The following is a 57,671-nucleotide window of genomic DNA, read 5'->3' as shown; positions in this document are numbered from 1 at the left end:
AATGTTTGTCCAGCACCGGCCCCGGCAAGTTCCAAGTCAACACATCGCCGCTGTCACGCATCCCCGTGGTCAGTGCAATGCGGCCCTCATCGGACAGCCCCTTCAGGCAGATTGCCATCGCAAAGGCCCCCGCCTGCGCGTCGCTTACCTCGCCCGTGGCCAGACCATGCGCAAACCAGGCAAGTTCCTCCGGGCTTGGGGTTTCACGCCCGCGCAGCTTGGCAATGATGGCACGGGCGTCCAATTCAGACCTTGCTCATGTAGTCGGCATCAAAACTGCCGGGCAAAAGAGCGGCAACCGTTGTTTGCAGCGTGGTTCCATCGGTTGTGGCAAGCGTAACAATGACGTCACCCTTGGCAAATTCGGCAATCTTCTGGCGGCATCCGCCACAGGGGCTCACGGGTTTGGGGCTGTCCGCTATCACAAACAATTCCGCAATTTCCGTATCCCCGCCAGCCACCATGGCAGCAATGGCCCCCGCTTCGGCACAGGTCCCTTCGGGATAGGCCACATTTTCCACGTTGCACCCGGCATAGACTTTGCCAGATGCGGCTTTCAAGGCCGCGCCAACTTTGAAGTTCGAGTAGGGCGCATAGGCATTTTCACGCACCGTGCGGGCTGTATCAAGAAGCGTCATGTCATTTCCGGTTTTGTTAACGGGACCAGAGTGCGGTGCCGCGCGCCTGTTTGCAATAGCAAGCACTGTTTACATCGCCTCTTAAATCATGGTCTACAGTCATCGAAACTTGACAGGTTGAGATTTAGTTTAACACTAAACAATACGCGGGAAAATCCATGCCAGATAACGAAAACGACAGCCTTCGCGAAGCGGCCCTGCATTATCACAAGTATCCGCGCCCAGGAAAACTTGAAATACGGGCCACCAAACCGCTGGCCAATGGCCGCGATCTGGCCCGCGCCTATTCCCCCGGCGTGGCCGAAGCCTGTCTTGAAATCAAAGCCGAACCCGACACCGCCCGCGATTACACATCACGCGGCAATCTGGTCGGCGTGGTGACAAATGGCACCGCCGTTCTGGGGCTTGGCAACATCGGTGGGCTGGCCTCCAAACCCGTGATGGAAGGCAAGGCCGTCCTGTTCAAGAAGTTTGCCAACATCGACTGTTTTGATATCGAATTGAACGAACCGGACCCCGAAAAGCTTGCCAATATCGTTTGCGCACTTGAACCGACCTTTGGCGCGATCAATCTGGAAGACATCAAGGCGCCAGACTGCTTTATCATTGAAAAAATCTGCCGCGAGCGGATGAACATACCCGTGTTCCATGATGACCAGCACGGCACGGCGATTGTTGTGGGTGCAGCTGCCACCAATGCCCTGCATGTGGCGGGAAAGAAATTCGCAGATATCAAGATCGTCAGCACGGGCGGGGGGGCGGCTGGCATCGCCTGTCTGAACATGCTGCTCAAACTTGGAGTGAAGCGTGAAAACGTGTGGCTGTGCGACATCGAGGGGCTTGTTTACAACGGCCGCGAAAAGGACATGACCCCGCAAAAGGCGGCCTATGCCCAAGGGACCACGCCCGCGACATTGGATGAGGTGATAGCGGGGGCCGATCTGTTTCTGGGGCTGTCAGGTCCGGGCGTTCTGAAGCCACAGATGGTGGCCAAAATGGCAGATCGCCCGATCATTTTTGCGCTTGCCAACCCAAATCCGGAAATCGATCCGGACGCTGCGCGCGCCGTGACTGCTGATGCAATCATTGCCACAGGCCGCAGCGACTTTCCAAATCAGGTCAACAATGTCCTGTGCTTTCCATTCATCTTTCGCGGGGCGCTCGACGTCGGTGCCACAGACATAAATGATGAAATGAAAATCGCCTGCATCGAAGGGATCGCAGCACTTGCCCGCGCCACAACCAGTGCAGAGGCCGCCGCCGCCTATACCGGTGAAAAGCTGACGTTCGGGGCGGACTATCTGATTCCCAAACCATTTGACCCCCGCCTGATGGGCGTTGTTGCCAGCGCCGTTGCCAACGCAGCGATGGAAACAGGCGTGGCGACCCGCCCGATTGCCGATATGGAGGCCTACAAGGCCAACCTTGATGCCTCTGTATTCAAGTCGTCACTCATCATGCGCCCTGTTTTTGACGCTGCCCGTACCGCCGAACGCAGCATCGTGTTTGCCGAAGGCGAGGACGAACGCGTCTTGCGCGCAGCACAGGCAATGATGGAGGAAACGACCGACAAGCCGATCTTGATCGGCCGTCCGGAGGTGCTGGAACTCCGCTGCGAGCGTGCCGGCCTCAAGATCAGGCCCGGCAAGGATTTCAACGTCGTGAACCCCGAAAACGACCCGCGCTACCGCGACTATTGGGGCACCTACCATGACCTGATGGCGCGGCGCGGTGTCACGCCTGATCTGGCCAAGGCCATCATGCGCACCAACACCACGGCCATCGGGGCTGTCATGGTTCACCGTGGCGAGGCAGACAGCCTGATCTGCGGCACCTTTGGCCAGTTCCGCTGGCACCTGAACTATGTGACCCAGATTCTTGGCACCGACAAATTGCATCCTGTTGCTGCACTGTCGCTTATGATCCTCGAGGACGGGCCGCTTTTTATCGCCGATACGCAGGTGCATACCGAACCCACACCCGAACAGATCGCAGAGACAGTGATTGGCGCCGCGCGCCATGTCCGCCGCTTTGGGATCACGCCGACAATCGCGCTTTGCACCCATAGCCAGTTTGGCAATCTGGCCTGCGACACGGGCGACCGGATGCGCGCGGCGATGGCCATTCTTGACAGCGCACCACGCGACTTCGCTTACGAGGGCGAGATGAACGTGGATACTGCCCTTGATGTCGAATTGCGTGCAAGGGTGTTCCCCGGCGCGCACCTGAAGGGGGCGGCCAATACGCTTGTGTTTGCCAACACAGATGCCGCATCGGGCGTCCGCAATATCCTGAAGATGAAGGGCGGCGGGCTTGAGGTCGGGCCGATCCTGATGGGCATGGGCAACCGTTGCCATATCGTGACCCCGTCGATCACCGCGCGCGGTTTGCTGAACATGTCCGCGCTCGCCGGAACCCCGGTCGCACATTACGGCTAGGGCCGCCGCACCCCGTCAGTCAGTCAATAAATTGACAGCTTCCTATGTCTTGCCGCTACGCTCTCTTGCGGTGCCAAATCTGGATGGCTAACACTGCGTTAATTGCATTGGGAGGATCACCATGGCTTACGCAGATGTCTACGCATCTTGGCAGAACGACCCGGAAGGGTTTTGGATGGAACAAGCAAAAGCGATTGACTGGTTCTCCCCGCCGACGCGCGCTTTGGACGACAGCAAAGCCCCGCTGTATCACTGGTTCGCCGACGCGCAGGTCAACACTTGCTACAACGCTGTTGACCGCCATGTTGCGGCCGGGCGCGGCGATCAGGTGGCGATCATCTATGACAGCCCGATCACCGGCACGAAATCCAAGACAACCTATGCCGAATTGCAGGATCAGGTGGCCAGCCTTGCAGGCGCGCTGCGTGACAAGGGGATCACCAAAGGCGACCGCGTCATCATCTATATGCCCATGGTGACAGAGGCGCTGGTCGCGATGCTGGCCTGTGCGCGGCTGGGGGCGATCCATTCAGTCGTATTCGGCGGCTTTGCAGCAAACGAACTGGCCGTGCGCATCGACGATGCGACGCCAAAGGCGATCATTGCCGCCTCCTGCGGGTTAGAGCCGGGGCGCATTGTCGCCTACAAACCATTGATTGATGGTGCAATCGAACAGGCCAGCCACAAACCCGACTTCACCATCATTCTGCAACGTGAACAGCACCCTTGTGATCTGATCGACGGGCGCGACCATGACTGGCACGCAGCGCAGGAGGGGGTCACACCTGCGGATTGCGTCCCCGTTGCGGGGGACCATCCGGCCTATATCCTGTATACATCCGGCACGACCGGCGCGCCCAAAGGCGTGGTGCGCCCAACCGCAGGCCATTTGGTGGCTCTCAACTGGACGATGAAGGCGATCTACAACGTGGACCCCGGCGATGTTTTCTGGGCCGCATCCGATGTGGGCTGGGTCGTGGGCCACAGCTATATCTGCTACGCGCCTCTGATCCACGGCAACACAACGGTCGTGTTCGAAGGCAAACCCATCGGCACACCCGACGCAGGGACCTTCTGGCGGGTGATTGAGGAATATCAGGTGCGTTCGTTCTTTACCGCGCCCACCGCCTTTCGTGCGATCAAACGCGAAGACCCGACCGGTGCCATGATCAAGGACTATGACATTTCCTGCCTGCGCGCGCTATTTCTTGCGGGCGAACGGGCGGACCCCGACACAATCGAATGGGCGCAACGGGTGATGAACGTGCCGGTCTATGACCACTGGTGGCAGACCGAAACCGGCTACACCATCGCAGGCAACCCCGCCGGAATCGAGGCATTGCCCGTCAAGATCGGATCACCCACCGTAGCGATGCCCGGCTATGACGTCCAAATCCTTGATGAAGGGGGCAACCAGATGCAACCGGGCGAATTGGGGGCAATCGCCGTCAAGCTCCCCCTGCCCCCCGGCACACTGCCCACCCTGTGGAATGCAGAGGACCGCTTTGTGAAAAGTTATCTGACGACTTATCCCGGCTACTATGAAACCGGAGACGCGGGGATGATCGACGAGGACGGCTATCTGTACATCATGGCGCGCACCGACGATGTGATCAACGTGGCCGGGCACCGTCTGTCAACCGGCGCCATGGAAGAGGTACTTGCCGGGCATCCGGACGTTGGCGAATGTGCGGTCATCGGCGTGACCGACGCACTGAAAGGCCAGTTGCCCATGGGGTTTATCTGCCTGAACAAGGGCTGCGACCGACCGCACGAAGAGATCGTGGCAGAAGTCATCAAATCCGTGCGGGATACAATCGGGCCTGTTGCCGCCTTTAAGTTGGTCGCCGTCGTGGACCGCCTGCCCAAGACACGGTCAGGCAAGATCTTGCGTGCGACGATGGTAAAAATCGCGGATGGGGCGGACTTCAAGATGCCAGCAACGATTGATGACCCCGCCATTCTGGACGAGATCAGGCAAGCACTCAAACCATTGGGGTATGCGGCGGGATAGACATCGCCACAGGCGGATCATCTGGATTCAAACCGTCTCTCTCGACCGCCTTCCTCCGCAGGAATATCGCTCAAGCCGTTTGAGCAACCGAAAAGGTAGCCCTGTCCGCTCTGGCGGCCGGCGCGCTTGAGAATCTCCAGCCGCCCGGTCACCATGCCGTAGCGCGTCAATAAAGCGGCCAAATCGCCTTGGATCAATTGCTCGACAGAAATGTTTGGCGACATGCGAGCTATAGTCAGGTGCTCAGACGAACTGTTCTCTGATCAGTCGTTCTTCAAGCCCATGGCCGGGGTCAAACAGAATGCGGTGCGCGATGCTTGGTTCAGAGCGGATTTCAACGCTGACGACGTTGCGGACCGATTTTGCGTCCGCATCTGCCATGACTGGCCGTTTGGCAGGGTCAATGACGTCAAAACGCACCACTGCGCGCTGGGGCAACAACGCCCCCCGCCAACGGCGCGGACGAAAGGCGGACATCGCCGTGAGCGCGAGAACTCCCGACCCGATCGGCAATATCGGGCCGTGCGCAGAATAGTTGTAGGCAGTAGAGCCCGCAGGCGTCGCCACCAGCGCCCCGTCACAAACAAGTTCGGGCATCCGCAACTTGCCATCCACGGTGATCCGCAGCTTGGCGGCCTGTGGCCCTGCGCGCAGCAGGCTGACTTCGTTGATGGCAAGGGCTTCGTGCATCTGGCCATCTACCGTCAGCGCCGTCATCATCAGCGGATTGATGACTTCTTCTTCGGCCGCATCCAGACGTTCACGCAGGTCTTCAACCCCATATTCGTTCATCAGAAATCCGACTGTGCCCCGGTTCATCCCATAGACGGGCACATCAAGCGCTTGTGTCGCATGCAGGGTCTGCAACATGAAGCCATCGCCACCCAGCGCCACGATCACGTCAGCCTCGGCGGCGGGCACATTGCCATAGGTCTTTGTCAGCTGTTCCAGTGCAGACTGTGCACTTGGCACGGGACTTGCGGCAAAAGCGATCTTTTGTCGGGGCATTTCGCTAATTATCCTTATGTTCCGATAGGTTGTGGGCGGAACAGACGCGAAAAGCAAGATGCCGATCACAAACCCGCATGTCGCGTTCGTCACGAACGAGGACTGTTTGCCACTTTTGAAGCGGCCTACACTGGGGTAAGAGGACGCAAGACAACAGCTTTTGGCACCACGAAGGGGAACATGCCCATGAATGTTACAGTCCGCGACGACGGCTTTTTCACTGAAACTCTCGCGACCCGCGATCCTGAAATCCACAGCGCCGTACAGGCCGAACTGGGCCGCCAGCGAAAAGAAATTGAACTGATTGCATCGGAAAACATTGTCTCGGCTGCTGTCATGGAAGCCCAAGGCAGCGTAATGACCAACAAATATGCCGAAGGCTATCCCGGACGCCGCTATTACGGTGGTTGCCAATATGTTGATATCGCAGAAAATCTAGCGATTGATCGCGCCAAGGAACTGTTCGGCTGTGAATTTGCCAACGTGCAGCCCAATTCCGGCTCGCAGGCCAATCAGGGGGTGTTTCAGGCGCTTCTGCAGCCCGGTGACACCATCCTTGGCATGTCGCTTGATGCGGGCGGCCACCTGACCCACGGGGCCAAACCCAACCAGTCGGGCAAATGGTTCAATGCTGTGCAATATGGCGTGCGCCGTCAGGACAGCCTGCTGGATTACGACGAAGTGGCCCGCCTGACCGCTGAACATAAGCCCAAGATGATCATCGCGGGCGGCTCCGCCATTCCCCGCATTATTGATTTCGCCAAGATGCGCGAAATTGCGGACACGGTTGGGGCCTACCTTCTGGTGGATATGGCCCATTTCGCGGGGCTGGTGGCGACGGGTATATACCCCTCACCCTTCCCTCATGCCCACGCGGCCACCACGACGACGCACAAGACATTGCGCGGCCCACGCGGCGGCATGATCCTGACCAATGACGAAGCGATGGCCAAGAAGTTCAACTCTGCCATCTTCCCCGGCATACAGGGCGGGCCATTGATGCATGTGATTGCGGGCAAGGCCGTGGCATTTGGCGAGGCGCTGCGCCCGGAATTCAAGGGTTATCAAGAGCAGGTCGTCAAAAACGCGCAAGCACTGGCCGATCAGTTAATGAAGGGTGGGCTTGATATCGTGTCCGGTGGCACAGACACCCACCTGATGCTGGTTGATTTGCGCCCCAAGGGTGTGAAGGGCAACGCGACCGAAGTATCTCTGGGCCGCGCTCATATCACATGCAACAAGAACGGCATTCCGTTCGATCCTGAAAAGCCGATGGTCACGTCCGGTGTCCGGCTGGGGTCGCCCGCAGGCACGACACGCGGTTTCACAGAGGCCGAATTCCGCCAGATCGGCGACTGGATCGTAGAAGTAACCGAAGGGCTTGCGGCAAACGGGGCCGATGGAAACGATGCGGTCGAGGCCAAAGTAAGGGCCGAAGTCGAAGCCATGTGCGACCAATTCCCGATCTATCCGGGACTCTAGGCCTGTCGCGGGCTGGCTTCGGCTGGCCCGCACCTCTGACGCCAAAGGTTTCAACCCGCTTGAGACCTTGAACTAACGTCTGCCATGAGCCCTGAATGCTGCACTTTGAACGAAGGTCTGCTTAGGCTCTTGCGGAACAACTTCTGATCCCCATTTGTGCACTGCAACTTGGTAGAAAAACCGTTCCCAAAATGAATTCGATAATTTTAGTCATTTTCGGCCTCATTGGTCTGATCCTCGGCGGTGAACTTCTGGTACGTGGCGCGGTTTCGGCAGCCAAGTCATTTGGCATCTCTCCAATGGTCATCGGTCTAACACTGGTGGGTTTTGGCACCTCGTCGCCGGAATTGGTAACAAGCTTGCAAGCCGCGCTCTCTGGGTCTTCTGGAATCGCAGTTGGAAACGTCGTCGGCAGCAATATTGGCAACGTGCTGCTGATCCTTGGCATTGCCGCTCTTATTGCACCTATTGCAATTGACCCGAAAGCGTTTCGGCGGGACGGAACCGTCGTTGTATTTACAACGCTGCTTTGTCTGGGTGCTGTTCTTCTTGGCGAAGTTGGTCGGTTGGTCGGCGCGGGCTTTGTGTTCGCCTTAGCAGCCTATCTAGGCTTCACACTCTGGTCTGAGAAGCGGTCAGGAGGAACGCCAGCAGCGACTGTCTACGAGAGTGAAGCTGAGGCCGTACCTGGCCCGGAAACAACTTTCGGTGTTTCCTTATTAATGGCAATTGGGGGCTTGGTGATTACCATCTTAGGCGCGCGGTTCTTGGTGTCCGGCGCAGTCTCCATTGCGCAAGCGGCGGGACTTTCGGAAGCTGTGATCGGTCTAACAATCGTAGCAATCGGAACATCGATGCCTGAACTAGTGACCTCCATTATTGCGGTGCGCAAGGGCGAAGGCTCCGTCGCAATAGGCAACGTCCTGGGCAGCAACATTTTCAATATTCTGGGCATCCTCGGCATTACCGTCATTGTCCAACCCTTGGTAATCCCAAGCGAGATTGCCCAATTCGATATTTGGGTTTTGTGTGTGACCACACTCTTGCTCGTCGCCTTCGCCCGAAGTGGCTGGACAATCTCTCGGCGTGAAGGCGGCCTATTCGTTCTTGCTTATGCCGCCTACCTCGCTGCGCTACTGCTTTGAAAAGAGGTAGGACAGACGGCGCAGGGCAAAAGCGGACCTTGGCAAGGTGATGCCGAACGTCTGCTACGTCCCGCACGGCAGACCGTCGCCAACTGCGCGAAATCTGCATAAGCAATCCTCAAAAGAGCTGGGCCGCTGCTTCTATTCCTACCCACATGGAAAAGACACGCGACACTGAAAAACACCTCGGCGCATGGATGCGGGGCAAATTGCATCCTGCCATTGCCGAAATTGTCATGTTCACGCTCAAACAAGGCTGGGCCTGTCTGTTCGGCGGGAGCCTGTTGCTGGCCATCATCGGCACCCGTTTCATATGGCAAAGCGACTGGCCACTCGCGCGCTATGATGCGCTGGTCATGTTTGCGGTGGGTTTGCAGATTGTTTTTCTGCGCTTTGGTCTGGAAACGTGGGCGGAGGCGCGCGTCATCCTGCTGTTCCACCTGACAGGCACCGCGATGGAACTTTTCAAAGTCAGCGCGGGGTCATGGTCCTACCCTGAAGCGGGCCTCCTGAAAATCTATGAGGTGCCGCTTTTCTCTGGCTTCATGTATGCAGCTGTCGGCAGCTACATGGCGCGGGTGATCCGGATATTTAACATGCAATTCGCGCCTTTTCCGCCGCTTTGGTTGCATTTTGGACTGGCCATCGCGGTTTATGTGAATTTCTTTGCGCATCACTTCATCTGGGATACGCGCTATGTTCTGTTTGCAATGACAATCGCATTCTACATCCGCACACGCATCTGGTTTCAGATCGGTGCACGCTGGTACTGGATGCCACTGCCGCTTGCAGCTTTGCTGTGCAGTCTGTTTTTGTGGATCGCCGAAAATATCGGGACGCTGACGGGCACTTGGGTCTATAACGGGCAAAACCCTTTGGAACTGGTCAGCTTTGCCAAGATGGGGTCATGGTACCTGTTGCTTTTTGTGGCTTTCGCCACGGTGACGCTTGTGGTGCGTGCCCCCCTCAGATCAGGCCGCGCTGCACCAGCAAATAGAGCACCACAACGAACACCACGATCAGCGCCAGTGCAATCGATGCCGTGATGTTCAGGATCAGGTTCCACATCGCCTCGCGCGGGTTGATCGCTTCGAGGTAGCCGACCACGCTGGCATGCGCTTTGGCGACTTTTGCGTCATTGACCATCCGGCCCAGCTTCGGGTTTGCCGCGATCTTCTCGGTTTCGATCAGAAACTTCAGGTCGCGCCGCACCTTGCGCGGCAGACGTCGGCCCGCACGGCGCACCTGCGTGCGCAGGTCACGCCCTTTCACCCGCAGCTTGACTTCAAGCAGCGTGCGGATTTCGGCAACAACAGTGGTGAGGGTCCGGGCCATGGGCGCTCGCCTAGTCGGCTTTTTCGCGCGGCTCAATCCCTCTGGCATTGGCCCGGTGGAAAGGGTTAGAACAGATGCATGTTGAACACGGTTTCTTATGACGGCGCTGCCGGAACACCACTGTTGATCGCGCATGGGCTGTTTGGGTCGGCGCGCAATTGGGGGGTGATTGCCCAGCGGTTGTCGCAAACCCGCCCGGTTGTGGCGGTCGATATGCGCAACCACGGTGCCAGCCCTTGGTACGACACGCACTCCTACCAAGACATGGCAGATGATCTGGCACAGGTGATCGATGCGCCGATGGATGTGCTGGGCCATTCGATGGGCGGGAAGGCGGCGATGGTGCTGGCGCTGACCCACCCTGAAAAGGTGAACAGGCTGATCATCGCGGATATTGCACCCGTTGCCTATGCCCATAGCCAAATGGGGCCGATTGCGGCGATGCGTCAGGTCGACCTTGCAACGGTGGGCAATCGGACAGATGCCCGTGCCCAGCTTGGCCCGCTTGACCCCGGCGTGCCTGACTTTTTGCTGCAAAGCCTTGACATGAAGGAAAAGCGCTGGCGGCTGAACCTTGATGTACTGGCCGCCGAGATGGACAAGATCATCGGCTTTCCCGACATGGGTGGTGCATTCACAGGGCCGACCCTGTTCCTGTCCGGCGGCAATTCCGACTATGTCAAAACAGAGGACAGGGAGCAGATCAAATCGCTGTTTCCTGCCGCCAAATTCGCCAAGATCCCCGGCGCGGGCCATTGGATACATGCCGAAAAGCCGCGCGAATTCGAAGCAGCGGTCGCCGCATTTCTGCGCTAGGTTTCAAGCGCTTGCGGCGTGAGCAGGCACGCGGTAATCTTGGGCAACCGTATTACAAACCAGAGGTCTACCATGCTCCGCGTCTTACTTATTCTGTCCGTCCTTGGGCTTAGTGCTTGCGAAACTGTCAAAGGTGTCGGGCGCGATATCACCAGCGCGGGCGAGACGATCGACCGCTCGCTCTAAACCCTGCTTTTTCTTTACAAATACGGTCAGAGTGACGATCCGCTGGCATTCGACCCTGCTCTCGATATGGGCGGGGTTGCGAGGCTCTAGCGTGATTCCCCGCAGGGCGGTACCGCGCTTGGCGGTAAAGCCCCCGACAAGATGCGCAGCTTTGGTAAAACCTTTCCTTCCTGTGTTTGGGCACTAACTGGCTTCCTATGCGTCATTTCATTCTTGCCCTTTTTCTCGCATCGCCCCTTGCCGCCCAAGAGGTTGATACTGATCTGGAACTTGTCCTGCTGGCCGATGCGTCGGGGTCCATTGATGCCGATGAACTGGCGTTTCAGCGCCAGTCCTACGCCATAGCAATCACCGACCCGGCGGTTGTGGCCGCGATTGAGAACACGCTTTACGGGTCTATCGCTGTGACTTACGTGGAATGGGCCAGCAATCAGGCCACGGTTGTCGGCTGGACGCGCATTGCCAATCAGGAAACCGCGAATGGCTTTGCCGACGCGCTGATCGGCCCACCCCGCGTCGCCTACGGGCGCAATGCGATTGGGTCAGCCTTGCTGGAAGGCAAACGGTTGATTGAGGAAAATGATATCACCGGTCTGCGCCGGGTCATCGACTTTTCCGGCGACAGTATGGGCAACAGCTATGGGCCGCCAATCACGGCGGCCCGCGATGAAGTTGTCGCGGCCAATATCACCATCAATGCGCTGCCGATCCTGCGCGACGGGCGGTTTATCGGGCAGGACCTTGAACAGGCCTATGCCGATAACATCATCGGTGGACCCAATTCATTTGTGTTGCCCGCCCGCGAAGGTCCCGCATTTGTCGAAGCAGTTCGTCGCAAGCTGATTCTAGAAATTGCAGGCCAAATACCCACCCGCGATATCGCAGCACTTAGCGCAGAGTGAGGTTGCCAATCGCCGCGCGGATTATGCTGCTGGTGTCGTCGCTGTCGCCAGAGACCGCAAGCCCCACAAGTGCCCCCGGCGCGCTGCCGAATGCGCGGGCATAGTCTGCTGCCAGATCGACGTTTTCATTGTGCGACCCGGTGCCGGCCTGACGCAGCGCAATGGTGACCCCCTGCCCTCTTGGGCCATAGGGCGACGGGATGACCTGCCCGCGGCTGTGGTTGCCGCCCCATGCATACTGAATGATCCGCACATCCTTGTTGCCCAGCAGGCTGCGGATGTTAGCCCCCTGCAGGCTTGGCGCGATGGCGTCAGGCACAAAGACGAAATAAAGTGACAGATTGCGGTCGTCACCGCCCTTGCGGCCAAGGTTTGTTGGCGGCACAGATTGGTCAACCGTCCAATTCCAGGTTGCGCCACGCGTGCCCCAGTCGGCCTGACCAACCCGCGTCCAGGCAATGGACACCGACCCGTCGGATACCATGCTCAGGTTGTTGCCAAAGCTGTAGTCGTTCGAACTGAAGAGCGACAGGCGTTGTTCCTGCCAGCCATTGGAAAAACTGACAGGGCCCGCAAGCGCAGGCACGGCAGTTGACAGGATGAGGGCAGAAGCGAGCAATAAGCGCATGGTTTGATCCTTTGGTCGGGGTGCCAAAGTCCTACCGCAGAATTCCCGGCACCCAATCAACAAACCATCCAAATCACACGATTGTCAGCCCGATGTTATTGCTGGATGCTTTCCAGATAATCCGTCAGGACCAGCAAGCGCATCGGCACCGGAGTGCCAAGCCCATCCTCCTCGACAACAATTGTATCCCCCATGTCGCCTGCGCCGAACTCGGGCATCGCTGTGCTGAAGTGGGCACCACGGTCGAGCCCGTCAATCGTGCTCATCACCTGCGTCCTTGGGAATATGCCGCCGTTGCGCGCCGCGATTTGCGTCAGATCAGGCGGCTCTTTGTCCAGCGACCGCGCCGCAGGGCCATCTCCCTTGCCACTGTCGCCATGGCAAACCGCGCAATCGGCCTCATAAGCGGTGCGCCCATCAACGGGCTCCTGCACACAGGCTGTCACCGCTAGGGCTGCCAATAGGAAATAACTGCGCATCATCTGCCTCCTTCTTTTTTTGTTGTTGTCACGATCAGCACGCGACCGGCTATGATCTGGATCATGTCCGCACTATTGTCCGCGCACAGGAACAAAGGACCCATCATGCCCTCACACGCTTTTATCATGCTTTGCGCCGGAATAGGTATACCCGTTTTGGCGGCATTGAACGCTGGATTGGGGCGCACCATCGGGTCGCCCGCCGTGGCGGCATCAGTTCTGTTCGTGGTGGCCTTTGCAGCAGCAGTCGTGGTGGCCTTGCTGACCAATCCACAGGCGGTGATGAAACTGGCGGCGGCACCAAAATACCAGTTCCTTGCCGGTTTGCTGGTCGCATTCTATTTGCTATCGATCACATGGATCGCGCCAACAATGGGCGTGGGCAACGCGGTCTTTTTTGTGCTGTTGGGCCAGTTGATTTCTGCCGCAGCGATTGATCACTTTGGTCTGTTCGGCGCGCAGACATCATCGCTGACACTGACGCGGGCCGCAGGCATTGCCCTTATGGCTGCGGGTGTGTTTGTGACCCAGAAAGCCTGAGCACCTGTTCCCAAAGCGCATCGGGCACATCCACCACATCCATCGCTTGCCTGTCGGCACCGGGAATACGCGCGCCCTCTTGTGCCGCTACGGCGTCGGCCACACGCGCGAACCGATCTGCAAAGCCGTCATGATAGGTGCCTGGGTCCATCAGGATATAGAATTGCCCCAACCCATGCGGTGCGCCATCGGGCAGTTTCAGGCCAGATACATCCAATGAATTGACCGATCCGGTCATTCCAGCAGCCAGCAGTTCAGCCATCAGGCCAAAGCCCCAGCCTTTGTACCCACCCGCGCTGACCAGCGCGCCTTTCAGAGCCTTTTCGGGGTCTGTTGTCGGCTCCCCCTCTGCATCAACGGCCCAGCCCAACGGGATCGGCTCACCTGCTGCTTTGGCCATGGTGATCTTACCCAAGGCGACAGCGGAAGTCGAAAAATCAAAATGCATTGCCAACTCTGCACCTGCGGCACCGGGGACGCTCATCGCGATGGGGTTGGTGCCCAGCACCGCCTTGTTGCCGCCCGGCGGGGCCACAACGGGTGACGCGTTGGTAAAGCCGATACCGATCAGCCCGGCGGCGGCGATCTGTTCGGTAAAATAGCCCAGCGATGTGCAGGTATGCGCATGGGCCACAGACAAAGTGGCAACGCCCTGCGCACGGGCCGTGGTCAAAGCCAAAGGTAGCGCCATTTCAAAGGCATATTGAGCAAAGCCGAATTTTGCGTCCGAAAACACTGCGCCGGGCCGCGGCTGGCTGACAACGGGCTTCACGCTGCCCTTGACACGGCCAGAGCGCAACTGCGTGCAATAGCTTTCCAGATAATAGAGCCCGCAGATCACATTTCCCAACGCCTCTGCCCGCGCAACGGCCCTGGCAACCGCACGGGCCTGCGGCACAGCCGCGCCATGGGCTGTCAGCGCATCAAAGGCATGTTGTTCAATGTGGGTCGTTGCGACTTTCATAGCGGCTCCAATACGCCGGCAGACAAACGCACCTGACGGTCCATGCGGGCGGCTAATTCAAGATTATGGGTGGCAATGACAGCCGCCAACCCGGTTTCACGCACCAAATCAAGCAGCGCTTCAAAGACTCTGTCTGATGTCTCGGGATCAAGATTGCCTGTGGGTTCATCCGCCAGAAGCAAGCTGGGTTCGTTGGCAAGCGCACGGCAAAAGGCCACGCGCTGCTGTTCGCCCCCGGACAAGGCGGCCGGACGATGCGATCCACGCGCGGCGATGCCAACCTTGTCCAGCAAGGCCATGGCGCGCGCTTGTGCGTCCTTGTCCGAGACCCCGTTCGCTAACTGCGGCAGCACGATATTCTCGAGCGCGGTAAATTCAGGCAAAAGATGATGGAACTGATAGATAAAGCCCACGGTTTCGCGGCGCACAGCGGTGCGCTTGCGGTCAGACAGTTGGGTCATGTCTGTGCCAGCAATGCTGACATGGCCACTGTCAGGGGTGTCCAACAGACCCGCAATATGCAGCAGGGTGGATTTTCCGGCGCCCGACGGGGCGACAAGGGCAACGACTTCGCCCGGCTCCACAGACAGCGTGACCCCTTGCAGGACATTTACTTCATTTGGCAGGCCGTGATTGTAGCCCTTGGTCAGGTCCGACACTGCAAGAGTTGGATTACTCATAGCGCAACGCCTCTACCGGGTTCATGCGCGCAGCGCGGCGCGCGGGAAAGATAGTGATGATCCACGACAGACCCAGCGAAAGAGACATCGCCTTGATCACGTCAGACAGGTGCAATTGCGCAGGAACATTGTAAATACCCCTGATCGACGGGTCCCAGACACCGCCGCCCGCGACATAATTCACGAGGCTGAAAATCTGATCGATATAAATCGCAAACAAGCAGCCCAGAACGACTCCGAAAAACGTACCAATCGTGCCGATCCCGGCGCCACAAATAAAGAATATCCGCAGGATCGACCCTTCGGTCAGGCCCATGGTGCGCAATATGCCCACATCCCGGCCCTTGTTCTTGACCAGCATGATCAGCCCGCTGATGATATTCATGGATGCGACCAGCACAAGGATCGACAGGATGATGAACATCACATTGTCCTCGATCGTGAGGGCGCGCAGGAAGCGCCCCACACGATCTTGCCAGCTATAGGCCCAGACACCGTTGCCTGCTGCATTCGCGATCGGCTGCTTCAACTCTTCAGAACGGTTGATGTCGTCCAGCCTGACCTCGAGTTCGTCGACCACGCCGTCACGGTTGAAGATCGACTGGGCCTCTGCAAAAGGCAGATAGGCGCGCACCTGATCAATCTGGTAACGTCCCGTCGAAAAGATGAAAACAACATCATATGCATTGCGCCTGACCGATCGGCCAAGCGGACTGGCAGTGCCGGACCGTGTTGTGATGATCAGTTTATCGCCAATCGAAAGCCCCAAACTTTGCGCAAGGGCGGACCCAAGGGCGATCCCGTTCGGCAATTCCTCAATATCGCCAATCGTCCGCTCACTTTGTACGATTGCGTCAGACTGCTTGAGGTCGTCAAGACGGATGCCATAGATGTCGGCAAGCGCGATCTGGCCTGTCCCTTCCGCCATTGATTGCCCGCGGATGAGTGGCGACACACTTTGCACCCCTTCGACAGTCATGATCCGGTCAGCCATAGCAGCATAATCGGTGATCACACTGCCAGGCTGCACAACCGAGACATGCGCATTGGCCCCGACAATGGTATCAATGAACTCAGCGCGAAAACCCGACCTGACGGCCAATGTGGCGATCAGGGCAAAAACGGCGAGGGTCACGCCGATCAGGCTGATCCAGGTCATGACGCTAACGCCCCCATCGGCGCGTTTGGCGCGAATGTATCGCCACGCGATCATCCACTCGAATTTGGCAAAAGGTGCAGTACTCTTCATAGGGCCTTCTTAGCGGGGCGCCTGTTGGGACGCCAGCGCATCTTGATGTTGGGTGTTTGGGGGCCAGCCCCCGGCCCTCTCGGGCCTCCCCCGGGATATTTCGGGCCAAAAGAAGCCTGTGGAATTCCACAATTTCTTATGGCCCGAAACATCCCAGGGAGTTTGAGGGACAGCGTCCCTCATCTTTTAGATAGAAACGCGCCGCGGGCGCACAATCTTACTGGGCTTTGAATGTCATTGGTCATCTTTGCACCCCAGCCAATCTGGGTCTGCGATCATGAGGTTGTGCAATCGGCGACGGCCTTTCCAAGACAGGATCACGCCTTTCGCCGGGATCAACCCGTTTTACGCGTTGCCCGGACTGACGTCGCAACCGGCGGAAAGGCGCCTTGATGAGCGCGAGAACCGCGGCCAGAGCGGCCCATGCACCCGCCCAGCCGGTCAGGAATCCGACCCCCCCGGACATCGCGCCAGCCTGGCTGAGCGGAAACGCGGGCGTAAAGTCGGCCCAGACGGATTGCAGCAGCGCCGTATCCGCAAACCGCTGTGGCATCGTCAACCGTGCCATCGGCGTTGCTGAGCGCAAGCTGTCCAGATGCGCACCCAAACGGGCATGGCGGGCGATCTTTTCGCGCCAAAAGGCGGCATCTGCCGCAAATGTCGGCGTGTTCTCCATCTGCTCAAGCCGTTCTTCGCGCCCCATCCGCAGGTCAAGCGCCATAGCGTCCAGCTGTTTGAGGTCGCGTGACAGTTCATCAACCTGCCCGGCCAACCGTTGCATATACTGTTGCGAAAATTCAGGAAACTGCGACAGGCCCGCAGCCCCCGCTAGCGCTGTCATCAAACATAATATGCGGATCATTGGACCCGTCCCACGCTGTTTGGTTTGTTCATCTGCTGCCTCGGTCTTTTTATTTTGACAACAGCCTAGCAGATGTCCCCTTGCAAGAACAAAACACTTTTGCGTTGCAGTGGTTTGCGGCGCACAGAAACCGGGGCTATCAGCCTTTCTGAGCCGTCGTTAGCCAAGCCATGACATTTGCCGCATCCTGATCCGGCGGAAAGACCGGATAAAAGACCTTCGCAATGACCCCGTCCTTGATGATCATGGTGAGACGTTTCAGTAACCTTTCCCCATGGACGACCATGTCCGGCAAATCCATCACATCACTAAATGCCCCTTGCGCATCAGACAAAAGGCCAAATGGCAGGTTCAGCCGCGCTGCTGCCTCTGCCTGATACGCGGTTGTCTGCGTCGACATACCAAACAGGTGATCAGCACCGAGTTCGCGCAACTCGGCCGCGTGGTCGCGAAACGCACAGCTTTGCGGCGTGCATCCCCGCGCTCCGGGGATGTCATCCCACCCGTCCGGCAGGTCTTTGTCGGGCCGCCCTGTCATTGGATAGATATAGACAACGGTCAAACCGGGCAAAGACCGCAAGTTCACCGTCCCGCCATCGGTCACAGGCAAGCTCAGGTCCGCGACATCCATCCCTTCCAGATGTGCGGCTTTGCCATCATCGGCAGGTTCCGGGATCAGCGACCAGTCAACATCGGCGAGGCTCATTGGATATCCCTGTAAATCTGCGCGATCTTTTCGACCGCCTGCTGAGGTGGCAGTTCTTCGCTTTCACCGGTGCGCCTGCATGTCAGTTCCACAACACCGTTTTTCAGCCCGCGCGGGCCCACAGTAATGCGCCACGGCAGCCCGATCATATCCATCGTGCCAAACTTGGCACCCGCCCTTTCATCCCGGTCATCATAAAGCGGCTCCAGTCCCAGCGCCGTGAGGCTGTCGTAGATCGCGTCGCAGGCCGCATCTGCCGCTTCATCACCAGACCGCATGTTGAGAATACCGCAATGAAACGGAGTCACGCCTTCAGGCCAGATGATCCCCTTGTCGTCATGGTTGGCCTCAATGATTGCCCCCAGCAGGCGTGACACGCCGATGCCGTGAGAGCCCATATGTACTGGCACCTTGTTGCCCTGACCATCATCAACCGTCGCATTCATGCTTTCGGAATATTTGGTGCCAAAATAGAATATTTGTCCGACTTCAATGCCCCGCGCCTTGCGGCGGCGTTCTTCTGGCACCTCGACAAAGACACCCTCATCGTGGGTTTCGTCCGTGCGCGCATAGGGCGTCGTCCATTCGTCAAAGATCGCCTGACACTGTGCGACACTGTCATAGTCAACCACACGACTGCCCAAGTGCAGATCCGTCACTGCACTGTCATAAAATACCTCTGACTCTCCGGTTTCGGCCAGCACAAGGAACTCATGTGTGTCCTCGCCGCCAATCGGGCCACTGTCGGCGCGCATCGGGATCGCCTTGAGACCCATCCGCTCGTAGGTACGCAAATAGCTGACCAAATGGCGGTTGTAAGCGTGCAGCGCATCCTCTTTGGTCAGGTCAAAGTTATAACCGTCCTTCATAAAGAATTCCCGGCCCCGCATAACCCCAAACCGCGGGCGCACTTCGTCACGGAATTTCCATTGGATATGATAAAGCGTCAGCGGCAATTCCTTGTAACTGCCCACATGACTGCGGAAAATATCTGTGATCAACTCTTCGTTTGTTGGGCCATAGACCATTTCGCGCCCATGCCTGTCCTCGACCCGCAGCATTTCCTTGCCGTAGCCATTGTAGCGCCCGCTCTCCTGCCAGAGTTCAGCAGGTTGCAGCGTGGGCATCAGCATTGGCAAGTGGCCTGCCCGCTGCTGTTCTTCATGCACGATGTTTTCCAGCTTCCGCAGGACTTTGAAGCCCAGCGGCAACCATGAATAAATGCCGGCGCTGGCTTGTTTGATCATACCCGCCTGTAGCATGTAGCGATGGCTGACGATCTGCGCTTCACGCGGTGTTTCTTTCAGGACAGGCAGAAAATAGCGGCTTAGGCGCATCGGTGGGACCCCAGATAAAGTTGCTAGAGATGGTTTAGGGTGCGCCACCAGCGCACGCAAGCGAGAGAGTGCAAAAACACGCCCCCTGTGCGACTCACGCGGCGCATTGCTTTCGAAAAACCAAACACCTTGCGCTAGAATGCACTGCGCATCGATTCTCCCCTAACGCGAAATACTTCAATTGTGGCAAGATCGTGTTATCCGGCGCCCGTGCTTTGCGGGTCAGCCTGCTGTGCGCTGTTGGCGTACTGCTATGGTTTTCAGGTTTTGTTGAACTTTGGGGTGCGCAAATCGGTCGTTTTAGCGAAACTGTCACGCTGCCTTACATCCGCCACACTGGATACGGAGTACGAACGATGCGATCAAAAAATCGACTTTTCGCCACATAATGCTCACAATCCGCGCATCTTTTACGACCCGTATCAAGGCGCTAAGAATTGCAGTTGTTTCCAGCGCGTGTTCCATGAACATTGAAGAAGGTTACGGCTATGCTCGACCATAAGAAACGAACGAATTCCCTTTTTGCTATAATGCTGGCGAGCGTCGCCATTATACCATGTGCCGCCAATGCCCAGAGCATCACGCTGACGTCGAACGACGGATCCATTAACATTGTTGGCGATTTCATAGATCTCGTTGACGACTATTACATCATTAATTCAGCCCTCGGCGAACTTCGCGTCGAAGCAGGACGGGTCCAGTGTAACGGCGATGCCTGTCCACGTGTTGCGGTCGCGGCATCCGACGTTGTGATGGTCGGCTCGGGCACGGTTGGCGTCGGCCTCGTCCCATTCCTGATTGATGGATTTGCGACCAGTCAGAACGGCGTGATCGAAGATCAGTCGCAAAGCGGCGCGATCACGACATCCAGCCTCGTCGGCGAAGGCGGATTTGGTGAACCAATCGGCACATTCAGTGTTTCAGCCACGGCGTCTGCTGATGCATTTTCCGGGTTGCGCGACCCTGCCGTCAAAATCGGAATGTCATCACGCCGGATTCAACCGGCAGAGGCACGCCAATTGCGCAACTTTGGCGCAGGTAACCTGATTGACGTCAATCAAGAGCATGTTGTCGCCGTTGACAGCATCTCCGTCATCGTGCACCCCAACAACCCGATCGGCGCGATTTCCCTTGCTGATCTTGACCTTATCTACAGTGGTGCAGTCACAAACTGGTCAGAAATCGGCGGCCAGAATGCCCCTATCAAGGTCTACACAAGTGGCCGTGACACCGGGGCTGCAACGGTCTTTGCCAGCCGCGTCTTTGAACAGTCCGGTCGCACAGTTTCACCAGAGGCCACGGAAATCACGTCAAGTGAGGAAATGGCATCCTTGGTACGCAATGACCCCACGGCTATCGGATATGTCGCAACGGCATTTGAACGGGGCACAAAGGCACTTGCGCTGGAAGGGACCTGTGGCATCAGTTCGGCACCGACACAGTTTGACGCTAAAACCGAAGAATATCCGCTCCAGCGTCGTTTGTACCTGTACAACCGCGCCGACAATGTTGACGCGACCACACAGGCATTTATCGACTATTCCATGTCGGGCGCTGCGGATGAAATGATTGCAAAGTCCGGTTTCGTGAACCTTGCCATCACAAAGGTGCCGCAGGATTTGCAGAACGGCCGTATGCGTGCGGTGTTGCAGGATGCGGTCGATCCGTTTGAATTTCGTCTGGCACGTGAAATGCTGCTTGAAATGTTCGAATGGGAACGTCTTTCCACCACATTCCGCTTTGCGTCAGGGTCTGCACGTCTGGACGGCAAAGGCCAGGCCGACCTCCAGCGCCTGATCGCCTATCTCAGGGAACAGCCAGCCGGAACCAACATCTCTGTCGTTGGTTTCACCGATGGTGACGGCGCGTTTGGGCCAAACCAGGAACTGTCTTTTGGCCGCGCGCAGCGGGTTGCAGATGAAATCCTTGCAGCAGGTGGTGCTGACCTTGAAGGGATCAACATTCAGGTCAAGGGGTTTGGTGAACTCTCTCCATCCGCCTGCAACGATTCACTCGAAGGCAAGCGCATCAACCGTCGTGTGGAGGTGTGGATCCAGTAAGCCTCACTCTGGACCCAATGGTCAGGGGGATACGTCATCGTCCTGACACCCACCAAACCTAAAAAAGAGCCTTGCCGAGGTCATTGTAATGACGCTCAGCGAAGGTTCTGGAGAAAAGAAATGAGATTGAAAGCGCTTTTGTTGTCGGCGATCACCGCCTTGACAGTCCCTCAATGGTCGCTGGCCGAATCCGGGATTGACGACAGCACCGTTTATTTCGGGCAGATTGCAGCCCTGGACGGCCCCGCAGCACAATTGGGGCTCGGCATGCGAACGGGCCTGCTGGCTGCATTCGAAGAAGCCAACCGCAACGGCGGTGTAAACGGACGCCAACTGAGCCTTGAAAGCTGGGATGACGGCTACGAACCCGACAGATCGGCGGACCACCTGAATCGCATGATCCGGGAAGGAAAACATTTCGCGTTGATCGGCAGCGTGGGCACGCCAACCAACTCAGTCCTGCAACCGATCGCAACCGAAGCCCAGTTTCCACTGATTGGCCCTTTCACCGGTGCCGGATTCCTGCGCAATACGTCGTTGGGCAATGTTTTTAACGTGCGCGGCAGCTATGATGCCGAAACCGAACAGTGGATCGCGCATCTGGCCGACAACCTGAACCTGACCCGGATTGCCATCCTGTATCAGGATGACAGTTTCGGGCTGGCCGGCCTGAGCGGTGTGAACAAGGCGCTGGGTGCCCGCGGCATGTCGTTGGTGGCAGAAGGGACCTACACCAGAAACACCACCGATGTGAAGGACGCGCTGCTGTCCATTCGTGACGCAAACCCCGAAGCTGTGGTCATGGTCGGAGCCTACAAGCCAATCGGCGAATTCATCAAGCTGTCCCGTTCCTACGAATTCACACCCGAGTTTGTGACCATCTCCTTTGTGGGGTCTCAGGCACTGGCCGACGAACTATGGCCAGAGGGTGCTGGCGTTGTGATCAGTCAGGTTGTGCCATTCCCTTGGGACAATTCTGTGCCAATCGTGTCCGACTATCATGAGGCGATGCAGGCGAACGATGTGAATGCTCTTTACGGCTTTGTGTCACTCGAAGGTTACATGGTTGGCCGGATCGCGATTGAAGCGCTTGGCAATGCCGGTGATAACCCCACGCGCGAAAGCTTTCTGGATGCCTTTGCAAGCATGGGCACCTTTGATCTGGGCGGGATCGAGATTACGCTTGGCGCTGACGACAATCAGGGAATCGACGAGATTTTCATGACACGTCTGCTGCCCGACGGTTTCTTCGAACCCATGTAGACCCCTGAAAAAATTTAGTCCGGTGCGACGGCAACATTGAGCCGGGCAACCAATGAAAAAGAAGCGCGGGCCGTAAAAGAGCGGGCCGCGCTTCTTTTTTGCCCATACCACACATGACCAGAGCCGGTAATTTGCGCCCTACCCTTGCGTCCCGACACGCCTTCACGCATCTATTTAGAAAGCAAACCCGGATGATACATGGCCTTACCTGTCGGACAGCAAGCAAAATACTGGGGGATCGCTGTTGGCGTTTTCCTTGTGGTGATGTGGTTCCTCGGCGACGTCATCCTGCCTTTTGTCCTGGGCGGGGCGATTGCCTATTGTCTGGACCCGATCGCCGACCGGCTTGAAAAAGCCGGGCTTAGCCGGGTGTCATCGGTTGCCGTGATCACGCTGGTTGCGGCTTTGCTGTTTATCCTGTTATTCCTTTTGGTCATTCCGACCTTGGTGCAGCAGACAGCGGCCCTGATCGACACTGCCCCTGAGCTGTTCAATCGGCTGCAGGCGGGCCTGACCGAGCGTTTCCCGTCATTGGTCGATGAACAAAGCACAATCCGGCAACAGCTTATCAAGATTGGCGAAACGATTCAGTCCAAAGGTGGCGAGTTGATAAACGGATTGCTCAGCTCGGCCTTTGGGCTGCTGAATGTCCTGATCCTGCTGATCGTTGTGCCGGTCGTCGCCTTTTACATGCTGCTTGACTGGGACAACATGACTGCAAAGATCGATAGTATGCTGCCCCGCGACCATGTGGATACGATCCGCCAGCTTGCCCGCGACATCGATAAAACATTGGCCTCATTCATTCGGGGGCAAGGCACGGTGTGCCTGATCCTCGGCACATATTATGCAGCCGGACTGATGCTTGCGGGCCTCAAGTTCGGGCTGATCGTGGGCTTTATCGCCGGTCTCATCACATTCATCCCCTATGTGGGTGCGCTGGTCGGTGGTGTACTGGCAGTTGGGCTGGCCCTGTTTCAGTTCTGGGGCGCTGTTGAAATCACCGATGGCGATGTCGTGACAAACACCACCAACTGGGTACGCATCGGTATTGTTGCTGGCATTTTCGGCTTCGGCCAGTTTCTTGAAGGCAATATCCTGACTCCGAAACTTGTTGGCGGGTCTGTCGGGTTGCACCCCGTCTGGCTGCTGTTTGCCCTGTCCGTCTTTGGGTCGTTGTTTGGTTTTGTCGGCATGCTGGTGGCCGTCCCCTTGGCCGCGATGCTGGGCGTACTGGCCCGCTACGGGCTCGACCGCTACAAGGACAGCCTGCTGTATCGTGGGCGATCAGGGTCGGAATAGATGTCGGATCAGTTGACATTTGACTGGCCAACCGGGGTTGCGCTGGGGCCGGATGATTTCTTTGTCTCGGACACCAACGCCCGCGCCTTTACAATGCTGTGCACGCCCGAAGCATGGCCTGATCGCAAATTGGCGCTGGTCGGCCCACCGGGCAGCGGCAAAAGCCACCTTGCACGTATTTTTCTGGCCCAGTCCGAAGGTCAGATGCTGCAAGCCAAAGACCTCGCCGCCGACTTTCAGCCCGAAGCCACATCGGTGGTTGTCGAAGATATGGAGCATCTCCCCCGTGGTTCGGAAGAGGCAATGTTTCATCTGCATAACCATCTGCGCAATACGGGCGGGACGTTGCTGATGACATCATCCGAGCCGCCGGCACGTTGGCAGATTGCCCTGCCCGATCTGGCAAGTCGTATGTCCGCCACCAACGTCACCCAAATTGGCAATCCTGATGATGCGATGTTGCAAGCCCTGATCATGAAACTGTTTGCTGACCGTCAGATCGCGCCAAAGCCTGCGTTGGTGCAATATCTGACCCTGCGCATCGAACGGTCCTTTGCCGCCGCCGCCGATATTGTCGATCAACTGGATCGCGCCGCCTTGGCGCAGGGGCGCAAGATCAACAAAAGCCTTGCCCGGGAGCTGCTGGACAAGCAACCTTAACCCCGCGATACTTGTTATATATCTGCGACAGACGCAGTGGATAAATCGCTATGAACACAGCAAATTTTCTTGAAGCCGCCTATCCGCCGCCGACTGCGCTGGATATGGATCTGACCTCACCCGAACGGTTCGTCAATCGCGAGCTGAGTTGGTTGCGCTTTAACTGGCGCGTGTTGGAAGAAGCGGAAAATCCCCGCGTGCCGTTGCTGGAACGGCTGCGTTTTCTGTCGATATCAGCGACCAATCTGGATGAATTCTATACAGTGCGGGTGGCGGGCCTGCGCGAGTTGGCCAATGCGGGTAACACAACCCCCGGTCTGGACGGGCGTACCCCCGCGGAACAATTGGTCCTGATCGACAAGAACGCCCGCGAATTGATGACGCGCCAACAGACCGTCTTTACCATGCTGCAAAGTGAGATGGCCGCGCAGGACATACATATTCTGACCCGCGACCAACTGTCCGACGCTGACGTCGCCTATCTTGAGGATGTGTTTCTGGATCAGGTGTTTCCGGTGCTGTCGCCACTGGCAATCGACCCCGCCCACCCCTTTCCGTTCCTGCCAAATGAAGGCTTTGCACTGGCTCTGCAACTGGAACGCAAATCCGACAAACGCCAACTGCGCGCCTTGCTGCCGGTTCCGGCGCAGATTGACCGATTTGTGGCGCTTCCCACCGAGGAAGGTGATCGCTTTCTGCCGTTGGAAGAGCTCTTGTTGCTGCAAATCCGCCATCTGTTTCCGGGCTATCAGGTCAAGGGCAACTGCGCCTTCAAGGTGCTGCGCGACAGTGATCTTGAACTTGAGGACGAAGCCGAGGATCTGGTCCGCGAATTCGAGGTGGCCCTGAAACGTCGCCGTCGCGGCGAAGTTGTCCGGTTGAAGATATCGCAAGGCGCGCCCAATGCGTTGAAATCGCTGATCATGCAGGAATTGCATGTCACCGAAGAAACAGTTGTTGAAGTCGATGGGCTGATTGGCATTTCCGACCTTGGCGAATTGGTGCTGGACAGTCGCCCCGAACTGCTTTGGCCACCGTTCACACCACGGGTGCCTGAACGTGTTCAGGACCATGACGGCGATATGTTCGCAGCAATCCGCCAGAAGGATATGCTGCTGCATCACCCCTATGAGACATTTGACATGGTGGTCCGTTTTCTGGCTCAGGCCGCCCGCGACCCCAATGTGGTCGCCATCAAGCAGACCCTTTACCGCACATCGAAAAAATCCCCTATCGTCAGCGCCCTGTGCGAAGCCGCAGAGGACGGTAAATCTGTCACAGCACTTGTCGAACTCAAAGCCCGCTTTGATGAGGCCGCGAATATCCGCCAATCCAGACGGCTGGAGCGTGCTGGCGCGCATGTTGTCTATGGCTTCATGAACTACAAAACCCACGCCAAGATAAGCACCGTCGTGCGCCGCGAAGGTGACAAGCTAGTCACATACACCCATTTCGGGACCGGGAATTATCACCCCATTACGGCGCGCGTTTATACCGACCTCAGCCTGTTCACCTGCGATGCCAAGCTTGGCCGGGACGCAACCAAAGTGTTCAACTACCTGTCCGGCTATGCCCAGCCGGAACGCTTGGAAAACCTCGCTATCTCGCCACTGACGCTGAAACAGACGCTGTTGGACAGGATCGCGACCGAGGCCGAAAATGCCTGTGCGGGCAAGCCGGCAATGATCTGGGCCAAGATGAATTCGCTGATCGAAAGCGATGTGATTGACGCTCTTTATGCCGCATCGCAGGCGGGGGTCAAAATCAGCCTTGTCATCCGTGGCATCTGCGGATTGCGTCCCGGTGTGGCTGGTCTGTCGGAAAATATTCGTGTCAAATCGGTCATCGGCCGCTTTCTGGAACACTCGCGCATCGTGTGTTTTGCCAATGGTGCGGCACTGCCATCAAAGAAAGCCAAGGTCTACATCAGTTCCGCCGACTGGATGGGCCGCAATCTGAACCGACGGGTGGAAACATTGGTCGAGATCAAAAATGCGACCGTCAAGGCCCAGATCGTCAGCCAGGTCATGGCCGCCAACATGGCCGATGTTGCGCAAAGCTGGATCATGGCCGCTGACGGCAGTTTCACGCGGGCCACCATCCCCGAAGGCGAATTTGCATTCAACTGCCACCGGTTCTTTATGGAAAACCCATCGCTTTCCGGGCGTGGTTCCGCAGGGGCAAGCGATGTTCCGCAATTGACCCACACCGACGATTAACGGATACCTAGCTCTGGGGCCAGCCGCGGGGACAGCATGAATCAACAACCCGAAACGATCGACTGGGGGCCCTTTGGCCGCCCGCTGTTTGAAGAAGCGGCAGCCAAGGGGCTGACACGGGTTGGCGTGATCGACGTCGGCTCAAACTCGGTCCGGATGGTTGTGTTTGATGGCGCAGCGCGATCCCCTGCCTATTTTTACAACGAAAAGATTATGTGCGCACTCGGCGCGGGCCTGTCCGAGACCGGGCATCTGAGCCCCGAAGGGCGCGTGCGTGCGCTTTCTGCGATCCGTCGCTTTGCCGCGCTGGCCGAAGGTATGGGGATCACGCCTCTGACGGCTGTTGCCACTGCCGCCGTGCGCGAGGCCAGCGATGGCGAGGACTTCCGCGAGGAGGTCTTGCGCGAAACCGGCATCAAGATTTGGATCATCGACGGCAATGAAGAGGCGCGCCTGTCCGCGCAAGGCGTCCTGCTTGGCTGGCCGGGCAGTTACGGGCTCGTCTGCGATATCGGCGGGTCGTCGTTGGAACTTGCCGATCTGGCCGATGGGCGTGTCGGGCGCCGCCTGACATCGGCTCTGGGTCCGCTGAAACTGCGCGAAATCAAGGGTGGCCGCAAAGCCGTCAAGGCATATGTCCGCGAAACCATGGAAAAGCTGCATGCAGAGATGGGCCACGAGACCGGGATGCGCCTGTTTCTGGTCGGCGGATCGTGGCGCGCGATTGCCCGCGTCGATATGGAGCGGCGCAACTACCCGCTGACTGTGCTGCACGAATACCGCATGACCGCCCACAAGATCGCCAAAACGGCGGAATATATCCGCAAGTCCGATCTGGAAGAGTTGCGCGGCCGCTGCAACATTTCGCATAGCCGGATGTCGCTGGTGCCGCTGGCTGTGATCGTGCTGAAAGAATTGATCCGGGTGTTCAAACCCAAAGACGTCGCCGTGTCCTCTTATGGTATTCGCGAAGGCATGTTGTTTGAACAGATGCCCCGCGAATTGCGTGACCGTGACCCGCTGGTCGAAGCGTGCCGCTTTGCCGAAGCCAAGGACGCGCGGCTGCCGGGTTTCGGCCGGATCATGTATGATTTCGTCAAGCCATTGTTTCCGCGGGCGAATTGGCAGCGCAAGAGGATCATAAAGGCTGCATGCCTTTTGCATGACGTCAGTTGGCGCGCCCATCCCGACTACCGCGCAGAAGTGACATTCGACAACGCAACCCGCGCCAACCTAGGCGGGCTGAAACATTACGAACGTGTCTTTCTGGGCCTTGCCCTGATGAATCGCTATAGCGGCAAAGCCACCAGCGGGCGCTTTGAAGCCCTGATCGGTATGCTGAACGAAGATCAGATCAAGGAAGCTGCCGTACTGGGCAAGGCGATGCGCCTTGGTGCCATGCTTTGGACCAATATTGACGAACCGCCCGGCACCCTTCAGTGGAGCCCGAAATCAGCCCAGCTCACACTGAAACTCACCCAGCAAGCCCGCCCGTTGTTTGGCGAGGTGGCAGAGGCCCGTTTCAAGGCGCTCGCATCTGCGATGGACGCAGAGGGCCATGTGAAATTCACCCGCGCACCAAACGGAAAATCATCCTAAAGTTCTATGTCACCGGGCGTTTCATCTGGCGTCCAGTCCGGAGCCGCAGGTTTGCGGCGCATGATGATATCGCCGTTTGGCAGGATTTCAGGGGCCTCGTAATAACGGAAATCATCGACCCGGCTCAGGAACTCTGAAAAGGCCGGACCCATCTGTTGCACAAATTCAGTGATCTCGGGGCCGATTTCTTCAAGTTGGCCACGCAATTCTGACATGGCCGGTTCCATTTCGGATATCAGGCCACGCATCAGCATCTTGGCCCCTTCCTCGATCAGGCTGAACCCTTCTTCAACGTCCGCATCTTGTGCATGTGCGGCAGGGGCAGACAGGTACAACAGTGACATTGCGACGTATAACGGCTTCATGTTCAGTCCTCGCACAGTTGATGTCTTTTGGATGTAGGCACCAAAAGGACCGATTTCCAGTCTCGCAATAGCCGGGCTACGCGCTGGCGGCAGGCGGCCCGTCCAGATCAAGCACGACCGGAAAGTGATCGGAGGCCAACAACAAGGCTTCGCGCAGGGGCACATCGGCATAGCAGGCGGGATGATCGAACGGGTGCCAGATTTGCCAGTCCGGTCCCTGCTCTCGCAGTCCCGGTGACACCATGATGTAATCAAGGAGGGCTTGTAGATAGGGGCCATCAGGCTGCCGGAACCGCGCGGTCGCAGGTTGCGCCCCGATCCTGCGACCCAGTGCCATATGGGCGTGCGGATCAAAAAGCGGTGTCTCGCTGCCCTCGCCCAAGACGATTTCGATGCCGGACCGCCCGAACAGTTTTTCATATTCGTCCAGCCCCGGACCGTCGTTGAAATCGCCAAGGACGATCAGGTCATCACCGGCTGCCAAGTGGGCTTCGACCCGGCCACGCAGCCAGATACACTGGGACAACTGCTTGCGCCGGTTCTCGATTGCGATCCGGTTCGCCTCTGCAACGTCACGGCTGCCATGAGAAGCCTTTGACTTGGCATGAACCCCGATCAGGCGGATGGTCCTTTCCCCTGATCTCAGCGCGACCTCTAGCGGGGGTTTTGACCATTTGATTATGTCAGGGGTTGCGTCTAAATCGACATCGATCCGGAATTTTGCATCGAAGGCAGGAAAGTCCGGTTGCTCTTGCGGATCATGCTCTGCCTGCAACTTGCGGGAATCGTAGAGCAGGGTGATTTCCTGCTGCGTGTCATTGCGAAAACCCGCCAAGGCCGTGTTGGCCCGCAACCCGAAGTCCTCTGCAAAGGTTTGCAGTGCCAGAATTCCGTCGCGCCTGCGGCTTGTGTCAGGCGCTTCGATGACCATCACTGCATCAGCATCAACCGCCTGAAACACAGCACCAAGAGCTTGTGTTTGCTGTGCTTTGGTCACGTCCCACCGTCCGGACCAACTGCTGTCGCTGATCAACCGTCCCTCATCATCGAAAAGATTATCGAACCATTCCACGTTGTAGGTGGCGATCCTCATCCGTGTGCTTCCTTGATCTGCTCCCACGCGCGGTTGATGGCGACCATCCGTTTTTCTGCCAGCTTGATCGCTTCTTCGGGTACGCCGCGTGCGATCATCCGGTCGGGGTGGGTTTCGCGGACCAGTTTGCGCCAAGCCGCGCGGACTTCGTCCATCGGCGCGTCCGGTTCAACCTGCAAGACTGCATAGGGGTCCCTTTTCGCATCGGGCACAAATTGCGCACGCACCCCGTCAAAACGGCGCGCGCTAAAGCCCCAGATTTGCGCAACTTCCCACAGGAACCGGTCCTCGCTCGGGTGGTAGTTGCCATCGGCGACGGCAATATGAAAAAGCCCCTCAAGCAGGTCACAAAGCGGGCCCTCGTTTTCGCCGTACATTGCCTTGATCCGCCGTGCATAAGTGTCAAACCCCGCGACGTCTTGCCGGGCCAGATTAAAGACGCGGGCGGCGTTCGCCTCTTCAGCCTGAGAAATCAGGAACACTTCGCGAAAGGCGATCACCTCATCCTTGGTCACGATCCCGTCCGCCTTGGCCATCTTGGCGCCCAAGGCAATGACAGCAATCGTAAAACCCACGCTCAGATCCGGCGTTGCGCGCAGCTTGTCAAAGACCGCAGACAACCCCTCGCCCGCCGCAAGAGCGGCGATAGCGTCGGCAATACGGGACCAAATAGACATTATGACAGCTTTCGGACGGTTTCATCCACCAAACCGATAATCGGTCAGAACTGCAACCGGTCTATGACAGGATGCGTACCCCTTTTGGGGTCTGGATGCGCGCGCTCAAGCCCAGTGGCCCGACCGTCTGTTCAAGGCGCGGATCATCAGTTTCCACCAATCCGGCCAACCCCCTGTCAGGGTGGCTGACGGTCAGGCCTATCAGGCTACAGCCACTATCGGACAGACGGCTTGCGGGATGGTGCGTGCCCGGTGCCCATTTGATTTGCGTCGGAAAAGCGCCGCCGTAAGGCAAGCTGCCATCAGCGGGAACAGTTATCCGCCAAGACAGATTACCGCGTGTCAACGCAACAGGCGGGCCTGCAATCGGCTCAAAAAAATCGGTCTTGCAAATCCAGTTTGCCAGACGCGGAGGACCCGAAAACCGATCCAGACCAAACCAGCGCGGCCCGTCAAACGGGGCGGCATCCGGATCAGGGGCAATGACCTCCAGATAGATATCCCCCAAGCCCAACAGCATGTTATGCGTCCCATAGCGTGGGTGTTTGCCGCCCGGTTGCATGGAAACGCCCAGCGCATCCTCAACGTACTGCACCCCCTCGTCCAGTGTTTCCGCCGCGACGGCAAGATGGTCGAGTATCATCATGCGCGTGCGGCACCGATCAGTTCAAGGATATCCTGCGCAGCCTTGGGAATGTTGGTGCCGGGGCCAAAGATCGCCTTGACGCCCGCGTCATAGAGGAACTGATAGTCCTGCTGCGGAATGACACCGCCGCAGATGACGATGATATCTTCGGCATTTGCATCCTTGAGCGCCTGCACAAGCTTGGGCGCAAGGGTCTTGTGCCCCGCCGCCTGACTGCTGATGCCGATCACATGGACATCGTTATCAATAGCATCCTGCGCGGCCTCTGCGGGTGTCTGGAACAGAGGGCCCACATCAACGTCAAAGCCGATATCAGCAAAGGCGGTGGCGATCACCTTGGCGCCGCGGTCGTGCCCATCCTGCCCCATCTTGACAACCAGCATACGGGGGCGCCGCCCCTCCTCCTCTGCAAACTCTTCAACGCTTTTCTGAATAGCGGCGAACCCTTCGTCGCCCTCGTAGGCCGCGCCGTAAACACCTGCCAAAGTCTTGACCTCTGCCCGGTGCCGTCCGAATGCTTTTTCCATCGCCATGCTGATTTCTCCGACTGTGGCCCGTGCGCGGGCGGCTTCAACGGCGGCTTCCAGCAGGTTGCCGCCCTCGTTGGCGCGGCGGGTCAATTCTGCCAGTGCGGCGTCACAGGCGCTTTGATCGCGGGCCGCTTTTGTGGCTTCGATCCGCGCGACCTGCGCTTTGCGCACCGCTTCGTTGTCGATATCGAGGATATCGATAGGGTCTTCGTTGTCCTTGCGGTATTTGTTGACCCCGACAATCACTTCGGTGCCCCGGTCAATCCCTGCCTGACGCTTGGCGGCGGTTTCCTCGATCCGCATTTTGGGCATGCCAGAGGCGACGGCTTTGGTCATGCCGCCCATTTCCTCGACCTCTTCGATCAGTTCCCATGCTTTTTCGGCCAACTCATGCGTCAGGTTTTCAACGTAGTAGGATCCCGCCAGCGGATCGACGACATTGGTTACGCCGGTTTCTTCCTGCAGGATCAATTGTGTATTGCGCGCAATCCGGGCGCTGAATTCGGTTGGCAGCGCAATCGCTTCGTCCAGCGCGTTGGTGTGCAGCGACTGGGTTCCGCCCAGAACGGCACTCATCGCTTCATAGGCGGTGCGGATCACGTTGTTGTAGGGGTCCTGTTCCTGCAATGACACACCAGAGGTCTGACAATGGGTGCGCAGCATGGATGATTTGGGGTTTTTCGGTTCAAATTCCTCCATGATGCGTGACCACAAGAGACGGGCCGCGCGCAGCTTGGCTGCCTCCATGAAGAAGTTCATGCCGATGGCAAAAAAGAAACTTAGCCGTCCGGCAAACTGATCAACATCCATGCCCCGTGCGATGGCCGTGCGCACATATTCGCGGCCATCCGCCAGCGTATAGGCCAGTTCCTGCACCAGATTGGCCCCGGCTTCCTGCATGTGGTAGCCGCTGATGCTGATCGAGTTGAACTTTGGCATCTCGGCTGTCGTATATTCGATGATATCGGCAATGATGCGCATCGATGGTTCGGGCGGGTACACATAGGTATTGCGCACCATGAATTCCTTCAGGATGTCATTCTGGATTGTACCGGACAGCACATTGCGCGGATGGCCCTGCTCTTCTCCGGCGACGATAAAATTCGCCAGAATTGGAATGACGGCCCCGTTCATCGTCATCGAAACAGACACTTTGTCCAACGGAATCTCGTCGAACAGGATTTTCATATCCTCGACGCTGTCGATGGAAACACCTGCCTTGCCCACGTCACCCTCTACCCTTGGGTGGTCGCTGTCATAGCCCCGGTGGGTCGCCAGATCGAACGCGACAGACACGCCCTGCTGCCCGGCGGCCAGTGCCTTGCGGTAGAAGGCGTTGGATTCTTCAGCCGTCGAAAACCCGGCATATTGGCGAATGGTCCACGGGCGGCCCGCATACATCGTTGCCTTGACGCCACGGGTAAAAGGGGCAGCACCCGGCACGCCGCCCAGATGCGGCAGGCTTTGGGTATCTTCTGCCGTATAAAGTGGCTGCACCTGAATACCTTCAAGCGTGTCCCACGTCAGCGCATCCAGCGGCTTGCCGCGCAGTTCTTTTGCGGCGATGTCTTCCCATGTTTTCTTGTCGGTCATCATCGGTCTCCGATCATCACTCACGCATTGCACGCGAAATTGTTTGTGTTCATTTGCGGATGGGCCTTAGCTTTTCGCAAACGGGCCTCTATATCTAAAATTATGAAGTTATTGATGAACCTCGGGCTTGCTGCCCTGATCACCCTCTCTGCTGTCCCCGCTTCTGCACAGGACGAAACCGTGCTGGAGCAATGGCAGCAAAACCATATGCAAATTTTTGATGCCGCCGACGTGACATTGGCGGAATTGCAGTGGCTTGCCCGCCCCCTTGTGGTGTTCGCGGACACGCCCAATGACCCGCGCTTCACACAACAGATCGACCTGCTGGCAGATCGGCCAGAGGATCTGGGCGAGCGTGATGTGATCATCATCGTCGATACCGACCCCGCCGCCATGACGGACCTGCGCACCAAGTTGCGCCCGCGCGGTTTCATGCTGGCGCTGTTGGGCAAAGACGGTCGTGTCGCCCTGCGCAAACCTGCCCCGTACAGCATACGCGAACTGTCCCGATCTATCGACAAGATGCCCCTGCGCCAGCAAGAGATCGAAGATCGCCGCCGGGTGACGCCGTAGGCCGATATCCCGACGGCAAAGCCCATCTATTCGAACTCCATAATCACATCATCCACCGCCAGACTATCGCCAGCGGATGCTTTCACGACTTTGACGATGCCCTTGCGCTCGGCACGCAGGATGTTTTCCATCTTCATCGCCTCGACCGTACACAGCGCCTGACCCTCTTGGACTTCGTCGCCCTCGGCCACGTCGACTTTGACGATCAGCCCCGGCATCGGGCACAGCAGCAGTTTGGACGTATCCGCCGCCAGTTTTTCCGGCATCATTGCCGCCAGCTCTGCCTGCCGCGGGGTGCGCACATGTACCTTGAGGTCGGCGCCGCGATAGCGCACGCGGAACCCGCCCGAGATTTTGCCAACCTTCAACACCAAGGGCGCACCGTCCACACTCAGGCGCGCCAGTTGGTCCCCTGGTGTCCAGTCGCTTTCCACTCGCAACGTGTCATCACCAATCCGCACATCCGCGCCGCCTTTGTCAGCGGTAATGACCACATCGTGCGAAACGCCCTGCAAAGTCACGACCCAATCCTCACCGACGTGGCGTTCGTGGTTGTCCATCCGTCCCGAAATGCGCGCGCGCCGAATTTCGGCGACGCGGTGCATGGCGGCAGCGGCAGCGGCAATCCGGGTGCACGCGGCATCAGGCAAGGTCACGCCATCAAATCCGTCGGGGTACTCTTCCTCAATGAAGGCCGTCGTCATATTGCCGGACGTGAACTTGGGATGGTCATAGACGGCAGCAAGGAAGGGCAGGTTGTGGCCGATCCCCTCAAGCTCGAACCCGTCAAGGGCAAGGCGCATTTCTTCGATCGCGGTGGCACGGTCAGGGGCCCATGTGCACAGTTTGGCAATCATCGGGTCGTAGTACATGCTGATTTCGCCGCCCTCATACACACCTGTATCATTGCGGACAGCACGCAGTTTCGTCGCCTCTTCTGCGGGCGGACGGTAGCGGGACAGGCGGCCAATTGAGGGCAGGAACCCCCGATAGGGGTCCTCGGCATAGAGCCGGCTTTCCATCGCCCAGCCATTAATTTTCAGGTCTTTCTGTTCAAAGGGGAGTTTTTCGCCCGCCGCGACACGGATCATCTGTTCGACCAGATCGACACCCGTGATCAATTCGGTGACAGGGTGTTCCACCTGCAAGCGGGTGTTCATCTCAAGGAAATAGAAATTCCGGTCGCCATCGACAATGAATTCCACCGTGCCCGCACTGGTATAACCCACAGCCTGCGCCAGCGCGACGGACTGTTCGCCCATTGCCTTGCGCGTCGCCTCATCCAGGAACGGGCTTGGGGCTTCCTCGATCACCTTCTGGTTCCGGCGCTGAATTGAACATTCGCGCTCGTGCAGGTAGACCGCGTTGCCGTGACCATCGCACAGAACCTGAATTTCGATGTGACGCGGTTGGGTGACGAATTTTTCGATGAAGATGCGGTCATCGCCAAAGCTGTTGGCCGCCTCGTTCTTGGATGACTGAAACCCCACGCGGGCTTCATCATCGTTCCAGGCGATTCGCATCCCCTTGCCGCCACCACCTGCAGAGGCTTTGATCATCACCGGATAGCCAATCTCGTTCGAGATTGTAACAGCCTCTTCGGCGTCCTCGATCAGCCCCATATAGCCGGGTACGGTGGACACATCCGCCTCTTGGGCCAGTTTTTTGGAGGTAATCTTGTCGCCCATCGCCTCGATCGCGCCCTTGGGCGGACCAATAAAGGCCACGCCTTCGGCCTCGAGCGCTTCGGCGAATTTGGCGTTCTCGGACAGGAACCCATAGCCGGGATGCACCGCTTCGGCGCCGGTTTGCCGGATCGCATCCATCACCCTGTCGATGACGATGTAGGACTGGTTGGCCGGGGGCGGCCCTATATGTACGGCTTCATCCGCCATCTTCACGTGCAGCGCATTGCGGTCCGCATCGGAATAGATCGCAACCGTTTTGATCCCCATTTTGCGTGCGGACTTGATGACCCGGCAGGCGATTTCACCACGGTTGGCGATGAGTATTTTCTTGAACATTATCCGTCCCCCAAACAGAAAACCGCCGCCGGGGACGCACCCCGACGACGGTTCAATTGATTTTGTCGCCCGTTTTGGGCGGTTATTTTAGCGTGCTGGGCGGCAGACGCCTGCGTCGTCGCACAATACGCCCACGGCAGCACCGGCAAGGGCCGTGCCAGCAGGATCAGTGCCCAGAACATTTGCTGCCACAACACCCGCGCCTGCGCCTGCGACGCCGCGCTCAAGGTCTGTATCCAGACAGCCGGCCAAGCCGAAAACTGCAACTGCCGCGATGATGATTGATTTCTTTTGCATTTTGTTTTGCCCATTATGATGTGTGAGAGAGCCCCGGAGATGGCGCTTCGTGTGATGTACTCAATAGTAAACCTTACCTGATATCCAATATCAAACCTACATTTCCTGCAGAATGAGCGGAAAAGGGAAACCGGCCCGCCTTGAGCAAAGGCAGACCGGTTGGGGGAAGGGTAACGGTAGTGACAAGTAACAACGGTTTGTTTTTTGGAACGCTGCGTTGTTGGTAAGACTTTGCCGGAAAAAAGGCGAAGGGCAAACCCGCAAATTCCACCCCCCCATAAATAGCCAAGTTCCTGCTTAAGTTGTATTTTGACTGATTCTATCTCGAGAGACATGTGCCACTAGCCCCCAAAGATGTCAGGAAAGCTGACACGTGCGACGGCCACGTCAATCCGCAGCAGCGCGTCATAGCTGGCCGGATCAAAAGGGTCTTCAGCCGCGATGACCTCGCGCCCCAGCAGCCATCCAAGCCGTCCCGCATCCAGATTGCCCCGCACAAAGGGTTCTTCACCGAAATGTTCCCACAGCGCCTGCATGAAACCAGCGTCGGCGCGTTTGTCCGGTGGTCGCCGGTCAGGGTAGCGTTCACGCGCAACCAGCGGTGTTGCCCCGGCCTTGTGTGCCCGTCTGATAACGAACTGAAAATCGGTGCCGGGCAAACGTCCGGGAAATCCGCGGTGCTTTTCCATGGTCAGCACCCTCCCCACGCAAATCCGAAGTGAGCAAGGGGCCGCAGGTCGGGTTTAGCGCAGGTTGTCGCCCTGGATTGCCCTGTCAGACGTATAGCGCATGGCGTTGGCATCCTGACTGCCGGAAATGGCGACAAGTGCAACAAGGGCCAGGAGCGCAAAAATGAATTTTTTCTCCATGATTTTTCTAAGCCTCGGATGGTGATGGGCAGATTGTTCTGCCTCTGGTTATGAGCATGGCTTGCGCCCTGCCAGGTCACCATACCCAAAAAGCTAATGATTTTATAGGGATGTAAATCAAACTTAGCGAAAATTTGCCGCTGGTTTCCGCGCATTGCACGGTCCAACCCCATATCTTGTAGCAAACCATCGCCACGCGCCCCATAAAATGGCTGTATGCGGCCTTGCAACAACGGCACAAACTGGCCGACCCTGCTGGCAAGTAACAAAAATTTAGGAAAAACCTTCATACTTCTGCGCATTCCTTTTGCCGACGCCCGCCAGATCACAGGGGGATATTGTCGTGCTTTTTCCATGGTATTTGCTGCTGTTTGGTGCGCAAGGATGCAAAGGCCCGACAAACGCGTTTGCGGGTGGAATGTGGCATGATCACTTCGTCAATGAAGCCTTTTTCAGCGGCGACAAATGGATTGGCAAAACGATCCTCATATTCCTTGGTATGAGCCGCGATTTTTTCGGCATCAGCCAGATCGGCGCGATGGATAATCTCGGTCGCGCCCTTGGCGCCCATCACCGCCACTTCCGCCGTCGGCCATGCATAGTTGTAGTCGGCCCGCAGGTGTTTTGACGCCATCACGTCATAGGCACCACCATAGGCCTTGCGGGTGATGACCGTCACCTTGGGCACGGTCGCTTCTCCGTAGGCGAACAGCAGCTTGGCCCCATGTTTGATCACGCCACCATATTCCTGACTGGTGCCGGGCAGAAAGCCGGGCACATCGACCAGTGTCAGGATCGGTATTTCGAAGGCGTCGCAGAAACGGACAAACCGCGCGGCCTTGCGGCTGCTGTCGATATCCAGACATCCGGCAAGCACCATTGGCTGGTTGGCCACGATACCGACGGTTGTCCCCTCCAAACGGGCGAAACCTGTCAGGATGTTCTTGGCAAAATCCTCCTGAATCTCGTAAAAATCGCCTTCATCAGCGATTTTCGTGATCAGTTCCTTCATGTCGTAGGGCGTATTTGGATTATCGGGAATCAGCGTATCAAGGCTGCCCTCGATCCGGTTCACATCATCAAAGAACGGGCGTACCGGGGGCTTGTCGCGGTTGTTCAGAGGCAGAAAATCAACCAGACGACGGACTTCGGCCAGCGCCTCAACGTCGTTTTCAAAGGCCGCGTCTGCGACCGAAGATTTCTTGGTATGCGTGGACGCGCCGCCAAGTTCTTCAGCCGTAACGACCTCGTTGGTGACGGTTTTCACGACGTCAGGGCCGGTGACAAACATGTAGCTGCTGTCTTTGACCATAAAAATAAAGTCGGTCATCGCCGGGCTGTAAACCGCACCGCCCGCACAGGGGCCCATGATAACACTGATCTGCGGCACGACCCCCGAGGCCATGATATTGCGCTGGAAAACTTCGGCATAGCCTGCCAGCGAAGCCACGCCTTCCTGAATACGCGCACCACCGGAATCGTTGATCCCGATTACGGGTGCGCCGTTCTGCACCGCCATATCCATGATCTTGCAGATTTTCTGGGCATGGGTTTCGGACAGTGACCCGCCAAAGACGGTGAAATCCTGACTGAACACATAGACCATGCGGCCATTGATGGTGCCCCACCCTGTCACGACCCCATCACCAGCGGGGCGGTCTTTTTCCATACCGAAGTCGGTGCAACGGTGCGTCACGAACATATCGAACTCTTCGAACGACCCTTCATCCAGCAAAAGATCAATCCTTTCGCGGGCGGTCAGTTTGCCCTTGGCGTGCTGCGCGGCAATCCGTCTTGCCCCTCCGCCCAATCGAGCTGTGGCGCGCCGCGCTTCGAGTTCCTGCAAAACGTCCATGAAGATGTCCCCCCGCTGCTTGTTTGCACCTGACTAACGCCAAAAAACGCCAAGCAGAAGCCCGAATGAGAAAATTTGCAAACCATTGGGTTAGCAAATTCAAATTACTGCAAATATGCAAACTGACTGAAATACCGTCCGCTGTGCAGCCGCAGGCAATGGACAGCGCGCATCCTCTGGCCTAAGTCCTTTCTATGACAGCCATGCCCAACATCCGGTTTCTGGACCGTGCAACGCCCCCGCACATCATTACGCTGATCCTGATCACAGGGATGTCGGCAATGAACATGTCGATTTTCCTGCCCTCTCTGGCAGCCATGACGACATATTTCCAGACCGACTATGCCATCATGCAAATTGCATTGTCAGGGTATCTGGCCGCGACGGCCCTGTTGCAGCTTTTCATCGGACCGTTTTCGGACCGCTACGGGCGGCGCAATATGATCATGGGGTCACTGGTTATCTTTGTGTTTGCGACGATGGGCGCATATTTTGCCACCTCGATCGAAGCGTTTCTGTTCTTCCGCATCCTGCAAGCGGCGGTCGCCACATGCATGGCGCTTAGCAGGGCGGTAGTCCGCGATATGGTCCCGCAGGAAGAGGCCGCGTCAATGATCGGCTATGTCACCATGGGCATGGCGATTGTTCCAATGATTGGCCCAATGATCGGCGGGGCGCTGGACCAGTGGTTTGGCTGGCATGCGACCTTCATTTTTTTGGCAATCTGCGGGCTTATGGTCTTCGTAATGGTCTATCTTGATCTTGGTGAAACCGTCAAAAGCGGGGGCGTCAGCTTTGCTGACCAACTCAAAGGCTATCCCGAACTACTGCGATCACCACGGTTCTGGGGCTACGTTCTCGCCACCGCATTCAGTTCAGGGGCCTTTTTCGCGCTGCTCGGCGGCGCATCTTTTGTCGCAACCAGCCTGTTTGGCCTCTCGCCCTTATGGAGCGGGGTCGCCCTTGGCGCGCCCGCATGCGGATATGCCGCCGGGAATTACATCTCTGGCAGGTTCTCGACGAGGGTCGGGGTTAACCGGATGGCACTTCTGGGAACGGTAGTCACTATCATCGGGCTGTCTATCTCGCTGATTATCACCTTGTCAGGTGTCGCGCACCCGCTGAATTTCTTCGGCTTTTGTGTCTTTCTGGGGCTCGGAAATGGGTTGACCATGCCCAATGCGATGGCCGGTTCGATCTCTGTGCGGCCGCACCTTGCAGGTACAGCCAGCGGATTGGGCGGTGCCTTCATGATCGGGGGCGGAGCCGCCTTGTCGCAATTGGCAGGTGGGCTGCTGACGGTTGAGTCAGGCACATTGCCGCTCCAGCTGGTCATGCTTGGCACATCAGTGCTGGCATTCCTTGCGATTTCATTTGTCATCTGGCGGGCAAAGCAGGTCGCTTGACGCGCGCTTTGCAGTTGCTAAACAGATTTGGCAAAACTGCAAAGGTATCCGATGGCAAACCAGAAACTCTATGCAGGTGCCAAGCTGCGCGAATTGCGCGGCAGGCTGTCACTAACGCAGAAAGAATTCGCAGAAAAGCTGGGCGTGTCCCTGCCCTATCTTAACCAGATGGAAAACAACAACCGGCCGGTGTCCACGTCGGTCGTATTGGGACTGGCACAGGAATTCGGGTTTGATGTGACAGAATTGCAGTCCGGGGACGAAGCCCGACTGGTCGGCGACATGCGCGAGGCGCTCGCCGATCCTGTCTTTACCGGCCCTGCGCCGGCGCTGGCCGACTTGCGGCTTGCGGCCTCGAACGCACCCAGCCTTGTGCGCGCCTTTCTTGATCTGCACACAGCCTACCGGCAAAGCCACGAACGGCTGGCTTCACTGGACGAGGCATTGGGCCGCGAAGATGCCCGCCTGCAACCCAGCCCGTGGGAAGAGGTCCGCGATTTCTTTCACTACTGCGATAATTACATCGACGCCGTGGACCGCAGCGCCGAGCGTTTCGCAAGTCAGCGCAAACCAGGCGAGACGATGGCAAAAGCTGCAATCCGCGTGCTTGAATCACATCAGGTGACGACGGTCCTTGCCGACACAAATGTTGTTCGCCAGTTCAATCCGGCGACCGGACAACTCACCATTTCAAAGCAGACAAACCCTGCGTCCCAGACCTTTCAACTGCTGATCCAATTGGCGTTGACGACACAGGCCCCTTTGCTGAACGCCACCCTTGATCTGGCCCGCTTCCAATCAGTCGAAGCACGCAGCATCGCCAAGGTCGGGCTGGCCAACTATTTTGCTGGGGCCGCGCTGATGCCCTACGCGACTTTCCTTGCAGCCGCCCAAGACACCCGGCATGATCTGGAAGTTCTGGCTGCCCGGTTTGGCGCATCGCTCGAGCAGGTGGCGCACAGGCTGTCCACGATGCAGCGCCCCGCGGCAAAGGGCATTCCATTCTTCTTTGTGCGTGTCGATCAGGCAGGCACGATTACCAAGCGCCACTCGGCCACCACCCTGCAATTTGCGCGCTATGGTGGGGCCTGTCCTTTGTGGAACGTGCATCAAGCCTTTGAAACACCCGGTCAATTTTTGCGTCAGCTGGCTGAAACGCCGGACGGAGAACGCTATTTCTGTCTTGCGCGCGACGTCAGCAAATCCGGTGGGGCCTATCATCTGCCCACCCGCCGCTATGCCATCGGGTTGGGCTGCGAGGTGCGCCATGCCCGTGCGTTGGTCTATGCCGATCACATGGAAATCGACGCCGCCGACGCCTATGCGCCGATCGGCATTTCCTGCCGGATTTGTGAGCGGCGCAATTGCCATCAGCGGTCAGTCCCCCCGCTGGAAAGAAAGTTGCGGGTCGATCCCGACACGCGCGGTGTCCTGCCTTATCAATTGGATTAAAGCGTTTCGCCATTCGCTGATGTCGCAGACCAAATGCGAAACGCGCTAGCCCCGCGCCAAGGTCGCGCGGTAGTCTTCTGGCCTCTGCACCTCGAATTGCCACAGTCCCAGACCATCCAGCGCCGCCGACTTTTCTTCAAGCGCATAGGCATCGGAATACCGCATATATGCCCATGCCCAACCAGATCTGACGATGACCGCGCTCATGTCTTCGTCACCGACCTGACAGGTCGCAACGATCCGGCCAAAACGATCAACATCAACCTGTATGCAAATCGCCTGCGCCCCGGCGAAACGGTCAACCACACGATCCCGCGCCCAGCGACCACAATCTGCGGAACGCCCTGACATCACGCATGGTTGACCAACTTCCGGCGCGTCGATCCCAAATAGCCGCACGCGCTGTCCGTCTACTTCGATCGTGTCCGCGTCGATCACATGCACGACCCCCTGAGGAGAGGCATAGGCCATGCTGCCTGCGAGCAACGCAAAACTTAACAAGAACTTTATCATGTCTGCGGCTTACGCGCCGCCGCTTCTGCAAGCAAATACAATCCGAGGTAGTGGTTAATCAAATCCTATCGCTGGCTGCCCTGCCAATCAGGGTGAACCCAAGGCGCGTCATTTGCAGGCGGCAACGGATGCCGCTGCAATATATGATCAGACACTTTTTCACCCACCATGATGGATGGCGCGTTCAGGTTGCCGTTGGTGATGCGCGGAAAGATCGAGCTGTCAGCAAGCCGCAGACCCTCAACCCCGATCACCCGCGCTTGCGGATCGACGACAGCCATCGGGTCATCTGCCGCACCCATCTTGCAGGTGCCGCAGGGATGATAGGCGCTTTCGGCATGATCGCGGATAAACTCATCCAGTTCTGCGTCGGATTGCGCCCCCTCGCCCGGTTGAATTTCGCGGCCGCGGAATTCGTCAAAGGCGGGTTGCGCAAAAATTTCGCGGGTCAGCCGGATGCATTTGCGGAAATCTTCCCAATCCTGCGGGTCAGACATATAGTTGAACATGATCCGGGGCGCATCGTTGGGGTCTGCGGATTTCAGCGTCACGCTGCCCCGCGACACCGACCGCATCGGCCCCACATGGGCCTGAAACCCGTGCCCGTCCGGTGCGACCTTGCCATCATAACTGACTGCTATGGGTAGAAAATGAAACTGAATGTCGGGGTATGCGATGCCCGCGTCAGAGCGGATGAAGCCCGCACTTTCGAACTGGTTCGATGACCCGAGGCCCGTCTTCCAAAGCAGCCACTCAAGCCCGATCTTGGCTTTGCCCCGGATGTTCCAGTAGGAAAACAAGGACACCGGCTTGGTGGCCGCTTGCTGGATGTAAAGCTCAAGGTGGTCTTGCAGGTTCTGGCCCACGCCGGGACGGTCGGCCACCAGATCAATCCCATGTTCGGCCAGATGCGCGGCGGGCCCGATACCTGACAGCATCAGCAGCTTGGGCGAATTCAATGCAGACGCCGCAATGATTACTTCCTTGTTGGCCTTGATGACATCTACCTTGTTGCCGCGGCTGACTTCGACCCCGACGGCGCGCCCGTCCTCGATGATGATCCGGCGCGCAAGGGCGCGGGTGATTGTGCAATTGGGCCGCTTCAATGCAGGCCGGATATAGGCGTTGGCCGCAGACCAGCGCCGCCCCTTGTAGATCGTCGCATCAAAGGGGCCGAAACCCTCTTGCTGTTCACCGTTATAGTCGCCGGTCACCGGGTAGCCCGCTTGCTTGCCTGCTTCGACGAAAGCGCGGGTCAGCGGGTTCTTGCGCGGACCACGGGTGACATGCAACGGGCCATCGTTGCCACGCCATGCCGCATCGCCCCCATGACCGCCATCGTGCCAGTTTTCCATCCGTTTGAAATACGGCAGCACGTCGGCATAAGACCAACCCTGCGCACCACTTTCCGCCCAATGATCAAAGTCGTGCGCATGGCCACGCACATAGATCATTCCGTTGATCGAAGACGACCCACCAATCACCTTGCCACGCGGGGTAACAAGCTGTCGCCCGCCCAAGTGGGGCTCCGGCTCAGTCTTTAGCCCCCAATCATAGCGTTTCATATTCATTGGATAAGACAGGGCAGCAGGCATTTGGATGAACGGTCCGGCGTCGCTCCCGCCATATTCAATCACCAGCACCTGCTTGCCCGCTTCGGCCAAACGGTAGGCCATGGCGCAGCCCGCAGAGCCTGCGCCGACAATCACATAATCAGCCTGCATTTAGAAAGGAGCCTCGACATCGCCCATGGCCACATAGACACCTTTGAGCTGGGTGTAATGTTCGATTGCCGCCTTGGAGTTTTCGCGGCCGACGCCGGACTGTTTTGACCCACCAAACGGGGCCTCGACCGGCGCAAGGTTATAGGTGTTGATATAGCAGGTTCCGGCCTCGAACCCCGCGACCATACGGTGTGCGCGGGTCAGATCAGACGTGAAAACCCCTGCCGCAAGGCCAAATTCAGTGGCGTTGGCGCGGGTCAGCGCCTCTGCTTCCGTTTCGAAATCAAGCACGGACATCACAGGCCCGAAAATCTCATCTCGGGCGATGGTCATATCGTCGGTGACATCGGCAAAGACGGTGGGTTCAAGAAAATACCCCTTGTCACCCGCGCGTTTACCGCCTGTGATAAGCGTGGCCCCTTCCGCGATGCCCTTGGCGATGAACCCTTCGACAATATCACGCTGCCGGGCTGATACCATCGGGCCGAAATTCACGCTCTCGTCCAGCGGATCACCCATTTTGACGTCGGCAAGACGTTCGGTCATGCGTGCGAGGAATGCGTCCTTGATCCCCTTTTGGACAAAGACCCGTGTCCCGTTGGAACAGACCTGCCCGGAGGAATAGAAATTCCCCAAGATCGCGCCGGAGACGGCATTTTCCAGATCTGCATCATCAAAGATCACCAAGGGTGACTTGCCCCCCAGTTCCATTGTCACGTGGCGCATCCCTGCTGCGGCGGCAGCATAGACCTTGCGCCCGGTTGGCACCGATCCGGTGAGTGAAACCTTGGCAACGCGCGGGTCCGTGATCAGCGCCTGGCCAACATCGCCCATGCCCTGCACAACATTGTAAATGCCTGCCGGCGCGCCCGCCTCATGCAGGATTTCCGCGATTTTCAAGGCGCAAAGCGGTGTCGTCTCTGACGGTTTGAAAATCATCGCATTGCCGCAGGCCAGTGCTGGCGCGCCTTTCCAGCAGGCGATTTGTGTGGGGTAGTTCCATGCGCCGATACCGACGCAAACCCCCAAGGGTTCGCGGCGGGTATAGACGAAATCATCGCCCAACTGGATATGTTCGCCAGTCAGACTGCCTGCCAGACCGCCGAAATACTCCAAAGCGTCCGCACCCGATGTTGCGTCGGCCACACGGGTTTCCTGCAATGGCTTGCCAGTGTCATTGGTTTCCAGAATGCTGAGTTCTTCATTGCGCGCGCGCATGATATCCGCGGCCCGGCGCAGGACGCGGCCACGCTCGGTCCCGCTCATGGCAGCCCATGCTGTCTGGGCGCGTTTGGCAGATGCAAGGGCCTGTTCGATGATCGCAGGGGTGGCCGCGTGGACTGTCGCGATGACCTCTTCGGACATCTGGCAGATCACGGGGATCGGAGCGCCTGTGGTGTCTTCGACATATTGGCCATCAATGAAATGGCTGGCGGTGGGTTGGATATTCATGGTGCGGATGCCTCCGGCGGAAGTTTGATTGGACGAAGAAAGAGGTTACGCGCCTCTTGGGAAGCGTTGGCTTTCTTCGAGGACGTTGAGATCCATATGGTTGCGCATGTAGCGTTCGGATGCTTTTTGCAGTGGTTGGTAGTCCCAAGGGTAATAGTTACCATTGCGCAAGGCTTCGTAGACCACCCAGCGGCAGGCTTGCGACTGCCGCACATCTGCGTCGAATTTGGCAAGGTCCCAGCGGGCTTCCGATTTGGCGCGCAATTGGTCCAGCGTGCCCTGATGTGCGGCTACGTCGGCAAGGTTGGTCAGTTCCAGCGGGTCGGTTTCGAGGTCGAAAAGCTGATCCGGGTCCAGCGCGCAGCGGGTATATTTCCACTTGCCGTAGCGCAGGCAGACCAGAGGGGCGTTGCTGGCTTCGGCCGCATATTCCATTGCAACGGGTGTATCGCGCGTGCCCCCCTGCCCTAAGGGCACAAGGCTTTCGCCGGTTGTCCATGGTGTGACCTCGGACATATCAATGCCCGCCAAATCACACAGGGTTGGCGTCACGTCTATATTGCTGACCGGCACAGATTGCAGCCCCGGTGTCATGTCAGGCGATGCGATCATCAGCGGCACCCGGGCTGAGCCTTCAAAGAAAGACATTTTGAACCAGAGCCCGCGTTCACCCAGCATATCCCCATGGTCGGAGACAAAGACAATTGTCGCCTCTTGCCGGGTGTCCTCAAGCGTTTGCAGCACCTCACCGATCTTGTCGTCAAGATATGAGATATTGGCGAAATAGGCCCGGCGCGCGCGCTGGATGTGGTCGGCGGTGATGTTGAAATTATCGCGGTCGTTGGCGTCAAGGATGCGTTTGGAGTGCGCATCCTGCTGGTCATAGGGGATCGGCCCGACCTGCGGCATCAGATGTTCGCAATCGGCGTAAAGATCCCAGTATTTCTTGCGCGCCACGTAAGGGTCATGCGGGTGCGTGAAGCTGACGGTCAGGCACCATGGACGCGCATCATGACCGCGCGACAGGTCATAGAGCTTGCGGACAGCATTATAGGCCACCTCATCATCATACTCCATCTGGTTGCTGATTTCAGCGACCCCGGCCCCGGTGACAGACCCCATGTTGTGATACCACCAGTCGATCCGTTCGCCCGGTTTGCGATAATCGGGCGTCCAGCCGAAGTCAGCGGGGTAGATGTCCGTTGTCAGCCGTTCTTCAAACCCGTGCATCTGGTCAGGGCCGACGAAATGCATCTTGCCGGAAAGGCAGGTCTGGTAGCCAGCTCGGCGCAGGTGGTGCGCGTAGGTGGGTATCGAGGAGGTGAACTCAGCCGCATTGTCATAGACGCCCGTGCGTGACGGCAGCAGGCCCGACATGAAAGACGCCCGACCCGGCGCGCACAATGGTGATGCTGTGTAGGCATTGGCAAAGCGTGTAGAGCTTGCGGCCAGATTTTTCAGGTTTGGCGCGTGCAGCCAGTCCGCTGGCCCATCCGGAAAGAGGGTCCCGTTCAGCTGGTCAACCATGATGATCAGGACATTGGGTTGCGTCATTGTGCATTTCCTTTCAATTCCGCGGTCAGCACCGCCAGGACATGCCGCGTGGCGCCGTCGCTTGGGTCTGGATCACGCGCCAGCCCCTGACGCAAATAAAGCCCGTCAATCAGCCCTGCTATCCGCTGCGCCGCAGGACCTGCCCGTGCCCCGATGAGGGGCCGCAGATCATGGACAAGGTTGCTGTGCAGCCGTCGCTGATAGATTGACAGCAATCGCTGTGCCGGCGGCGACGATTGCGCGAGGACGTAGAAATTCAGCCATGCCGCGATGACGTCGCGCCGAAAGTTCGAACTGGTAAAACTGGCTCTGATGATCGCCTCAAGCCGCGCCTTCGGTCCATCCGCCTTGGCCAGACCGGCCCGGACTTCACGTCCGTAGACTGTCAAGGTGTGGCGCATGGCGGCCAGAAAAATCTGATCTTTGCCGCCGAAATAGTGGTGTGCCAAAGCCGACGACATGCCCGCGCGCTTTGCAATCTTGCTGACGGTGATGTCTAGCGTGCCTGTTGCCCCGATTTCATCGATCGTTGCCCTGACCAATGCGGCGCGACGGACAGGTTCCATTCCGAGTTTGGGCATTGGGTCCTCTGTTTTGGTGCATTTGCGGTGTAACAGCATGTTTATTGACTGGTCAATCAATAAAAATTGAATGTGGCTGCGCATTACTTTTGCAGAACCTGCTGGATTCAAACACATCACAACCCACACTCGGGCCCCGATGAGACCGGTGTGAACCTTTTTTATCCGACGTTATTGTAAATGACAGGCAAAGCCATCCATCGGATTTGGGCAAAGACGGCATTGTTGGATGACTCCGTTTTGAGCCGTCAGGTGATGCGTAGATCAGCGCTCTGTTGCGTGGACCGGCGGCGTGATGCTGCGGCGCGCAACGGCCTCTCGCCAGGTGATAAAGCTGACTGACGCCATAATCACGGCGCCGCCCAGCATCACCCAGATATCAATGGCCTCTCCGAACGCGACATAGCCAAGGATCGCGGCCCACACCAATTGCAGGAAGGTGATCGGTTGCGTCACGGTCAGCGGGGCGGCGGCAAAAGCAAGCGTCATCGTGTAGTGACCCGCCGTGGCAAAGCAGGCGACAAGAAAAAGCCAGCCCAACTGGGGCAATGTCGGGGTGACCCAAACCGCAAGCGCCACAGGGGCCAGACCGATTGTCACCGTGATCGACAGCATCCCGACCACCACAACAGGCGCGACCTCACCGGACAGTTGTTTGGCAAGCAAATAACCGACTGCAAAGGCCAGCGCGGTCCCCAGCATCGCAATATGTCCCAGTTCAACCGCCCGCACCCCGGGTCGCAGGATGATCAGTGCACCAATCAGGGCGATCAGGACAGCTGCAAGTCGCCGTGGTGGCAGTTTTTCACCCAGAAACAGGGCAGCCCCGATCGAGATATAAATCGGCGAGAGGTAGTTCATTGCGGTCACTTCAGCGATAGGAATCCGCGCCATCGCAAAGAACCACAAGACCACGCCGATCGTATGCACCACCCCGCGCAGGCCAAATAGCCTGAGTTGCCGCGCGGTCAGCCGTGAGGCGATGATCGGCTTGATCATCGGGATCAGAAACACCAGGCCAAGAACATACCGCAAAAAGGCCGCTTGCGCCGCCGGAAGGTCACTGCCCACATATTTGACAATGGCCGTCACCGCGACAAAGCAAAGCCCGGTGACAATCATCCAGAATATGCCCGCTAGGGCATTTTGCGAAGTGGCGTCAGCTTTCGGCAAATGCGGCCATGACCTCGTCCGAGGCTTCGAAGTTGGCTGTCACCCGCTGGATGTCATCATCTTCTTCGAGCGTATCCAGCAGCTTCATCAACTTGGTCAGCCCCTCAAGGTCCAATTCAGTTGTGATGTTGGGCTGCCAGATCAGTTTGGTCGACTCAGATTCGCCCAAATCAGCCTCAAGCGCATTGGCGACTTCGTTCAGGTCTGTGTCGGCGCAAATGATCACGTGGTTTTCATCGTCGCTTTGCACATCCTCTGCGCCTGCTTCAATCGCCGCCATCATCACAGTGTCGGCGTCGCCTACGGATGCGGGATAAATCACCTGCCCCTTGCGGTCGAACATAAAGCCGACCGATCCGGTTTCACCCAGATTGCCGCCGTTCTTGGAAAAGGTTGACCGTACAGTCGACGCTGTCCTGTTGCGGTTGTCGGTCATCGCCTCGACAATGACAGCAACCCCATTGGGGCCGTAACCTTCATAGCGGATTTCGTCGTAATTTTCCGCGTCGCCGCCTTGGGATTTCTTGATCGCACGGTCGATCACATCCTTGGGCACAGAGCTGGATTTTGCTTCCTTCACGGCCAGACGCAAGCGCGGGTTCTTGTCGGGGTCGGGGTCTCCCATTTTTGCGGCGACAGTGATTTCCTTGGCCAGCTTGGAAAACAGCTTGGACCGCAGCTTGTCCTGACGCCCTTTACGGTGCTGAATATTTGCCCATTTCGAGTGGCCAGCCATAAGAAACCTCGTCTTGTCGTGGATTAATCTGCGCCTCTATACGGCATCGTTGGTCACTCTCGCAACCCCGCCAAACGCGGCGCCTGCGATCATGGTATTCCTGCGGAATTCACACGCGCGAGGTTGCCGGTCATCCGGTTCGGCAGCGGGGCCCTAGAGCGGCCAAACCAATGGAATCACAAAAGAGGCAATGGGCGCCAATGTCAGATTGAGCGGAATGCCGAACTTGAGAAAATCGCCAAACTTGTAGCCGCCGGGACCGTAGACGAGTGTGTTGGTCTGGTAACCGATCGGCGTTGCAAAGCTTGCGCTTGCCGCAATCATGACGGCCACCACCAGCGGGCGCGGATCAACGCCCAGCGCCGTGGCAAGACCAATCGCGATGGGGGTCATGACAACAGCGACCGCGTTGTTCGACACCAGTTCCGTCAGAATACTGGACAAAAGGTAGACCGACAGCACGACAAAAAACGGCGGCAAAACCAGCATGACGGGTGAAAGCGCCTCGGCTATCAGGCCAACCGCACCCGAAGATTGCAGCGCTGACCCGACGCCCAGCATCGCAAAAATAAGTGCAAGCAGGCGGCCATCCACAAAGGAAAACGCCTCTTCTGCGTCGATACATCCGGTGATCATCACAACAGTGACCCCAACGATTGCCAGCAGCAGGATCGGGGCAACCCCAAAGGCGGCGAGCGTGACCACAGCCAACAGGACCGCAATTGCGACGGGCGCGCGGTTGCGCCGATACGCCCGCTGCGAGGGAACCGACACATCGCCCAGATTCATATCTTCGGCGAGACGTTGGATATCCTCGGGCGCACCTTCCAGCAGAAGTGTATCGCCGACCCGGACAACCACATCATCCATCTGACGGGCGATATTCTGATCGCGACGATGAACCGCCAATGTGTAGACGGCATAGCGACGGCGCAGGCGCAGACTACCCAGCCTGCGGCCGACCATTTTGCAATTCGGGGTAATCAAGACTTCGACAGTCGTGGTTTCCACAGCCGAGACCTGGTCAACCCGGCGCAGTTCCTTGTTGGCCTGTAGCGACAAAAGCTCTGCCATCTTGGTGCGCAGAACCACCCTATCGCCCACCTGCAAAGTCACGCCCTCCAGGTTGCGCCGCAACGACAGATCGCCACGAACCACATCCACCAGCCTGACGCCATCGCGTTTGAAGAGTTGCACGCCGGTGACTTCACGACCGATCAGGTTACTGTCGGGGGGGATCACTGCCTCGGAAAAGAACTTCTTTTTAGACCGGTCAGACAGCATCATGCCCATGGTTTGCCGGGTCGGCAAAAGTCGTGGCCCCATGAAATAGAGGTATGTAAATGTCCATGCCACCACGACAATCCCGACGGGCATGATTTCCAGAATGCCGAAAGGCGCCATTCCCGATGCGCGCGCGACACCATCGACAAGCAGGTTCGTCGAAGTCCCCAGCAATGTCATGGTGCCGCCAACAATGGCTGCATAGCTGAGCGGGATCAGCAGTTTTGACGCCGAAGTGCCCAGCGTGCGGGCAAGCTGGATAAAAACCGGGATCATGACCACGACCAGAGGCGTGTTATTCATGATCGCACTTGCGACGGCGACAAAGACCAATCCGCCGCCAATCGCGCGCCGGGGGCTGATCCGGGCTTGTCTTTCCGCAAGTTGCGTCATCGCGTCCAGCGCGCCGGTCCGCACCAAAGCGCCAACGATGATGAACATCGCCGCAATCGTCCAGGGGGCCGGGTTCGACAGAACGCTGACGGCCGCCTCGTAGGGCAGGACACCTGTGACCAGCAGCAGGGTCATGCCTGTCAGTGCCACCACTTCGGTTGGAAACACCTCTCGCAGGAACATGACGAACATACCTGCGACAACAGCTATCGTCAGGTAGGCAGCCTGCATGTCGGTGAGATTGATCCAGTCTGTCATACCGGTATTCTTTCTGACCCCACCCCGTTGGGCAAGGGTCAGGGTCCGGCCTGTGCAAGCCGTCCACCTTGGCGCACCATGACTACTCTGTTGGCCTTGCCTGTACGGTCATCGGTTTCCACATAAAGGCCCGAGAGCGTTGCCTCTTCCGTGGCAGGAGTGAACCGCGCCTTGGGCATCCCCGTGATGAAACGTTGCATTGGCTCGGTCTTGTCCATTCCGATGACGGAATTGTAATCCCCACACATGCCGGCGTCAGACAGATATGCCGTCCCTTTTGGCAGGATCATCGCATCCGCCGTGGGCACATGGGTATGGGTGCCGACGACGACACTGGCACGCCCATCGCAAAAGTGGCCTGTGGCCATCTTTTCCGAGGTCGCCTCACAATGCACATCGACAAGGCTGGCTTGGATTTGGCCGCCCATAGGATATTGCCGCAAAACCCCATCAAGCGCAGAGAATGGATCGTCAAAGGGCCGCTTCATGAACACCTGCCCCAAGACTTGCGCGACCAGAACCTTGCGGCCCTGCGTCGCCTGAAAAACCCGCGCACCAACGCCAGGGGCGTTCTTGGCAAAATTGATCGGCCGGATGATGCGTTGTTCATTTTCAATGAACTTGAGCATGTCTTTTTGGTCAAACGCATGATCGCCAAGCGTCAAAACATCCGCCCCCGCAGCAAGCAAGAGTTTGGCGTGATCACCGGATAGCCCCATGCCGGACGTTGCGTTTTCACCATTCACAACGACAAAATCCAATTGCCACTCGTTGCGCAGACGCGGCAAGTTTTCCGCAATGGCGGCCCGGCCCGCGCGCCCCATAACATCACCTAGAAACAGAATTTTCATATGCTACCCTTAGGTGCCGGAACAAAAATCTTCTAGAAGATTTTTCACCGCACGATTTTTATCTAAAAATCGTTTCCATCAATCGATTTCAATTACGCCAGTTTCGGTCACGATCAAATCCAATGGCTGATCAGTCGGTTCGAGCGGCAAACCCGGATCTTCCTGAACCGCAAAAGCAAAACCGATTGCGAGCGTCGGACGCCGTTTGCGAAGCTGCTCCAATGTACGATCATAAAAGCCGCCGCCATACCCAAGTCTACCACCGGCACGGTTGAACGCCAAAAGCGGGACGATCACAATTTGTGGCTGCTGCCATCCGCCCGCTTCGGGAATGCTGACACCGAATTCCCCCTTCACCATGGCACACCCGGGCTCCCACGCCCTGAAACGCAAGGGTCTGCCCTTGCCCATAATAACCGGCACGCAAACCGGACCGTGTGCTGCCGCCTCTTCCATGGCGGGAATGGGGTCAATCTCTGTCCGGATCGGGCAGTATCCAGCCAGCGGTACGCCGCGATATCCAGCCAGAACCTCACTCAGATATCCCGCTGTCCCTGCACCCGTTGCGTGGGCCTGCTTGCGGCGCCCCAGTGCGGCCGCGCGTGCAACCGACTTGTCCATCACAGTAACCACACAGCCGCGAGGCCCAGAAAGGCAAAAAAGCCAACGACATCTGTGACCGTCGTGACAAACGCACCAGAGGCCAGCGCAGGGTCTATGCCCAACCTCTCGAGCAGGACAGGCACGACGGTACCGGCCAGCCCCGCAACAACCAGATTAATCACCATTGCAGCGGCAATGACGGCACCCAGCATGGGTGAGCCGAACCAGATGATGCCGATCACACCCATGACCACCGCAAAAGCGAGACCATTGATCAATCCAACGAGCACTTCGCGCCGGATGACCCGCCAGACGTTTGCCCCGGTCAGGTCACGGGTGGCAATGGCACGCACAGCCACCGTCAGCGACTGCGTGCCCGCATTTCCCCCCATCGAAGCCACGATCGGCATCAACACCGCCAGTGCCACCAGCCCGGCAATCGTATCTTCGAACAAGGAAATGACCATTGACGCAAAAATGGCCGTCACCAGATTGACCGCAAGCCATGGAAACCGCTGCCGCGTCGTATCAATCACCCGGTCGGACAAGCTGCCCTCGCCCACACCGGCAAGGCGCAAAATGTCCTCTTCGGCCTCTTCCTCAAGAAAGGCCATGGCGTCATCAATGGTAATCACACCAACAATACGGTCATCATCATCCACGACGGGGGCCGTGATCATATGATAGTGGTTGATGGCTTGCGCCACCTCTTCGACATCCTGCGTGACATGAAAGGTCCGAAACGTGTCCTCGACCAGATCACGCAACGGCATCGCCCGCGGATGGCTCAGGATGCGCCCCAACGTTACATAGCCTGTGGCCTTCAGGCGGGGATCGACCAGTATGATGTGGTAGAATTGGTCAGGCAGCACGACATCCGAGCGTAAAAAATCGATCGCATCGCCGACGGTCCAATGTTCAGGCGCACGGACCAATTCGGACTGCATGTGGCGGCCGGCTGATTCCTCTGGGTAGGACAGGGCCTGCTCGACGACCACCCGGTCGCCGGCGTCAAGTGCCTCAAGTACCGCTTCCTGCTGCTGGTCCCCCAGATATTCAACCAGATCAACAACATCATCGCTTTCCAGATCACGGACCGCATCCGCCAGTTCGGTCGGGTTGAGTTGGGCGATGATCTCTTCGCGGATGTTCTCGTCAAGCTCTGACAGGATGTCGCCATCCAGCGGCCCGGACTGCACCAACAGGAACCTGCGCCTGTCGCGCGCATCAATCTGTTCCAGAAGATGCGCGATATCCGCCGGGTGAAGCGGTTCCAGCAAGTCCGATAGCGCTGCCGCATCTTCGGCCTCCACAGCCGCGAGCACTTCGGCGACCAGCCGGTCGGTGATGCCGAAAGCTTCGTCTTCATTATCTTCGGCCGGATCTGCCATGTGATGCCCCTTTGACACCGCAACATAGACATCTGTGAGTGCCAGACAACGCGAATTTCGACGATTTACCCTTTGGCGCGGCACCCATATGGTGCGACCATGATACAGCAGTTACTTCTTGGCCAAACCCTTGCATTTTCGGGCGATCCATTGGATCGCGATTGGTCGGACGTTACCCGGCATAACAGCAACGGCGGCGTTCTGGTGCAAGACGACCGCATTATCGCGGTCGGCAACGGGGACGTTCTGCAACGCGACTACCCGCAAGCAACGGTGACGCATTACGGCGACGCGCTGATTTCTGCGGGGTTTGTTGATGCGCATATGCATTATCCGCAGACCGGCATCATTGCCAGTTGGGGCAAGCAGTTGATCGACTGGCTCAACACATACACATTTCCCGAAGAAGCCCGTTTCGGCGACAAAGCCTATGCCGACGGCGCCGCCGGGCGCACGCTTGATCTTGCCCTGGCGCATGGCACAACAACGCTGACAAGCTTTTGCACGATCCATCCACAAAGTGTGGATGCGTTTTTTGAAGCCGCTGCATTGCGGAATATGGCCGTGGTTGCGGGCAAGACCTGCATGGACCGCAATGCGCCCGATGCTCTGCGGGATACGGCACAATCATCCTACGACGATAGTAAATCCCTGCTTGCCAGATGGCACGGCAAAGGGCGGGCAAATTATGCGATCACGCCGCGTTTTTCGCCAACGTCCACACCGGAACAGTTGCACGCGCTTGGGGCGCTCTGGGCGGAATATCCCGATTGCCTGATGCAAACCCACCTGAGTGAACAATTGCCGGAAATCGCGTGGGTCCGCGGCCTGTTCCCCGATGCACGTGATTACCTTGATACCTATGAAGAATGCGGACTGCTTGGCGCAAAGGGGCTTTATGGCCACGCGATCCATCTGGAACCGCGCGAAATAGAAAGGCTGCAAGAGGTCGGCGCTGCGGTCATCCATTGTCCGACGTCCAACACTTTTATTGGCTCTGGCCTGTTTGATCTTATGCGACTGGCGCAGGCAGGGCTGCGGATCGGGCTGGCCACGGATACCGGCGGCGGATCATCCTTTTCGATGCTGCGTACAATGGCCGCTGCCTACGAAATCGGGCAGTTGCGTGGTGTCGCGCTGCATCCGGCACAACTGATGTGGTTGGCCACCGAAGGGTCCGCGCGTGCGTTACATATGGAGGGGCAGATCGGGCATTTAGGGGCTGGGGCCATGGCCGATATCACCATTCTGGACCTGGAATCGACCCCCGCCATTGCGCAGCGCGTCAACAATGCGAATGACGTATGGGATGCGGTTTTTCCAACGATCATGATGGGTGACGATCGTGCCATCAAAGATGTCTGGGTCGCTGGCCGGCGCGTTCAGCGGGCCAATTGACGGGCCAGCAGATTCTGTCGCGCGATTTGCTTTGGCAGATCAAATGTCTGTATCTGACCAGCTGACACAATCTGGCGCCCCTCGACAAACAAATCCCGCACTTTGGCCGGACCTGCAAGGACAAGGGCTGCAGGGTCCCATGATCCTGCGTTTTCAATGGCTTGTGCATCCCACAAGGCCAAATCAGCGCGCATTCCCACGGCAATCTGCCCGCAATCGTCGCGACCAAGAACCTGCGCACCACCGCGCGTGGCAATTTCAAGCGCCTCATAGGCGGACATTGCATCTGCCCCTTCCTTCACCCGTTGCAAAAGCATCGCCTGCCGGGCCTCGCCCACCAGATTGCCGATGTCGTTGCTGGCCGACCCGTCTACGCCCAGTCCAACCGGCACGCCCGCATCGCGCATCTGCCTGATCGGTGCGATACCGGACCCCAACCGGCAATTCGAACAGGGGCAATGTGCGACGCCCGTGCGCGAGCGGGCGAAAAGGTCAATTTCCTGCCCGTCCAGCTTAACACAATGGGCGTGCCAGACATCATCGCCAGTCCAGCCCAGATCTTCGGCATATTGCCCCGGGCGGCAGCCAAATTTCTCAAGTGAATAGGCGATGTCTTCGTCGTTTTCCGCCAGATGGGTGTGCATCATCACGCCCTTGTCGCGGGCCAGCAGGGCGGCATCGCGCATCAGGTCGCGGCTGACAGAAAACGGGCTGCAAGGGGCGACACAGACGCGCACCATCGCGCCGGGGGTCGGGTCGTGAAACGCATCGATGACACGGATGCAGTCCTCGAGAATGGTGCGTTCATCTTCAACCAGACTGTCCGGCGGCAGGCCACCGTCGCTTTCCCCGATGCTCATCGCGCCGCGCGTTGCATGAAACCGCAAACCCACTTGTGTCGATGCGGCAATAGTATCATCCAGCCGGGCACCATTGGGAAACAGATACAGATGATCCGATGTCAGGGTACAGCCCGACAGCGCCAGTTCGGCCAGTCCGATCTGGGCGGAAACAAACATTTCTTCTGGACCAAAGCGCGCCCAGATCGGATAGAGCCGTTGCAACCAGCCAAACAGCAGCGCGTCTTGGGCACCCGGAACAGCGCGGGTCAGCGTCTGGTACAAATGGTGGTGTGTATTGATCAGACCGGGGGTCATAACCGTGCCTGTGGCATCAAATTGCGACGCCCCATCTGGGGACAGATCATGATCCACGGCGCTGATGACCCCATTTCGGATCAGCACATCGGCACCGTTCAATTTGCGCCGGTCATCATCCATGGTCAGTATGATGTCTGCATTCTTGATCAACAGATCAGGCATTTATCACCGATTGGACGAGGGCGAGAGCCTCTGCATGGATTTGCGGATTTGCAGCCGCAATCGCGCGGCCTCCCCGATGGGCTGGCCCGCCTGTCCAGTCGGTCACGATCCCGCCAGCGGCCTGCACGACAGCTATCGGGGCGTGAATGTCGTAAGGGTTCAGGCCAGCCTCGATCACCAGATCAACCTGCCCCGTCGCGACAAGCGCATATCCATAGCAGTCCATGCCGTAACGGGTCAGGCGAGCCTTGCCCGAGACTGCCTGAAAGGCATGCATTTCGGCGGCGGTGCCGACCTCTGGAAAGGTTGTCAGCACTGTGGCCTCTGCCAGCGTACGGGGAGCGGCCGTCCGCAAATGCGCCGTGCCCTGCGGCCCCACAACCTCGGCCAAATCAAACCCACCGACAAAGCGTTCTCCGATGTAGGGCTGGTCGATCAAACCAAAAAGTGGGCCGTTTTCGTCCGACACGGCGATAAGAACGCCCCACGTTGGCGTGCCGCTGATAAACCCGCGGGTGCCGTCAATCGGATCAAGCACCCATGTCA

54 protein-coding genes and 1 pseudogene (2 of these 55 cut by a window edge) are annotated in these 57,671 nt (G+C 57.9%); 19 read left to right on the top strand and 36 right to left on the bottom strand.

Features of this window, described 5'->3' with window-relative positions:
- A protein-coding gene (locus C8N45_RS01440) for a thymidine phosphorylase (RefSeq protein ID WP_108384439.1) crosses the window boundary here: on the bottom strand, positions 1-244 show its beginning. 1,058 nt of this gene lie to the left of the window's left edge; the window shows 244 of its 1,302 coding nt (coding positions 1-244); it begins with the start codon at positions 242-244; the stop codon falls past the left edge of the window.
- Between the two features lies 1 nt (position 245).
- The gene (locus tag C8N45_RS01435; RefSeq protein WP_258793116.1) at positions 246-695 is read right to left on the bottom strand and encodes a cytidine deaminase; all 450 of its coding nucleotides are present in this window, start codon (positions 693-695) and stop codon (positions 246-248) included.
- A gap of 101 nt (positions 696-796) precedes the next feature.
- On the opposite strand from C8N45_RS01435, the gene C8N45_RS01430 reads away from it, so the two are divergent.
- Together C8N45_RS01430 and C8N45_RS01425 are read left to right on the top strand one after the other, a co-directional pair.
- Positions 797-3,076, top strand: a complete 2,280-nt coding sequence (locus C8N45_RS01430; RefSeq protein ID WP_108384437.1) for an NADP-dependent malic enzyme — start codon at positions 797-799, stop codon at positions 3,074-3,076.
- Positions 3,077-3,197: 121 nt separating this feature from the next.
- The gene (locus tag C8N45_RS01425; protein ID WP_108384436.1) at positions 3,198-5,090 is read left to right on the top strand and encodes a propionyl-CoA synthetase; all 1,893 of its coding nucleotides are present in this window, start codon (positions 3,198-3,200) and stop codon (positions 5,088-5,090) included.
- Between the two features lie 243 nt (positions 5,091-5,333).
- Here the strand turns inward: C8N45_RS01425 and C8N45_RS01415 are convergent, their stop codons facing one another.
- Positions 5,334-6,098 carry an NAD kinase gene (locus C8N45_RS01415; RefSeq protein WP_108384434.1) on the bottom strand — a complete coding sequence of 255 codons (765 nt, stop codon included), beginning with the start codon at positions 6,096-6,098 and terminating at the stop codon, positions 5,334-5,336.
- Positions 6,099-6,284: 186 nt separating this feature from the next.
- Between C8N45_RS01415 and glyA the strand changes: the two genes are divergently transcribed.
- From glyA to C8N45_RS01400, 3 genes are all read left to right on the top strand, one after another.
- Complete coding sequence (gene glyA, locus C8N45_RS01410) at positions 6,285-7,580, top strand: serine hydroxymethyltransferase (RefSeq protein WP_108384433.1); 1,296 nt, start codon at positions 6,285-6,287, stop codon at positions 7,578-7,580.
- 191 nt (positions 7,581-7,771) lie between these two features.
- A complete protein-coding gene (locus C8N45_RS01405) occupies positions 7,772-8,725 on the top strand; it encodes a calcium/sodium antiporter (RefSeq protein WP_108384432.1) in 954 nt (317 codons plus the stop codon).
- A gap of 155 nt (positions 8,726-8,880) precedes the next feature.
- Positions 8,881-9,771, top strand: coding sequence for a DUF817 domain-containing protein (locus C8N45_RS01400; protein ID WP_245882513.1), 891 nt, complete (start codon positions 8,881-8,883; stop codon positions 9,769-9,771).
- Here C8N45_RS01400 and C8N45_RS01395 read toward each other — a convergent pair.
- Entirely contained in the window at positions 9,692-10,060 is a 369-nt protein-coding gene (locus tag C8N45_RS01395; RefSeq protein WP_108384431.1) for a hypothetical protein, read from the bottom strand. The genes C8N45_RS01400 and C8N45_RS01395 overlap by 80 nt on opposite strands.
- 78 nt (positions 10,061-10,138) lie before the next feature.
- Here C8N45_RS01395 and C8N45_RS01390 point away from each other — a divergent pair, with 78 nt between their 5' ends.
- On the top strand, positions 10,139-10,876 hold the full coding sequence (locus tag C8N45_RS01390; RefSeq protein ID WP_108384430.1) for an alpha/beta fold hydrolase: 738 nt from the start codon (positions 10,139-10,141) through the stop codon (positions 10,874-10,876).
- Between the two features lie 72 nt (positions 10,877-10,948).
- Positions 10,949-11,062 carry an entericidin A/B family lipoprotein gene (locus C8N45_RS23505; RefSeq protein WP_245882512.1) on the top strand — a complete coding sequence of 38 codons (114 nt, stop codon included), beginning with the start codon at positions 10,949-10,951 and terminating at the stop codon, positions 11,060-11,062.
- A gap of 6 nt (positions 11,063-11,068) precedes the next feature.
- On the opposite strand, the pseudogene C8N45_RS23500 reads toward C8N45_RS23505, so the two are convergent.
- Positions 11,069-11,194, bottom strand: a pseudogene (locus C8N45_RS23500) (PhnA domain-containing protein); the annotation flags it as partial.
- A 65-nt stretch (positions 11,195-11,259) separates the two neighbouring features.
- Here C8N45_RS23500 and C8N45_RS01380 point away from each other — a divergent pair.
- Positions 11,260-11,964: a DUF1194 domain-containing protein gene (locus tag C8N45_RS01380; RefSeq protein WP_108384429.1), complete on the top strand. Its 705-nt coding sequence runs from the start codon at positions 11,260-11,262 to the stop codon at positions 11,962-11,964.
- Here C8N45_RS01380 and C8N45_RS01375 read toward each other — a convergent pair.
- The gene (locus C8N45_RS01375) at positions 11,951-12,592 is read right to left on the bottom strand and encodes a DUF3047 domain-containing protein (protein WP_108384428.1); all 642 of its coding nucleotides are present in this window, start codon (positions 12,590-12,592) and stop codon (positions 11,951-11,953) included. The two genes, C8N45_RS01380 and C8N45_RS01375, sit on opposite strands and share 14 nt — an antisense overlap.
- Positions 12,593-12,687: 95 nt before the next feature.
- Entirely contained in the window at positions 12,688-13,071 is a 384-nt protein-coding gene (locus C8N45_RS01370; protein WP_108385087.1) for a c-type cytochrome, read from the bottom strand.
- Between the two features lie 105 nt (positions 13,072-13,176).
- On the opposite strand from C8N45_RS01370, the gene C8N45_RS01365 reads away from it, so the two are divergent.
- On the top strand, positions 13,177-13,611 hold the full coding sequence (locus C8N45_RS01365) for a DMT family transporter (protein WP_108385086.1): 435 nt from the start codon (positions 13,177-13,179) through the stop codon (positions 13,609-13,611).
- Here C8N45_RS01365 and C8N45_RS01360 read toward each other — a convergent pair.
- From C8N45_RS01360 to proS, 6 genes are all read right to left on the bottom strand, one after another.
- Positions 13,574-14,575, bottom strand: a complete 1,002-nt coding sequence (locus tag C8N45_RS01360; RefSeq protein WP_108384427.1) for an Ldh family oxidoreductase — start codon at positions 14,573-14,575, stop codon at positions 13,574-13,576. The two genes, C8N45_RS01365 and C8N45_RS01360, sit on opposite strands and share 38 nt — an antisense overlap.
- Positions 14,572-15,255, bottom strand: coding sequence for an ABC transporter ATP-binding protein (locus C8N45_RS01355; RefSeq protein WP_108384426.1), 684 nt, complete (start codon positions 15,253-15,255; stop codon positions 14,572-14,574). The genes C8N45_RS01360 and C8N45_RS01355 overlap by 4 nt, the downstream gene beginning before the upstream one ends.
- Positions 15,248-16,504, bottom strand: coding sequence for an ABC transporter permease (locus tag C8N45_RS01350; protein ID WP_108384425.1), 1,257 nt, complete (start codon positions 16,502-16,504; stop codon positions 15,248-15,250). Before C8N45_RS01350 ends, C8N45_RS01355 begins: the two co-directional genes overlap by 8 nt.
- 241 nt (positions 16,505-16,745) lie before the next feature.
- A complete protein-coding gene (locus tag C8N45_RS01345; protein WP_108384424.1) occupies positions 16,746-17,366 on the bottom strand; it encodes a DUF2937 family protein in 621 nt (206 codons plus the stop codon).
- Between the two features lie 139 nt (positions 17,367-17,505).
- A complete protein-coding gene (locus tag C8N45_RS01340; protein WP_108384423.1) occupies positions 17,506-18,072 on the bottom strand; it encodes a peroxiredoxin in 567 nt (188 codons plus the stop codon).
- A complete protein-coding gene (gene proS, locus C8N45_RS01335) occupies positions 18,069-19,409 on the bottom strand; it encodes a proline--tRNA ligase (RefSeq protein WP_108384422.1) in 1,341 nt (446 codons plus the stop codon). Before proS ends, C8N45_RS01340 begins: the two co-directional genes overlap by 4 nt.
- 488 nt (positions 19,410-19,897) lie before the next feature.
- On the opposite strand from proS, the gene C8N45_RS01330 reads away from it, so the two are divergent.
- From C8N45_RS01330 to C8N45_RS01305, 6 genes are all read left to right on the top strand, one after another.
- Complete coding sequence (locus tag C8N45_RS01330) at positions 19,898-21,469, top strand: phosphate ABC transporter substrate-binding/OmpA family protein (RefSeq protein ID WP_108384421.1); 1,572 nt, start codon at positions 19,898-19,900, stop codon at positions 21,467-21,469.
- Between the two features lie 120 nt (positions 21,470-21,589).
- The gene (locus tag C8N45_RS01325) at positions 21,590-22,732 is read left to right on the top strand and encodes an ABC transporter substrate-binding protein (protein WP_108384420.1); all 1,143 of its coding nucleotides are present in this window, start codon (positions 21,590-21,592) and stop codon (positions 22,730-22,732) included.
- A 198-nt stretch (positions 22,733-22,930) separates the two neighbouring features.
- Positions 22,931-24,034 carry an AI-2E family transporter gene (locus C8N45_RS01320; protein WP_108384419.1) on the top strand — a complete coding sequence of 368 codons (1,104 nt, stop codon included), beginning with the start codon at positions 22,931-22,933 and terminating at the stop codon, positions 24,032-24,034.
- On the top strand, positions 24,035-24,694 hold the full coding sequence (locus tag C8N45_RS01315) for a P-loop NTPase family protein (RefSeq protein WP_108384418.1): 660 nt from the start codon (positions 24,035-24,037) through the stop codon (positions 24,692-24,694).
- Positions 24,695-24,744: 50 nt separating this feature from the next.
- Positions 24,745-26,913, top strand: a complete 2,169-nt coding sequence (locus C8N45_RS01310; protein ID WP_108384417.1) for an RNA degradosome polyphosphate kinase — start codon at positions 24,745-24,747, stop codon at positions 26,911-26,913.
- A 36-nt stretch (positions 26,914-26,949) separates the two neighbouring features.
- On the top strand, positions 26,950-28,512 hold the full coding sequence (locus C8N45_RS01305; RefSeq protein WP_108384416.1) for a Ppx/GppA family phosphatase: 1,563 nt from the start codon (positions 26,950-26,952) through the stop codon (positions 28,510-28,512).
- On the opposite strand, the gene C8N45_RS01300 is transcribed toward C8N45_RS01305, so the two are convergent.
- The 5 genes from C8N45_RS01300 to scpA form a co-directional block, all read right to left on the bottom strand.
- Positions 28,509-28,877, bottom strand: coding sequence for an AAA+ family ATPase (locus C8N45_RS01300; protein WP_181868892.1), 369 nt, complete (start codon positions 28,875-28,877; stop codon positions 28,509-28,511). The genes C8N45_RS01305 and C8N45_RS01300 overlap by 4 nt on opposite strands.
- 76 nt (positions 28,878-28,953) lie before the next feature.
- Positions 28,954-29,970 (bottom strand): endonuclease/exonuclease/phosphatase family protein, encoded by a 1,017-nt coding sequence (locus C8N45_RS01295; protein ID WP_108384415.1) that lies wholly within the window; start codon positions 29,968-29,970, stop codon positions 28,954-28,956.
- Positions 29,967-30,647 carry a J domain-containing protein gene (locus tag C8N45_RS01290; RefSeq protein WP_108384414.1) on the bottom strand — a complete coding sequence of 227 codons (681 nt, stop codon included), beginning with the start codon at positions 30,645-30,647 and terminating at the stop codon, positions 29,967-29,969. Before C8N45_RS01290 ends, C8N45_RS01295 begins: the two co-directional genes overlap by 4 nt.
- Positions 30,648-30,708: 61 nt before the next feature.
- Positions 30,709-31,293 carry a VOC family protein gene (locus C8N45_RS01285; protein WP_108384413.1) on the bottom strand — a complete coding sequence of 195 codons (585 nt, stop codon included), beginning with the start codon at positions 31,291-31,293 and terminating at the stop codon, positions 30,709-30,711.
- Positions 31,290-33,416, bottom strand: a complete 2,127-nt coding sequence (scpA, locus tag C8N45_RS01280) for a methylmalonyl-CoA mutase (protein WP_375342455.1) — start codon at positions 33,414-33,416, stop codon at positions 31,290-31,292. Before scpA ends, C8N45_RS01285 begins: the two co-directional genes overlap by 4 nt.
- A 114-nt stretch (positions 33,417-33,530) precedes the next feature.
- On the opposite strand from scpA, the gene C8N45_RS01275 reads away from it, so the two are divergent.
- Positions 33,531-33,989 (top strand): DUF4174 domain-containing protein, encoded by a 459-nt coding sequence (locus C8N45_RS01275; RefSeq protein ID WP_245882511.1) that lies wholly within the window; start codon positions 33,531-33,533, stop codon positions 33,987-33,989.
- Between the two features lie 26 nt (positions 33,990-34,015).
- On the opposite strand, the gene C8N45_RS01270 is transcribed toward C8N45_RS01275, so the two are convergent.
- The 5 genes from C8N45_RS01270 to C8N45_RS01255 all read right to left on the bottom strand — a co-directional run bounded on the left by C8N45_RS01270 (position 34,016) and on the right by C8N45_RS01255 (position 39,034).
- On the bottom strand, positions 34,016-36,013 hold the full coding sequence (locus tag C8N45_RS01270; RefSeq protein ID WP_108384410.1) for an acetyl-CoA carboxylase biotin carboxylase subunit: 1,998 nt from the start codon (positions 36,011-36,013) through the stop codon (positions 34,016-34,018).
- Positions 36,014-36,100: 87 nt separating this feature from the next.
- The gene (locus C8N45_RS01265) at positions 36,101-36,310 is read right to left on the bottom strand and encodes a hypothetical protein (RefSeq protein ID WP_108384409.1); all 210 of its coding nucleotides are present in this window, start codon (positions 36,308-36,310) and stop codon (positions 36,101-36,103) included.
- 341 nt (positions 36,311-36,651) lie between these two features.
- Positions 36,652-36,999 carry a hypothetical protein gene (locus C8N45_RS01260; protein ID WP_108384408.1) on the bottom strand — a complete coding sequence of 116 codons (348 nt, stop codon included), beginning with the start codon at positions 36,997-36,999 and terminating at the stop codon, positions 36,652-36,654.
- 54 nt (positions 37,000-37,053) lie between these two features.
- Positions 37,054-37,179, bottom strand: coding sequence for a hypothetical protein (locus C8N45_RS23860; protein WP_258792951.1), 126 nt, complete (start codon positions 37,177-37,179; stop codon positions 37,054-37,056).
- A gap of 325 nt (positions 37,180-37,504) precedes the next feature.
- Positions 37,505-39,034, bottom strand: coding sequence for an acyl-CoA carboxylase subunit beta (locus tag C8N45_RS01255; protein WP_108384407.1), 1,530 nt, complete (start codon positions 39,032-39,034; stop codon positions 37,505-37,507).
- 194 nt (positions 39,035-39,228) lie between these two features.
- On the opposite strand from C8N45_RS01255, the gene C8N45_RS01250 reads away from it, so the two are divergent.
- Together C8N45_RS01250 and C8N45_RS01245 are read left to right on the top strand one after the other, a co-directional pair.
- Positions 39,229-40,440, top strand: a complete 1,212-nt coding sequence (locus tag C8N45_RS01250; RefSeq protein ID WP_108384406.1) for a multidrug effflux MFS transporter — start codon at positions 39,229-39,231, stop codon at positions 40,438-40,440.
- 51 nt (positions 40,441-40,491) lie between these two features.
- Complete coding sequence (locus C8N45_RS01245) at positions 40,492-41,892, top strand: helix-turn-helix domain-containing protein (protein WP_108384405.1); 1,401 nt, start codon at positions 40,492-40,494, stop codon at positions 41,890-41,892.
- Between the two features lie 45 nt (positions 41,893-41,937).
- Here C8N45_RS01245 and C8N45_RS01240 read toward each other — a convergent pair whose 3' ends face one another.
- From C8N45_RS01240 to mgtE, 11 genes are all read right to left on the bottom strand, one after another.
- Positions 41,938-42,405: a thermonuclease family protein gene (locus C8N45_RS01240; protein WP_108384404.1), complete on the bottom strand. Its 468-nt coding sequence runs from the start codon at positions 42,403-42,405 to the stop codon at positions 41,938-41,940.
- A gap of 65 nt (positions 42,406-42,470) precedes the next feature.
- The gene (gene betA, locus C8N45_RS01235; protein ID WP_108384403.1) at positions 42,471-44,129 is read right to left on the bottom strand and encodes a choline dehydrogenase; all 1,659 of its coding nucleotides are present in this window, start codon (positions 44,127-44,129) and stop codon (positions 42,471-42,473) included.
- Positions 44,130-45,581: a betaine-aldehyde dehydrogenase gene (gene betB, locus C8N45_RS01230; protein WP_108384402.1), complete on the bottom strand. Its 1,452-nt coding sequence runs from the start codon at positions 45,579-45,581 to the stop codon at positions 44,130-44,132.
- Positions 45,582-45,626: 45 nt separating this feature from the next.
- On the bottom strand, positions 45,627-47,135 hold the full coding sequence (gene betC / locus C8N45_RS01225; protein WP_108384401.1) for a choline-sulfatase: 1,509 nt from the start codon (positions 47,133-47,135) through the stop codon (positions 45,627-45,629).
- Positions 47,132-47,716 carry a choline-binding transcriptional repressor BetI gene (gene betI / locus C8N45_RS01220; RefSeq protein WP_108385084.1) on the bottom strand — a complete coding sequence of 195 codons (585 nt, stop codon included), beginning with the start codon at positions 47,714-47,716 and terminating at the stop codon, positions 47,132-47,134. Before betI ends, betC begins: the two co-directional genes overlap by 4 nt.
- A gap of 264 nt (positions 47,717-47,980) precedes the next feature.
- Complete coding sequence (locus C8N45_RS01215; protein ID WP_258792950.1) at positions 47,981-48,889, bottom strand: DMT family transporter; 909 nt, start codon at positions 48,887-48,889, stop codon at positions 47,981-47,983.
- Positions 48,876-49,625, bottom strand: a complete 750-nt coding sequence (locus tag C8N45_RS01210; RefSeq protein ID WP_108384399.1) for a YebC/PmpR family DNA-binding transcriptional regulator — start codon at positions 49,623-49,625, stop codon at positions 48,876-48,878. The genes C8N45_RS01215 and C8N45_RS01210 overlap by 14 nt, the downstream gene beginning before the upstream one ends.
- Positions 49,626-49,778: 153 nt before the next feature.
- The gene (locus C8N45_RS01205; protein WP_108384398.1) at positions 49,779-51,560 is read right to left on the bottom strand and encodes an SLC13 family permease; all 1,782 of its coding nucleotides are present in this window, start codon (positions 51,558-51,560) and stop codon (positions 49,779-49,781) included.
- A 38-nt stretch (positions 51,561-51,598) separates the two neighbouring features.
- Positions 51,599-52,411 carry a TIGR00282 family metallophosphoesterase gene (locus C8N45_RS01200; protein ID WP_108384397.1) on the bottom strand — a complete coding sequence of 271 codons (813 nt, stop codon included), beginning with the start codon at positions 52,409-52,411 and terminating at the stop codon, positions 51,599-51,601.
- A gap of 78 nt (positions 52,412-52,489) precedes the next feature.
- Positions 52,490-53,032, bottom strand: coding sequence for a 5-formyltetrahydrofolate cyclo-ligase (locus C8N45_RS01195; protein ID WP_108384396.1), 543 nt, complete (start codon positions 53,030-53,032; stop codon positions 52,490-52,492).
- Positions 53,032-54,405, bottom strand: a complete 1,374-nt coding sequence (mgtE, locus tag C8N45_RS01190; protein WP_108384395.1) for a magnesium transporter — start codon at positions 54,403-54,405, stop codon at positions 53,032-53,034. The genes C8N45_RS01195 and mgtE overlap by 1 nt, the downstream gene beginning before the upstream one ends.
- Positions 54,406-54,504: 99 nt before the next feature.
- On the opposite strand from mgtE, the gene guaD reads away from it, so the two are divergent.
- Positions 54,505-55,803 (top strand): guanine deaminase, encoded by a 1,299-nt coding sequence (gene guaD, locus C8N45_RS01185; RefSeq protein WP_108384394.1) that lies wholly within the window; start codon positions 54,505-54,507, stop codon positions 55,801-55,803.
- On the opposite strand, the gene C8N45_RS01180 is transcribed toward guaD, so the two are convergent.
- Both C8N45_RS01180 and C8N45_RS01175 read right to left on the bottom strand, forming a co-directional pair.
- Positions 55,788-57,125, bottom strand: coding sequence for an 8-oxoguanine deaminase (locus tag C8N45_RS01180; RefSeq protein ID WP_108384393.1), 1,338 nt, complete (start codon positions 57,123-57,125; stop codon positions 55,788-55,790). The genes guaD and C8N45_RS01180 overlap by 16 nt on opposite strands.
- Positions 57,118-57,671: the 3' portion of an inositol monophosphatase family protein gene (locus tag C8N45_RS01175; protein ID WP_108385083.1), read on the bottom strand. 256 nt of this gene lie beyond the right edge of the window; only the last 554 of its 810 coding nucleotides appear in the window; its start codon lies beyond the right edge, outside the window — the gene reads right to left on this strand; its stop codon occupies positions 57,118-57,120. Before C8N45_RS01175 ends, C8N45_RS01180 begins: the two co-directional genes overlap by 8 nt.

The organism is Yoonia sediminilitoris (genome assembly GCF_003058085.1).
Classification (GTDB): Bacteria; Pseudomonadota; Alphaproteobacteria; order Rhodobacterales; family Rhodobacteraceae; genus Yoonia; species Yoonia sediminilitoris.
The sequence above is the reverse complement of the archived record's forward strand: the minus strand, read 5'-3'. Positions and strand labels throughout refer to the sequence as shown.

Coding starts and splice junctions, on each gene's coding strand:
- mgtE (WP_108384395.1), bottom strand. CDS start 54,405: ATGGCAGATCCGGCCGAAGATAATGAAGACGAAGCTTTCGGCATCACC.
- C8N45_RS01320 (WP_108384419.1), top strand. CDS start 22,931: ATGGCCTTACCTGTCGGACAGCAAGCAAAATACTGGGGGATCGCTGTT.
- C8N45_RS01210 (WP_108384399.1), bottom strand. CDS start 49,625: ATGGCTGGCCACTCGAAATGGGCAAATATTCAGCACCGTAAAGGGCGT.
- C8N45_RS23860 (WP_258792951.1), bottom strand. CDS start 37,179: ATGGAGAAAAAATTCATTTTTGCGCTCCTGGCCCTTGTTGCACTTGTC.
- guaD (WP_108384394.1), top strand. CDS start 54,505: ATGATACAGCAGTTACTTCTTGGCCAAACCCTTGCATTTTCGGGCGAT.
- C8N45_RS01400 (WP_245882513.1), top strand. CDS start 8,881: ATGGAAAAGACACGCGACACTGAAAAACACCTCGGCGCATGGATGCGG.
- C8N45_RS01205 (WP_108384398.1), bottom strand. CDS start 51,560: ATGACAGACTGGATCAATCTCACCGACATGCAGGCTGCCTACCTGACG.
- C8N45_RS01245 (WP_108384405.1), top strand. CDS start 40,492: ATGGCAAACCAGAAACTCTATGCAGGTGCCAAGCTGCGCGAATTGCGC.
- betC (WP_108384401.1), bottom strand. CDS start 47,135: ATGACGCAACCCAATGTCCTGATCATCATGGTTGACCAGCTGAACGGG.
- C8N45_RS01240 (WP_108384404.1), bottom strand. CDS start 42,405: ATGATAAAGTTCTTGTTAAGTTTTGCGTTGCTCGCAGGCAGCATGGCC.
- C8N45_RS01200 (WP_108384397.1), bottom strand. CDS start 52,411: ATGAAAATTCTGTTTCTAGGTGATGTTATGGGGCGCGCGGGCCGGGCC.
- C8N45_RS01180 (WP_108384393.1), bottom strand. CDS start 57,125: ATGCCTGATCTGTTGATCAAGAATGCAGACATCATACTGACCATGGAT.
- C8N45_RS01345 (WP_108384424.1), bottom strand. CDS start 17,366: ATGATCCGCATATTATGTTTGATGACAGCGCTAGCGGGGGCTGCGGGC.
- C8N45_RS01315 (WP_108384418.1), top strand. CDS start 24,035: ATGTCGGATCAGTTGACATTTGACTGGCCAACCGGGGTTGCGCTGGGG.
- C8N45_RS01250 (WP_108384406.1), top strand. CDS start 39,229: ATGACAGCCATGCCCAACATCCGGTTTCTGGACCGTGCAACGCCCCCG.
- C8N45_RS01380 (WP_108384429.1), top strand. CDS start 11,260: ATGCGTCATTTCATTCTTGCCCTTTTTCTCGCATCGCCCCTTGCCGCC.
- C8N45_RS01305 (WP_108384416.1), top strand. CDS start 26,950: ATGAATCAACAACCCGAAACGATCGACTGGGGGCCCTTTGGCCGCCCG.
- C8N45_RS01195 (WP_108384396.1), bottom strand. CDS start 53,032: ATGGACAAGTCGGTTGCACGCGCGGCCGCACTGGGGCGCCGCAAGCAG.
- C8N45_RS01405 (WP_108384432.1), top strand. CDS start 7,772: ATGAATTCGATAATTTTAGTCATTTTCGGCCTCATTGGTCTGATCCTC.
- betA (WP_108384403.1), bottom strand. CDS start 44,129: ATGCAGGCTGATTATGTGATTGTCGGCGCAGGCTCTGCGGGCTGCGCC.
- C8N45_RS01355 (WP_108384426.1), bottom strand. CDS start 15,255: ATGAGTAATCCAACTCTTGCAGTGTCGGACCTGACCAAGGGCTACAAT.
- C8N45_RS01285 (WP_108384413.1), bottom strand. CDS start 31,293: ATGATGATACTCGACCATCTTGCCGTCGCGGCGGAAACACTGGACGAG.
- C8N45_RS01260 (WP_108384408.1), bottom strand. CDS start 36,999: ATGGAAAAGCACCGCGGATTTCCCGGACGTTTGCCCGGCACCGATTTT.
- C8N45_RS01290 (WP_108384414.1), bottom strand. CDS start 30,647: ATGTCTATTTGGTCCCGTATTGCCGACGCTATCGCCGCTCTTGCGGCG.
- C8N45_RS23505 (WP_245882512.1), top strand. CDS start 10,949: ATGCTCCGCGTCTTACTTATTCTGTCCGTCCTTGGGCTTAGTGCTTGC.
- C8N45_RS01415 (WP_108384434.1), bottom strand. CDS start 6,098: ATGCCCCGACAAAAGATCGCTTTTGCCGCAAGTCCCGTGCCAAGTGCA.
- C8N45_RS01255 (WP_108384407.1), bottom strand. CDS start 39,034: ATGGACGTTTTGCAGGAACTCGAAGCGCGGCGCGCCACAGCTCGATTG.
- C8N45_RS01265 (WP_108384409.1), bottom strand. CDS start 36,310: ATGCAAAAGAAATCAATCATCATCGCGGCAGTTGCAGTTTTCGGCTTG.
- C8N45_RS01365 (WP_108385086.1), top strand. CDS start 13,177: ATGCCCTCACACGCTTTTATCATGCTTTGCGCCGGAATAGGTATACCC.
- scpA (WP_375342455.1), bottom strand. CDS start 33,416: ATGACCGACAAGAAAACATGGGAAGACATCGCCGCAAAAGAACTGCGC.
- C8N45_RS01370 (WP_108385087.1), bottom strand. CDS start 13,071: ATGCGCAGTTATTTCCTATTGGCAGCCCTAGCGGTGACAGCCTGTGTG.
- C8N45_RS01395 (WP_108384431.1), bottom strand. CDS start 10,060: ATGGCCCGGACCCTCACCACTGTTGTTGCCGAAATCCGCACGCTGCTT.
- C8N45_RS01310 (WP_108384417.1), top strand. CDS start 24,745: ATGAACACAGCAAATTTTCTTGAAGCCGCCTATCCGCCGCCGACTGCG.
- C8N45_RS01340 (WP_108384423.1), bottom strand. CDS start 18,072: ATGAGCCTCGCCGATGTTGACTGGTCGCTGATCCCGGAACCTGCCGAT.
- C8N45_RS01350 (WP_108384425.1), bottom strand. CDS start 16,504: ATGAAGAGTACTGCACCTTTTGCCAAATTCGAGTGGATGATCGCGTGG.
- C8N45_RS01425 (WP_108384436.1), top strand. CDS start 3,198: ATGGCTTACGCAGATGTCTACGCATCTTGGCAGAACGACCCGGAAGGG.
- C8N45_RS01295 (WP_108384415.1), bottom strand. CDS start 29,970: ATGAGGATCGCCACCTACAACGTGGAATGGTTCGATAATCTTTTCGAT.
- C8N45_RS01430 (WP_108384437.1), top strand. CDS start 797: ATGCCAGATAACGAAAACGACAGCCTTCGCGAAGCGGCCCTGCATTAT.
- C8N45_RS01270 (WP_108384410.1), bottom strand. CDS start 36,013: ATGTTCAAGAAAATACTCATCGCCAACCGTGGTGAAATCGCCTGCCGG.
- C8N45_RS01275 (WP_245882511.1), top strand. CDS start 33,531: ATGAACCTCGGGCTTGCTGCCCTGATCACCCTCTCTGCTGTCCCCGCT.
- C8N45_RS01300 (WP_181868892.1), bottom strand. CDS start 28,877: ATGAAGCCGTTATACGTCGCAATGTCACTGTTGTACCTGTCTGCCCCT.
- glyA (WP_108384433.1), top strand. CDS start 6,285: ATGAATGTTACAGTCCGCGACGACGGCTTTTTCACTGAAACTCTCGCG.
- C8N45_RS01375 (WP_108384428.1), bottom strand. CDS start 12,592: ATGCGCTTATTGCTCGCTTCTGCCCTCATCCTGTCAACTGCCGTGCCT.
- C8N45_RS01330 (WP_108384421.1), top strand. CDS start 19,898: ATGCTCGACCATAAGAAACGAACGAATTCCCTTTTTGCTATAATGCTG.
- betB (WP_108384402.1), bottom strand. CDS start 45,581: ATGAATATCCAACCCACCGCCAGCCATTTCATTGATGGCCAATATGTC.
- proS (WP_108384422.1), bottom strand. CDS start 19,409: ATGCGCCTAAGCCGCTATTTTCTGCCTGTCCTGAAAGAAACACCGCGT.
- C8N45_RS01390 (WP_108384430.1), top strand. CDS start 10,139: ATGTTGAACACGGTTTCTTATGACGGCGCTGCCGGAACACCACTGTTG.
- C8N45_RS01325 (WP_108384420.1), top strand. CDS start 21,590: ATGAGATTGAAAGCGCTTTTGTTGTCGGCGATCACCGCCTTGACAGTC.
- betI (WP_108385084.1), bottom strand. CDS start 47,716: ATGCCCAAACTCGGAATGGAACCTGTCCGTCGCGCCGCATTGGTCAGG.
- C8N45_RS01360 (WP_108384427.1), bottom strand. CDS start 14,575: ATGAAAGTCGCAACGACCCACATTGAACAACATGCCTTTGATGCGCTG.